The organism is Arthrobacter sp. ISL-95 (assembly GCF_018613695.1).
GTDB lineage: Bacteria > Actinomycetota > Actinomycetes > Actinomycetales > Micrococcaceae > Arthrobacter.
In genome coordinates this window covers 170,923-227,150 of the sequence record NZ_JAGGPR010000005.1, presented here as the reverse complement: position 1 = coordinate 227,150, position 56,228 = coordinate 170,923, and the positions used below count along the sequence as shown (strand labels likewise).

57 protein-coding genes and 3 pseudogenes (1 of these 60 running past the window's edge) are annotated in these 56,228 nt (G+C 59.1%); 37 read left to right on the top strand and 23 right to left on the bottom strand.

Features of this window, described 5'->3' with window-relative positions; all coding sequences use genetic code 11:
* The first annotated feature begins 225 nt into the window (after positions 1-225).
* The 10 genes from J7I86_RS07245 to J7I86_RS07200 all read left to right on the top strand — a co-directional run bounded on the left by J7I86_RS07245 (position 226) and on the right by J7I86_RS07200 (position 12,904).
* Positions 226-1,725, top strand: a complete 1,500-nt coding sequence (locus tag J7I86_RS07245) for a polysaccharide biosynthesis tyrosine autokinase (protein WP_214818335.1) — start codon at positions 226-228, stop codon at positions 1,723-1,725.
* A 143-nt stretch (positions 1,726-1,868) separates the two neighbouring features.
* A complete protein-coding gene (locus J7I86_RS07240; protein WP_214818321.1) occupies positions 1,869-2,984 on the top strand; it encodes a glycosyltransferase in 1,116 nt (371 codons plus the stop codon).
* Between the two features lie 115 nt (positions 2,985-3,099).
* On the top strand, positions 3,100-4,182 hold the full coding sequence (locus J7I86_RS07235) for a lipopolysaccharide biosynthesis protein (protein ID WP_214818303.1): 1,083 nt from the start codon (positions 3,100-3,102) through the stop codon (positions 4,180-4,182).
* A 227-nt stretch (positions 4,183-4,409) separates the two neighbouring features.
* On the top strand, positions 4,410-5,333 hold the full coding sequence (locus J7I86_RS07230; protein ID WP_214818300.1) for a glycosyltransferase: 924 nt from the start codon (positions 4,410-4,412) through the stop codon (positions 5,331-5,333).
* Between the two features lie 52 nt (positions 5,334-5,385).
* On the top strand, positions 5,386-6,534 hold the full coding sequence (locus J7I86_RS07225) for a glycosyltransferase (protein WP_214818288.1): 1,149 nt from the start codon (positions 5,386-5,388) through the stop codon (positions 6,532-6,534).
* A 184-nt stretch (positions 6,535-6,718) separates the two neighbouring features.
* Positions 6,719-8,155 (top strand): sugar transferase, encoded by a 1,437-nt coding sequence (locus J7I86_RS07220; RefSeq protein ID WP_214818274.1) that lies wholly within the window; start codon positions 6,719-6,721, stop codon positions 8,153-8,155.
* Between the two features lie 44 nt (positions 8,156-8,199).
* Positions 8,200-9,513: a UDP-glucose/GDP-mannose dehydrogenase family protein gene (locus J7I86_RS07215; RefSeq protein ID WP_214818261.1), complete on the top strand. Its 1,314-nt coding sequence runs from the start codon at positions 8,200-8,202 to the stop codon at positions 9,511-9,513.
* Positions 9,514-9,516: 3 nt separating this feature from the next.
* Complete coding sequence (locus J7I86_RS07210) at positions 9,517-11,391, top strand: DUF4012 domain-containing protein (RefSeq protein ID WP_214818258.1); 1,875 nt, start codon at positions 9,517-9,519, stop codon at positions 11,389-11,391.
* 172 nt (positions 11,392-11,563) lie between these two features.
* Positions 11,564-12,190 carry an LPXTG cell wall anchor domain-containing protein gene (locus J7I86_RS07205; RefSeq protein ID WP_214818245.1) on the top strand — a complete coding sequence of 209 codons (627 nt, stop codon included), beginning with the start codon at positions 11,564-11,566 and terminating at the stop codon, positions 12,188-12,190.
* Positions 12,191-12,643: 453 nt separating this feature from the next.
* Positions 12,644-12,904 (top strand): VanZ family protein, encoded by a 261-nt coding sequence (locus J7I86_RS07200; protein WP_309476685.1) that lies wholly within the window; start codon positions 12,644-12,646, stop codon positions 12,902-12,904.
* Positions 12,905-12,922: 18 nt separating this feature from the next.
* On the opposite strand, the pseudogene J7I86_RS22695 reads toward J7I86_RS07200, so the two are convergent.
* Together J7I86_RS22695 and J7I86_RS07195 are read right to left on the bottom strand one after the other, a co-directional pair.
* Positions 12,923-13,328 (bottom strand): annotated as a pseudogene (locus tag J7I86_RS22695) (UTP--glucose-1-phosphate uridylyltransferase); the annotation flags it as partial.
* Positions 13,329-13,413: 85 nt separating this feature from the next.
* Complete coding sequence (locus tag J7I86_RS07195) at positions 13,414-14,160, bottom strand: alpha/beta fold hydrolase (protein WP_286179549.1); 747 nt, start codon at positions 14,158-14,160, stop codon at positions 13,414-13,416.
* Between the two features lie 637 nt (positions 14,161-14,797).
* Between J7I86_RS07195 and J7I86_RS07190 the strand changes: the two genes are divergently transcribed.
* Positions 14,798-16,210 carry an O-antigen ligase gene (locus tag J7I86_RS07190; RefSeq protein ID WP_214818230.1) on the top strand — a complete coding sequence of 471 codons (1,413 nt, stop codon included), beginning with the start codon at positions 14,798-14,800 and terminating at the stop codon, positions 16,208-16,210.
* 596 nt (positions 16,211-16,806) lie between these two features.
* Here J7I86_RS07190 and J7I86_RS07185 read toward each other — a convergent pair.
* Positions 16,807-17,178 (bottom strand): hypothetical protein, encoded by a 372-nt coding sequence (locus tag J7I86_RS07185; protein ID WP_214818227.1) that lies wholly within the window; start codon positions 17,176-17,178, stop codon positions 16,807-16,809.
* 513 nt (positions 17,179-17,691) lie between these two features.
* Between J7I86_RS07185 and J7I86_RS07180 the strand changes: the two genes are divergently transcribed.
* Positions 17,692-18,396: an SGNH/GDSL hydrolase family protein gene (locus J7I86_RS07180; RefSeq protein WP_214818224.1), complete on the top strand. Its 705-nt coding sequence runs from the start codon at positions 17,692-17,694 to the stop codon at positions 18,394-18,396.
* Here the strand turns inward: J7I86_RS07180 and J7I86_RS07175 are convergent.
* From J7I86_RS07175 to J7I86_RS07140, 8 genes are all read right to left on the bottom strand, one after another.
* Entirely contained in the window at positions 18,371-19,534 is a 1,164-nt protein-coding gene (locus J7I86_RS07175; protein WP_214818221.1) for an acyltransferase, read from the bottom strand. The genes J7I86_RS07180 and J7I86_RS07175 overlap by 26 nt on opposite strands.
* 104 nt (positions 19,535-19,638) lie before the next feature.
* Positions 19,639-20,034: a hypothetical protein gene (locus tag J7I86_RS07170; protein ID WP_214818218.1), complete on the bottom strand. Its 396-nt coding sequence runs from the start codon at positions 20,032-20,034 to the stop codon at positions 19,639-19,641.
* 528 nt (positions 20,035-20,562) lie between these two features.
* Entirely contained in the window at positions 20,563-21,474 is a 912-nt protein-coding gene (locus J7I86_RS07165; protein WP_309476684.1) for an alpha/beta hydrolase, read from the bottom strand.
* A 224-nt stretch (positions 21,475-21,698) separates the two neighbouring features.
* On the bottom strand, positions 21,699-22,589 hold the full coding sequence (locus tag J7I86_RS07160) for a polysaccharide deacetylase family protein (protein WP_214818214.1): 891 nt from the start codon (positions 22,587-22,589) through the stop codon (positions 21,699-21,701).
* A complete protein-coding gene (locus J7I86_RS07155) occupies positions 22,586-23,284 on the bottom strand; it encodes a fumarylacetoacetate hydrolase family protein (protein WP_214818212.1) in 699 nt (232 codons plus the stop codon). The genes J7I86_RS07160 and J7I86_RS07155 overlap by 4 nt, the downstream gene beginning before the upstream one ends.
* A 5-nt stretch (positions 23,285-23,289) precedes the next feature.
* Positions 23,290-24,495 (bottom strand): MFS transporter, encoded by a 1,206-nt coding sequence (locus J7I86_RS07150; RefSeq protein ID WP_286179460.1) that lies wholly within the window; start codon positions 24,493-24,495, stop codon positions 23,290-23,292.
* A 113-nt stretch (positions 24,496-24,608) separates the two neighbouring features.
* The gene (locus J7I86_RS07145; protein WP_214818195.1) at positions 24,609-25,952 is read right to left on the bottom strand and encodes an amidohydrolase family protein; all 1,344 of its coding nucleotides are present in this window, start codon (positions 25,950-25,952) and stop codon (positions 24,609-24,611) included.
* A complete protein-coding gene (locus J7I86_RS07140; RefSeq protein WP_214818185.1) occupies positions 25,933-26,730 on the bottom strand; it encodes a sulfite exporter TauE/SafE family protein in 798 nt (265 codons plus the stop codon). The genes J7I86_RS07145 and J7I86_RS07140 overlap by 20 nt, the downstream gene beginning before the upstream one ends.
* Before the next feature lie 80 nt (positions 26,731-26,810).
* On the opposite strand from J7I86_RS07140, the gene J7I86_RS07135 reads away from it, so the two are divergent.
* Positions 26,811-27,470: a GntR family transcriptional regulator gene (locus J7I86_RS07135; protein ID WP_214818183.1), complete on the top strand. Its 660-nt coding sequence runs from the start codon at positions 26,811-26,813 to the stop codon at positions 27,468-27,470.
* Positions 27,471-27,532: 62 nt separating this feature from the next.
* Here J7I86_RS07135 and J7I86_RS07130 read toward each other — a convergent pair whose 3' ends face one another.
* Positions 27,533-28,030: a MarR family winged helix-turn-helix transcriptional regulator gene (locus J7I86_RS07130; protein ID WP_214818180.1), complete on the bottom strand. Its 498-nt coding sequence runs from the start codon at positions 28,028-28,030 to the stop codon at positions 27,533-27,535.
* Positions 28,031-28,193: 163 nt separating this feature from the next.
* Between J7I86_RS07130 and J7I86_RS07125 the strand changes: the two genes are divergently transcribed.
* The 7 genes from J7I86_RS07125 (at position 28,194) to J7I86_RS07095 (ending at position 33,121) form a co-directional block, all read left to right on the top strand.
* The gene (locus J7I86_RS07125) at positions 28,194-29,138 is read left to right on the top strand and encodes an alpha/beta fold hydrolase (protein ID WP_214818166.1); all 945 of its coding nucleotides are present in this window, start codon (positions 28,194-28,196) and stop codon (positions 29,136-29,138) included.
* 363 nt (positions 29,139-29,501) lie between these two features.
* Positions 29,502-29,867 (top strand): cupredoxin domain-containing protein, encoded by a 366-nt coding sequence (locus J7I86_RS07120; protein WP_214818164.1) that lies wholly within the window; start codon positions 29,502-29,504, stop codon positions 29,865-29,867.
* Entirely contained in the window at positions 29,864-30,340 is a 477-nt protein-coding gene (locus tag J7I86_RS07115; RefSeq protein WP_214818162.1) for a hypothetical protein, read from the top strand. The genes J7I86_RS07120 and J7I86_RS07115 overlap by 4 nt, the downstream gene beginning before the upstream one ends.
* A gap of 128 nt (positions 30,341-30,468) precedes the next feature.
* On the top strand, positions 30,469-31,242 hold the full coding sequence (locus J7I86_RS07110) for a hypothetical protein (RefSeq protein WP_214818160.1): 774 nt from the start codon (positions 30,469-30,471) through the stop codon (positions 31,240-31,242).
* 33 nt (positions 31,243-31,275) lie between these two features.
* Positions 31,276-31,959 (top strand): sortase domain-bontaining protein, encoded by a 684-nt coding sequence (locus tag J7I86_RS07105; RefSeq protein ID WP_214818158.1) that lies wholly within the window; start codon positions 31,276-31,278, stop codon positions 31,957-31,959.
* Between the two features lie 43 nt (positions 31,960-32,002).
* Positions 32,003-32,629, top strand: a complete 627-nt coding sequence (locus J7I86_RS07100) for a hypothetical protein (protein ID WP_214818146.1) — start codon at positions 32,003-32,005, stop codon at positions 32,627-32,629.
* 42 nt (positions 32,630-32,671) lie between these two features.
* Entirely contained in the window at positions 32,672-33,121 is a 450-nt protein-coding gene (locus J7I86_RS07095; RefSeq protein ID WP_214818143.1) for a cupredoxin domain-containing protein, read from the top strand.
* A 361-nt stretch (positions 33,122-33,482) separates the two neighbouring features.
* Here J7I86_RS07095 and J7I86_RS07090 read toward each other — a convergent pair whose 3' ends face one another.
* On the bottom strand, positions 33,483-34,862 hold the full coding sequence (locus tag J7I86_RS07090; RefSeq protein WP_286179459.1) for a TrkH family potassium uptake protein: 1,380 nt from the start codon (positions 34,860-34,862) through the stop codon (positions 33,483-33,485).
* A 594-nt stretch (positions 34,863-35,456) separates the two neighbouring features.
* Positions 35,457-35,915, bottom strand: coding sequence for an SRPBCC domain-containing protein (locus tag J7I86_RS07080; protein ID WP_214818138.1), 459 nt, complete (start codon positions 35,913-35,915; stop codon positions 35,457-35,459).
* Positions 35,916-36,188: 273 nt separating this feature from the next.
* Here J7I86_RS07080 and J7I86_RS22690 point away from each other — a divergent pair.
* The 3 genes and pseudogenes from J7I86_RS22690 to J7I86_RS07065 form a co-directional block, all read left to right on the top strand.
* Positions 36,189-36,389, top strand: a pseudogene (locus J7I86_RS22690) (hypothetical protein); the annotation flags it as partial.
* Positions 36,390-36,884: 495 nt separating this feature from the next.
* The gene (locus J7I86_RS07070; protein WP_214819590.1) at positions 36,885-37,211 is read left to right on the top strand and encodes a helix-turn-helix transcriptional regulator; all 327 of its coding nucleotides are present in this window, start codon (positions 36,885-36,887) and stop codon (positions 37,209-37,211) included.
* Complete coding sequence (locus J7I86_RS07065) at positions 37,208-37,972, top strand: cation diffusion facilitator family transporter (RefSeq protein WP_214818136.1); 765 nt, start codon at positions 37,208-37,210, stop codon at positions 37,970-37,972. Before J7I86_RS07070 ends, J7I86_RS07065 begins: the two co-directional genes overlap by 4 nt.
* Positions 37,973-38,030: 58 nt before the next feature.
* Here J7I86_RS07065 and J7I86_RS07060 read toward each other — a convergent pair whose 3' ends face one another.
* From J7I86_RS07060 to J7I86_RS07040, 5 genes are all read right to left on the bottom strand, one after another.
* Positions 38,031-38,648 (bottom strand): hypothetical protein, encoded by a 618-nt coding sequence (locus tag J7I86_RS07060; protein WP_214818127.1) that lies wholly within the window; start codon positions 38,646-38,648, stop codon positions 38,031-38,033.
* Between the two features lie 207 nt (positions 38,649-38,855).
* A complete protein-coding gene (locus tag J7I86_RS07055) occupies positions 38,856-39,287 on the bottom strand; it encodes a hypothetical protein (protein ID WP_214818125.1) in 432 nt (143 codons plus the stop codon).
* Positions 39,288-39,314: 27 nt separating this feature from the next.
* Positions 39,315-39,740, bottom strand: a complete 426-nt coding sequence (locus J7I86_RS07050) for a hypothetical protein (RefSeq protein ID WP_214819588.1) — start codon at positions 39,738-39,740, stop codon at positions 39,315-39,317.
* 36 nt (positions 39,741-39,776) lie between these two features.
* Entirely contained in the window at positions 39,777-40,190 is a 414-nt protein-coding gene (locus tag J7I86_RS07045; protein WP_214818123.1) for a hypothetical protein, read from the bottom strand.
* Between the two features lie 47 nt (positions 40,191-40,237).
* Positions 40,238-40,849: a hypothetical protein gene (locus J7I86_RS07040; RefSeq protein ID WP_214818121.1), complete on the bottom strand. Its 612-nt coding sequence runs from the start codon at positions 40,847-40,849 to the stop codon at positions 40,238-40,240.
* A gap of 588 nt (positions 40,850-41,437) precedes the next feature.
* Between J7I86_RS07040 and J7I86_RS07035 the strand changes: the two genes are divergently transcribed.
* From J7I86_RS07035 to J7I86_RS07000, 8 genes are all read left to right on the top strand, one after another.
* Entirely contained in the window at positions 41,438-42,445 is a 1,008-nt protein-coding gene (locus J7I86_RS07035; protein WP_286179458.1) for a hypothetical protein, read from the top strand.
* 10 nt (positions 42,446-42,455) lie between these two features.
* Positions 42,456-42,632 (top strand): hypothetical protein, encoded by a 177-nt coding sequence (locus J7I86_RS07030; RefSeq protein WP_214818119.1) that lies wholly within the window; start codon positions 42,456-42,458, stop codon positions 42,630-42,632.
* Positions 42,633-42,799: 167 nt separating this feature from the next.
* Entirely contained in the window at positions 42,800-43,165 is a 366-nt protein-coding gene (locus J7I86_RS07025) for a hypothetical protein (RefSeq protein ID WP_214818116.1), read from the top strand.
* A gap of 21 nt (positions 43,166-43,186) precedes the next feature.
* Complete coding sequence (locus tag J7I86_RS07020) at positions 43,187-44,557, top strand: APC family permease (protein ID WP_214818114.1); 1,371 nt, start codon at positions 43,187-43,189, stop codon at positions 44,555-44,557.
* Positions 44,558-44,705: 148 nt separating this feature from the next.
* A complete protein-coding gene (locus tag J7I86_RS07015) occupies positions 44,706-46,058 on the top strand; it encodes an alpha/beta hydrolase (protein ID WP_214818112.1) in 1,353 nt (450 codons plus the stop codon).
* Between the two features lie 43 nt (positions 46,059-46,101).
* Complete coding sequence (locus J7I86_RS07010; protein ID WP_309476683.1) at positions 46,102-46,929, top strand: helix-turn-helix transcriptional regulator; 828 nt, start codon at positions 46,102-46,104, stop codon at positions 46,927-46,929.
* Positions 46,930-47,120: 191 nt separating this feature from the next.
* Entirely contained in the window at positions 47,121-48,047 is a 927-nt protein-coding gene (locus J7I86_RS07005) for an SDR family NAD(P)-dependent oxidoreductase (protein WP_214818106.1), read from the top strand.
* The gene (locus tag J7I86_RS07000; protein ID WP_214818096.1) at positions 48,044-48,889 is read left to right on the top strand and encodes an NAD(P)-dependent oxidoreductase; all 846 of its coding nucleotides are present in this window, start codon (positions 48,044-48,046) and stop codon (positions 48,887-48,889) included. The genes J7I86_RS07005 and J7I86_RS07000 overlap by 4 nt, the downstream gene beginning before the upstream one ends.
* A 62-nt stretch (positions 48,890-48,951) precedes the next feature.
* On the opposite strand, the gene J7I86_RS06995 is transcribed toward J7I86_RS07000, so the two are convergent.
* Both J7I86_RS06995 and J7I86_RS06990 read right to left on the bottom strand, forming a co-directional pair.
* The gene (locus J7I86_RS06995) at positions 48,952-49,179 is read right to left on the bottom strand and encodes a helix-turn-helix transcriptional regulator (RefSeq protein ID WP_214818094.1); all 228 of its coding nucleotides are present in this window, start codon (positions 49,177-49,179) and stop codon (positions 48,952-48,954) included.
* Positions 49,180-49,181: 2 nt separating this feature from the next.
* On the bottom strand, positions 49,182-49,844 hold the full coding sequence (locus J7I86_RS06990) for a hypothetical protein (protein ID WP_214818093.1): 663 nt from the start codon (positions 49,842-49,844) through the stop codon (positions 49,182-49,184).
* Positions 49,845-50,004: 160 nt separating this feature from the next.
* On the opposite strand from J7I86_RS06990, the gene J7I86_RS06985 reads away from it, so the two are divergent.
* The 4 genes and pseudogenes from J7I86_RS06985 (at position 50,005) to J7I86_RS06970 (ending at position 52,176) form a co-directional block, all read left to right on the top strand.
* On the top strand, positions 50,005-50,586 hold the full coding sequence (locus J7I86_RS06985) for a DUF1349 domain-containing protein (protein WP_214818090.1): 582 nt from the start codon (positions 50,005-50,007) through the stop codon (positions 50,584-50,586).
* Positions 50,587-50,711: 125 nt separating this feature from the next.
* Positions 50,712-51,224, top strand: a complete 513-nt coding sequence (locus J7I86_RS06980) for a hypothetical protein (RefSeq protein WP_214818087.1) — start codon at positions 50,712-50,714, stop codon at positions 51,222-51,224.
* A gap of 84 nt (positions 51,225-51,308) precedes the next feature.
* Positions 51,309-51,602 (top strand): annotated as a pseudogene (locus tag J7I86_RS06975) (DUF4193 domain-containing protein); the annotation flags it as partial.
* Between the two features lie 157 nt (positions 51,603-51,759).
* Positions 51,760-52,176, top strand: coding sequence for a MarR family winged helix-turn-helix transcriptional regulator (locus tag J7I86_RS06970; RefSeq protein WP_214818082.1), 417 nt, complete (start codon positions 51,760-51,762; stop codon positions 52,174-52,176).
* A 411-nt stretch (positions 52,177-52,587) separates the two neighbouring features.
* On the opposite strand, the gene J7I86_RS06965 is transcribed toward J7I86_RS06970, so the two are convergent.
* A complete protein-coding gene (locus J7I86_RS06965) occupies positions 52,588-54,048 on the bottom strand; it encodes a YdiU family protein (protein ID WP_214818080.1) in 1,461 nt (486 codons plus the stop codon).
* A gap of 462 nt (positions 54,049-54,510) precedes the next feature.
* Here J7I86_RS06965 and J7I86_RS22685 point away from each other — a divergent pair, with 462 nt between their 5' ends.
* Both J7I86_RS22685 and J7I86_RS06955 read left to right on the top strand, forming a co-directional pair.
* Positions 54,511-55,056: a hypothetical protein gene (locus J7I86_RS22685; protein ID WP_286179457.1), complete on the top strand. Its 546-nt coding sequence runs from the start codon at positions 54,511-54,513 to the stop codon at positions 55,054-55,056.
* Between the two features lie 22 nt (positions 55,057-55,078).
* Positions 55,079-55,582 carry a hypothetical protein gene (locus tag J7I86_RS06955; RefSeq protein WP_214818078.1) on the top strand — a complete coding sequence of 168 codons (504 nt, stop codon included), beginning with the start codon at positions 55,079-55,081 and terminating at the stop codon, positions 55,580-55,582.
* Between the two features lie 271 nt (positions 55,583-55,853).
* Here the strand turns inward: J7I86_RS06955 and J7I86_RS06950 are convergent, their stop codons facing one another.
* Positions 55,854-56,228 carry the final stretch of an alpha/beta hydrolase gene (locus tag J7I86_RS06950; protein ID WP_214818076.1) on the bottom strand. 504 nt of this gene lie beyond the right edge of the window, so only the last 375 of its 879 coding nucleotides appear in the window; its start codon lies beyond the right edge, outside the window — the gene reads right to left on this strand; its stop codon occupies positions 55,854-55,856.

Sequence of the window (56,228 nt, the reverse complement as noted above, 5' to 3'; positions counted from 1 at the left end):
TGAGTCGCTGGAGTCGTAAGGGGAGCCAGGGATTTGGGGACTTTGTCCCCAAATCCCTGGCTTCCTTTAGCTCTTGTACCTCATTCTTGAATAACGAAATGCGTCATCACCTCAAGTGATGACCCAATGCATGTGACGGGTACAATTGCCCTGAGGCGCCGTCCCACTGACTCATGCGGACGTTGCTCGCGCGCCTTCAGCTTAATAACACAGGGGGATTCCGGTTTGGACCTACGCGATTACCTGCGCATTCTGCGCCGTAACTGGATACTGATCACAGCGATCACAGTTGGCGGTGTCCTTGCGGGAGGTCTCACCTCCGTCCTCGTGAAGCAGAGCTACACGGCTGAGACGCAATTGTTTGTAGCTATCCAAAGTTCCGGTTCTGTCCAAGAACTACAGCAAGGCAATACATTCACCCAGGCAAGGGTGCAATCGTATGTGAAGACCGTTGACACGCCTGTAGTGCTCCAGCCTGTAATCGACAGCCTGGGTCTACCAATCGCAGCTGAGGACTTGGCCCCCAAGGTTACGGCAAGCACAGATGCCAACACCGTGCTCATCAACATCGCTGTGACCGATGATTCACCTGCTCAATCTGCAGCCATTGCGCAAGCTGTTGCTGACAGCCTGATCAAGGCGGTCGATTCGCTGGAAAAGCCCAAGACCGGCGGCTCATCTCCCGTGAGCCTCTCGGTCATCAAACCGGCAAAGGCGCCCTCTAGTCCCTCAGCACCGAACACAAAGCTCAATCTGCTGCTGGGCCTGATCGTAGGGCTCGCTGTGGGCGTATCCGCAGCTGTCCTGCGCACCACGCTGGACAGCCGCATTCGCGGCGAAGAAGACCTCCGGCGTGTCACGGACGCCCCCCTGTTGGGTGCCATCACCTTTGACCCTGAGGCGAGCGACAGGCCGCTACTGACCCAGACTCCAGCACAAAGCCCGAGGGCGGAATCGTTCAGGCAGCTTCGTACTAATCTTCAGTTTGCAAATGTCTCGGGCCAAGCCCGGACGGTACTCATGACGTCCTCGCTACCTGGCGAGGGTAAGAGCACAACGGCAACAAACCTGGCATTGGCGTTGGCGCAAGCCGGCCAAACGGTGTGTCTTATCGACGCCGACCTACGACGGCCTATGGTGAACGAGTACCTCGGACTGGATCGAGGAGCGGGGCTCACGACGGCGCTGGTTGGTCTTGCAGATGTTGATGACCTGTTGCAACCCTGGGGCGAGGACAATCTCTACGTCCTGACCTCGGGTCAAATTCCGCCAAATCCCAGTGAGCTATTGGCTTCCAGTGAAATGAAGCACCTTATTACAAGGCTGGAAAAGGTCTTCGACTCAGTAATTATTGATGCCCCTCCTCTGCTGCCGGTGACGGATGCCGCCGTCCTTTCACAGCACGTCGGCGGTGTGGTGGTGGTCGTTGGATCACAGAAACTCCGACACCACGACCTGGAAAAGTCGATGTCTTCACTGAAGTTAGTGGGAGCCTCCGTTCTTGGAATTGTCCTGAATCGGTTGCCATCCAAGGGACCAGACGCCTACGCATACAGTTACTACAGCCACGACGAGAAAGCCCAGCTTATGGACGCTGAAGTGCGATCGCGTGCTGGCTCCCGTGCAAAAATTCGGCCGACTGCTGTTGCTCCTTCTTCGACCGCCAGTGAGCTTCTTGATTCCGACAGCACTCGCCCCGCCAGTGTTTTCCCTTTGAAGCGCTAACCGACGTTACTTAGCATCAACCCGATTCTGCTTCCTGGTCTCATCTCAACTTGATCTGGAACTAGGACCAGGGGTGCCGTACATGCCGATTGCAGAAGTTGTCACGACGAGTGTCGACTCCCATGATCCCTTTGGAGACGCAAATGCTAGCCGACGAAAAGGCACACGATCACGCCTTCGACTTCGTGGTCATTGGCCATGCAATTGACTCGAACGCCCTCGGCAGGGCCATTTCCATGGCGATGGTGGCCGAGGCGATCGGACCCACCCGCCTCTTGGCCTTCGGTGATGGCCCGATTTGGAAGGGCGCTAGCCAATTTCAGATTGATACGGAAGGGCTGACCAAAAAATGGAAAAAAGAACTGGCCGCGCTCCCCAAGCGGTCCAGTAGTCGTACGGTCTTTTGGTTAGCCAAAGGTATCTCGCCTGTTGATCGGTTGGCCACCTACATTAGTCGAGCTGTACCTGATGCGCTCATCATCTTGGATCTCGATGATGATGATGCCGGATTGGCAGAGGCTTTCACGCGACAGAGCCTTATCAACAAACTGAAGTTGAATCCCGTTCGTCGCGGCAGTGCTCGAAGGATACGCCAAGCCCAGGCCCGTATTGCCCGTGTAGCCCACGGTTTTACGTTCTCGAGTAATTCGCTGGCGACTGTCTACCCAAAATCCTTCCAGCCCTCGGCACGGATTCCCCATGTTCGCGAGGATATCGGAGACCATTCCAAGGAACTTGGGTCGACGCCTAGAGTGACGTTCGGTTCATTGGGAACGCTACGTCCCCACAAGGGCAGTGGACTGCTCCTGGAGTTGATGAGGCAAAACAAAGATCTGACTCTCGTGACTTTCGCCAATTGTGGTCTCGGAAAGCCGGAGAGCACAGACGAAAACTGGATCGAACTTCCACCAAATATGCCTTTGCATGAGGCCTATTCGCAGGTCGACGTTTCCTTAATACCGATAACCGACGATGGTCCAGGAGCTCAGTTCCAGCTCCCCGCAAAGCTGGTTGACTCAATGAGGTCGAGCGTTCCGGTGCTGGCGTCACCGACGCCCGCCATCGATGAGATTGCTTCGGAAGCCTACACGCCCCTCCAGACGTCACTCAGCCCTTCAGCTGTAGCTGAACAAATCAGAACCCTGGCGAACGGGCACTCCGGTCGGTTGGCGAGGCAGCGCTTCGAAGCGTTACTTACGCCGGTAGCAGCCGCGGGGCAGCTGTCGTCTCTTCTGTCAGTGATCGATTCGAGACAATGACAACATCATGAAGCGGTTAAAGCGCGCCGTACGGGCTCTCTTCCATCAATCCTTGTTGGCACAAGGATTGACCGCCGTAACCGCCCTTGTGACAGTCTCCCTACTGGCACGAGGCATGCCAACGGCCGATTACGCTCACTACGCCGTTGTCACTGCTCTTTGGGCAATAGGAAACGCTGTTGTCGGAACTGGGACTGGGACACGAATCGCCAAGATGTCCGCCGACGGACATAGGAGAATCCGATTCCAGCAGTCCGAACTGTGGGTGGCCGTTGCTGCTGCTGCCGGAGTAGGGCTCTACGTAGGGGCGGTTCGGGAATATAATTTCGACGCCCTGGTTGCCGGTTTGTGCATGCTTAGTTTCGTGTTCGCTGAATCGAGTACATCCTTTGAACTCGGCGCTGGACGGTTTAATCGCTACCTCATCATCCTTGCCACGAGAGCACTAGCCCCTCTCCTTTTCCTTGGTACGCTTTTTGTTCTTGATGCCGTTACTTTCACAACTGCGATATGTAGTACGTTCGCGGCGAATCTCGTCTCTCTATCACTGTGGCCACGTCGCTGGAGTGCGGCCCTAGAACGGGCCAAAGGCATATCAAGTCACGCTGTGGGAGCCATGAACATGGCTTTGTGGATTATCGCCAGCGCTGACCGCCTGATCTTGGAAGGGATCGTCCAGCCATTGGAGCTTGCTACGTACGCGATGGCTTACGGTCTTGTGGACCGCGTCTTCCGATCTCTATCCAATGCTTACATCGCAAGAAATCTCCGTCGGTCCTTTCAAGGGACCTCATCAAAGTCAGGTGTTCTCTACTTAGGCGGGATGGCACTGATCGCTGTCCTGTTGGTTCCAGGAGTCCACTGGGGAACCAATATCCTTTCGGGTGGCCGATACGTGGCGGACTTTGACGTTGCTCTAGGCGTTGTCGCCGCAGGACTCTTCATGGTCTGGAGTGCACCACGGTATGTGGCACTGATGGCATCAGGATCATATCGTTCAAGCATAGGAATACTGGGACTCCTGGCCGCCTTGAACATCGGCGGCAACTTCATTTTCGCTCCCTCTTTTGGGATAGTCGGCGCCGCATTTGTGTCTGCGGCCACTTACTTGTTTTGGCTCATTTGGCTCGTCGGCCGTTCGATACACCAAAAGAGCACTGTTCTCATGATCGGACGGCATGTTCGAGTCGCAGCGTAAACCCATCACAGCCCAACCAGAGGATGTCATCCTTGCAGAACTCAACCCCTTCAGTCCTGGCCTTTCCTATGCACGGTCAACAGAAACTGTTAAGTGAAGGTTATCGAACACGCGATGGCCACATGATCGAATGGCTTGGAAAGCTCAATTCATCAACTGGCCCTGTTGCCGTACTCTCACGACCGGAACCGCAGCTACTCCGACCCCTCACTCGCAAAATTCTCCAAATGCCAGCCGCGGCCAATACTGTGGCTTTTGATTCGTATTCTTGGGCTATTCCCAAGTTCAAGGACCGACGCGCTTGGTGGTTGCAGTCGAAGAACGACTACACGCTGCCAAACGCTGGTGACAAGACCCCTGCTGTAATTTGGAACCCGCTAGTAGCCCTCTCAAACATATGGAATGACCTGGAAAGCGGGAAGCGAAAGATCTCCGTCGACCTCTTGGATGACTGGTCGATTCACTATGCCTTCGAATCCATTTGGCCAGAGCTCGAAATAGCGTATCGGCGTATTTTTGATCGAGCTGACTCCGTTACGGCGAACGCTGAGGGCACACTCGCACTAGCTCATCGATTCGGTCGACACGATGCGACTCTGCTGACAAACGGTTGCGATCCAGAACGCTTCGATCCGGCGTCCACCGCTTCGGGACCAGTCACCGTCGGCTATGTCGGAAAAATCGGCAAAAGAGTTAACCTCGAACTCGTCAGCGAGGCAGCGGAAAAACTGCCCGCGATAAAGTTCGTGTTTGCTGGGCCAATTCTGGACAGTGAATATAGGCCAGTGATGGAGACCCTTCCGAACCTCGAGCTACTGGGAGACGTACATTACAAGGACGTACCTGCGCTTCTCCAGTCCTTCGATATTGGGTGGGTCCCACACAACGTGGGCGAGTTCGAGGTAGGCGGAGACGTTCTTAAAACTTACGAATACAGGGCCGCCGGCCTACCTGTCCTATCGACTCCCGTGGCGGGCGCCGGACAACGAGACCTGGGGTCCGTTTACGTTCGCCCTGCCGAAGATCACGTTGCCTGGATTGAGACGAAAGTCGGATCCCAAAGGAGGATTCCCCGCGAACCGGGGAACATCCCGGAGGTCCACACCTGGCGGCACAAGACAGAGTTCGTCCTCAGTGAGCTCACCCGTTGACGCATCAGCAAGGTCAGCCGGAACTGAACATCATCCAAGAACGGAATCATCCATGAAACGATCTGTAGCCATCATTGGAACAAGGGGCTATCCCAGCTACTACGGCGGATTTGAGACCGCTGTCCGCCGGCTCGCGCCCTATCTCGCCGAGAGGGGTTGGGACGTAACTGTCTATGGCCGGAAGAATGCGACCAAGGTCAACGACAGCACGATGGATCCTCGCGTCAAGTCAGTCGTTATGCCGGGCGTCGAATCGAAGTCGTTGAGTACTCTCTCGTACGGACTGACATCTTCATTACATGCTCTTGTCAAAAAACCTGATGTGGCATTAGTGATGAATACTGCCAATGGTTACTTCCTACCAATGCTTAAGTTGAGACGCATTCCGACTCTGGTAAATGTTGATGGCATTGAGTGGGAGCGTGCCAAGTGGGGACGACTCGCAAAAAAGGCGTTCCATTTGGGGGCCGTCATGACAGCCAGGTTTGGCACCCGAATGGTCTATGACGCAGAGGCTATCGGTGACTACTGGCGTGCAGAATTCAAGGTTGACGGAGACTTTATCCCCTATGGGGGCGACGTGTCAGAGGAATTGGCAGTAGAAGAACCTTTTACCCACCGAGGATACATTCTAGCCGTTGCCAGATTCGTACCCGAGAACACGATTCCAGAATTCATGGATGCAGCCGAGACACTCGCGGAATCTTGGCCAGTAGTACTCGTTGGCTCCTCAGGTTACGGCGGTGAACTCGATGAGCGGGCCGCCGACCTCAGGGCCAAGTCGGCAAACTTTTACTGGCTGGGCCATGTCAGTGACGATCGGAAACTCCACTCACTATGGCAGCATGCTGGAGCTTACTTCCACGGGCACAGCGTTGGGGGCACTAACCCCGCGCTAGTACAAGCAATGGCATGCGGCTCACCAGTTGTAGCCCGGGACACTGTTTACAACAGGGAAGTTTTGGGCAGCGGGGCAGAATTCGTCGAGGCGACTCCCGCATCAATCGTGGCCGGGCTTTCGGCAGTCATGAACGATTCCGAGAAGCAGCAGGAACTCTCGGAATCAGCCCAGAAGCGAGCTATCTCCGACTACTCGTGGGAGGGGGTTTGTGCGGCCTACGAGGAGGCTCTCACTCGACTTGTGAGGCGCGCCGATAGCCCAGCGAAGTTCAGCGTCCGGCGTTTCCAACGTGCAAAGTGATTTCACAGAGCAACACGGATACGGCGCAGATAGTCACATTGCCAAATCAGTCGAGGCCAGCTTGCCCGCCCCCCGCGAACATTCGCGATCGGGTATCGAAATATTACGGCACCGAGAACAGCGCCTGTATCCTAACAACGGGGGGTTTCCCCGACCAGGATTATCTATGTCATGGGGTTCATAATTGGACACGGATTCTGATTGGCGGCAGCGCACTTCCCGCATCCTTCGTGTTGTTGACGGATTTGTCATTATCTGGGCTGTAGCCGGTGCATATGTCATAAGATTCGGGCTCGAACCAGACTTTGTGGTATCGGGTCAGGAGCTGAACTATGCCTGGCTGTCGGCAGTCTTGGCTGCCGCTTGGTGGTGCATGCTTGGCGCGTGGAGCAGTCGTCAAAGCCGCATCTTGGGTGCAGGCCCTGATGAGTACAAGCGCGTGGCGGCCGCTTCGCTGTGGCTCTTTGGTCTTATAGCTATCTTCTCCTACGTGTTTCGAATTGAGACAGCCAGAGGCTACGTCGGAATCGCGCTGCCTGTCGGTCTTGCAGGACTCCTGCTGGCCCGCTGGCTTCTCCGGCAGCATCTGAGCGTTGCTCGACAAAAGGGACGCAGTATGTCGCGCCTCCTTTTGTTGGGCGGCCCGAGCGCAGTGGCGCATTTGGCTTCATCCCTCCATAGCGCCAAGCACGCTGGGTACCTTCCAATAGCTGCCTATACTCCGGGGGCGCTATACGGAGAGTCGACAGATCAAGGGCCAGCGCTTCCCATATTGGGCAATGGCATCGACACGGCTTCAGTCTTGGCTGCCATCGATGAGTGCCGAGCTGATGCTGTGGCGGTTTCTGCTGGCGTCCAACTTAATCCCCAAACGATCCGCCAACTTGGCTGGGAACTCGCCTCACGTAACGTCGGCTTGATCATGGCACCGGCTCTCACCGACATAGCTGGTCCGAGAATTCATACGCAGCAGGTGGCAGGGCTGCCCCTAATCCACGTGACAACTCCCACGTTGGAAGGCGGGCAGCGAGTTGCGAAGCGCCTATTCGACATCCTCGTCTCAGGCATCTTAATTCTCGTCTTGTCTCCGCTCATGGCGGTGGTTGCTCTTCTGGTACGGATGGACAGCAAAGGCCCGATTTTGTTCAGCCAATCTCGCGTGGGTATAGAGGGACGCCCATTCCAGATGCTCAAGTTCCGGTCCATGGTGGTAGATGCGGAAGCTCGCCTCGCCGAACTGGAACATCGCAACGAGGGCAAAGGTCTTCTCTTTAAGTTGAAGGATGATCCCCGTATCACCAGAGTGGGTGGTTTCCTTCGTAAGTACAGTCTTGACGAGCTTCCACAACTTTTTAACATCTTGGGAGGCTCAATGAGCCTCGTGGGCCCGCGGCCACCACTGCCGCGGGAAGTTGAAGCTTACGAACAGGATGTTCGGCGCCGCTTGCTTGTCAAACCAGGACTAACCGGACTCTGGCAAGTAAGCGGCCGTTCCAACCTTTCCTGGCAGGACTCAGTTCGTCTCGACCTTTACTACGTTGAAAACTGGTCTCTGGCCGGGGACCTTGTCATCATCCTTCGAACAGCTCGCGCCGTGTTCCACAGCACCGGCGCATATTAGGCCCAACCTCCCACGCAGATTGCTGCGAAAGGAATCGACTCACAATGCGTATATCAGTAATTGGCTGCGGCTACCTTGGTGCAGTTCATGCCGCGTGCATGGCAAAATTGGGCCACCACGTCGTTGGCATCGATGTGGATGAGCGCAAGATCGCCGAACTCTCCGCGGCAACTGCCCCTTTCTATGAGCCGGGACTTGAGGACCTTCTTAAGGAGGTCCAAGATACAGGCCGTCTCTCTTTCACATCAGACATGGCATCCGCCGCTGGGAGCGACGTTCATTTCATTTGTGTCGGTACGCCTCAGAAGAAGGGGGAAAACGCCGCGGACATGAGCTATGTGGATGCCGCCCTTCGCGCTCTCCTGCCGCACCTTTCTGCAGGCGAGGTCGTCGTAGGAAAGTCAACAGTCCCAGTTGGCACAGCATCTCGCCTCGCTGAAGTGATCGCTGAAGTTCAACCGGATGTGCACCTCGTATGGAATCCCGAGTTCCTGCGTGAAGGCCACGCGGTATCCGACACTCTCAATCCAGATCGATTTGTTTATGGTGTCGCCGATGGTTCCGAGGATCACCCGGCCGTCGCCATCCTGGATGAGGTCTACGATGCGCCTCTGTCTGCAGGGACTCCCCGACTGGTTTCTGACCTAGCGACTGCAGAGCTCGTAAAAACAGCCGCCAATTCATTCCTTGCAACAAAAATCTCGTTCATCAACGCCATGGCGGAGCTTTGCGAAGCAGCAGGAGCAGATGTCACGCAGTTGGCCGACGCGATCGGAATGGACGATCGCATTGGACGGAAGTTCCTCCACGCCGGAATTGGATTCGGAGGAGGTTGTCTGCCCAAAGATATCCGTGCGTTCATGGCTCGCGCGGGAGAACTCGGCGCTGACCAAGCACTAACGTTCCTCCGCGAGGTTGATGCCATCAACATGCGCCGACGAACCCGGGTCGTCGAGCTGACCCGGGAGTTGTGTGGCGGCAGCCTGCTCGGAAAGAGAATTACCGTTTTGGGCGCCGCGTTCAAACCGGAAAGTGACGATGTCCGTGACTCACCGGCGCTAAGCATCGCAGCTCAGCTTCAGTTGCAAGGGGCAGTGGTGACTGTCAGCGACCCTAAGGCTCTAGCTAACGCGGCCCGTCGATTCCCGGAACTACAGTACGTGGAAGACACAGAGACCGCAGTCATGCATGCCGATGCTCTCCTTCTGCTCACAGAGTGGCAGCAGTATCGCGAAATGGATCCGCATACGGTCAAGCAATATGTGACGGAGCCTCGGATCCTCGACGGGAGAAATGTTCTTGACCCCGCGAAGTGGCGAGCTGCGGGATGGCACTACCGTGGCCTGGGCCGACCATAGACGATGAGTACCAAGAGAAAACAAGAACAGGTTGGTAGGGACGCCGCCCAAACGGACATTCGTCGTCAGGGAAGATTGAAGGCACAGCGTCGACGCCGTGTCCTAATTGCCGGCGTGGTGTCATCAACCGTAGTCGTATTGCTCCTTGGTGCAGCAGCCTGGTTGGGCTCTAAAGCACTATCGGTTAAGAGCGAACTGCAGGCAGCCACCGAAATCGTCCCTAGGCTCAAGGTCGCGCTTGCTTCAAATGACGCAGCAGGAGCCGAGGCGGCGGTTCAGTCAATGGTCAAGCACACTGAATCCGCCAGAACCGCAGCATCAGACCCTGTCTGGAGATTTGCAGCCGTTCTCCCATTCTTGGGACCAAATTTCGAAGCAGTCAGCGAGGTGGCCACGACCGCGGATGACGTGGCCCAGTTGGGCGCGGTTCCACTGGTCACGGCTTTTCAATCCTTGGACTGGAAGGCTTTAACGCCAACTTCCACAGGTATGGATCTGGGACCACTCAAAGCCGCCGCGCCTAAAGTTCAGGCCGCTGCCCACACAATTCGCGAATCTGCAGAGCGACTCAACAATATTGACACCAGCTCCTTACTACCCCAGGTATCCGAACCCCTGGTGGACGCCCGCGACCAGCTAGCGTCGCTTCAAGGCGACCTGAATTCTGCATCGGACGTGGCCGCACTAGCTCCTGACATGCTCGGAGCCGATAGTCCACGCAAATATCTGCTGTTGATGCAAAATAATGCAGAATCCCGTGCAACCGGAGGAATTCCTGGCGCGCTAGCGGTTCTGAAGGTCGACAAGGGCAAGCTGGAACTGGAGTCGCAAACGAGTGCTACGGCTTTGGGCTCGTTTGTCCCGCCTGTAGCCGTCGAGGATGAACAACGGGCAATATACACCGCCAGGCTGGGCAAGTTCATGCAGGACGTTAACCTGACTCCGGATTTCGCAACATCCGCCAGCACTGCTCGTGCGATGTGGGAAAAGAGCACGGGAGAACAGCTCGACGGAGTCTTGTCACTTGACCCTGTTGCGCTCAGCTTTATTCTCGAGGCCACGGGCCCGGTCGAGGTCAAAGATCCGATTGTTCGACAAATTGGCCGCGACTTGCCACAAGAACTGACCGGGAAGAACGTTGTTCAGACATTGTTGTCGGATGCGTACGCCAAGATCGAAGAACCAAAGGATCAGGATGTGTACTTTGCAGGGGCGGCCAATGAAGTCTTCTCGGCCCTCTCCGCTGGAAAAACGGATGCCAAGAAACTCCTTGAGGCCCTTTCGAGGGGTGTCGGGGAACGAAGGATACTTCTGTGGTCCAACTCTGGGGACGAACAGGCCACTATTGGCCGTTACACCCTCAGTGGGTCGATCGCAGGCATCTCGATTTCACCAGCCCAGTTTGGCATCTATTTCAACGACGGCACTGGGGCAAAAATGGACTACTGGATGAAGAGAACCGTGCAAGTGGTGAAGGACTGTACACGCGACGGCTACAGAGAAGTTACGGTGAGGGTTACGAGTACTAATACGGCTCCTGCCGACGCTGCAACTTCCCTGCCGGAATATGTGACGGGTGACGGGGCGTTTGGCGTACCTGCAGGCACAGTTCAAACCAACGTCGTAGCGTACGGGCCGGTGCTTTCGAATATTGACACCGTTGTCAAGGATGGCAAACAAATACCCTTCGCTGCGCAACGTCACAGCCAGCGGGCGGTCGGTACATCTACCGTCAGACTGGCTCCAGGTGAAAGTACCGCACTGGATTTCAATTTCGGCCATATCGTTCAGCACACGGAACCGAATTTGGTTGTCACACCCACAACGCAGCTTTCTACCGATGTGATCCACGCCGCAGACACGGCCCGTTGTGAATAGGGAAAGACGCGCACGTTAATCCTTTGTAACGGGTATCAATTTTCTTTGCCGCCAGCAAGCATAGAATGGTAAGTTCTACGTGGGCAGCACAATGAGATTTCACTTACGCTCGTAGGGTCTCGGAAATCTCCAACACCACGTCGCACCACCAAAGGTCTCAGGGGGGACACATATGAGGAAATCTCTTGCAGCGCTTACGCTCGCAGGCTCCATCGCACTTCTCGGCGCAGTTCCGGCCGTAGCAAACAACGCCAACTACCCGGCGCCGAACACCAGCGTGGCCGTTTCCGATGCTTCCGTAGCACCGGGAGAAGCATTTGTCTTCAGCGGCACAGGATTCACCCCGGGTGAGGGCATCACCATCACCGTAACGCCGATTGGTACGCCTGCGGCCAGTGGCAGCAGCGTTTCCGCTGGAAGTCTGTCCGTCTCTGCCAGGATCCCTCTGGCACCGTCCACCCTGTCGGCTACTGCCGATGGAAACGGCGCATTCTCGGCTCCCATCGCCATCAACGAACCCGGCGCATACGCAGTCACCGCTACCGGTAACTCGTCCGGTGTCACCGTCGGCCCCGTAACGGTAGTCGTCGGCGGCGCAGCACTCTCCAACACTGGCGGCAACGCCGGCACTGGCGCGGGAACTGGCCTGGCGAACACCGGCGGAGTCCCGCTGGCCAACACCGGCGCAGATTCAAGCCTCATCCTGTGGTCCCTCGTGGGCGCAGGCGCCTTGGCAGCTGGAACGGCATCCGTCGTGGTAGCTCGCCGCCGCGCAAAGGGCACTGAGGTTTCTGCCTAGTTCGGGAACAACCACTAGAGGGTGGGTTTGTTGGCCAAGCTTTTGGCCAGCAAACCCACCCTCTAGTGGTTTTGTGCTCTTCCCGATCCAAACTCACTGTGGTAATCGTATGAACCATGGGGCGACAATGGAAAAGACGCAGATGGGATAGATTCCTGCATCTCCGCACGTTCCGTCTACCGAGAGTGCGGCAAGGATTTCCACAGTACGTGTCGATGGGAGTGCTAGTCGTAGCCGCCGCGGGCGTTACTGCCTGGGCCCTAATCCGAACTTCTTAAGGTAACGCTTGAAAACCCACTCCTTTGGAGAATTGCCTTGGCAGGATACTTGGGTTGTCTGGCGGCGATGGGATTCTGGCCAGCACCGGTAGACAAGCCAATACAAGGCACGCTTGCAGAAGTGTTGAGTTATTTGCACAGCCATGGGGCGCCAGCGTAGTTAGGGTACAACTTTGTGGAAGCCTGCGCCAACCTGCTCATGTTCATTCCGCTAGGCTTATTTGTTGCTATCGCTTTGCCCCAAAAGACCTGGTGGCAGTTGGCTGCCGTCGGTGCACTGACCTCAGTCGCCATGGAGCTTGGTCAGCTACTCTTCATTCCAGCGCGTTTTTCCAGCTTGTCGGATGTAGTCACAAATACCGTGGGTGCTGTCATTGGGATCGCATCGGCATCCCTATTAACTCGGAGCATAGCGGCTGCACCTGCGAATGCTTAGGTCTCATAACAGACGAAACCAGGTCCCTGAATCTACGCCTTCAGCAGCAGCAAGCGTCCGCAACGCCTCAGTCAGCCGGATTTCCCCTCCACGTCCTAGCCCAGTGTTTTCAAGTACCTCGAAGACCGCCGGGGGAAGGACGTAACAACCAGACCGCTAAATTTGACGGGGCATCCTCGACGCTAAGTTTTTCAACCAGACTGCCGACGCCCTTAAAGTCATGGCCAGAGATTGCCTAAATGTCCCCGCACCCATGGGCGCTCATCTGGGAGGGTTCCACCTCAATGAGATCAACCACCAGCGAACTGCCGGTTTCAGTCTGAACCACCATCATCGTGGTTAGGAGCTCCTCACGACCGTCGATAAGGTCATCCCCCAAGAGAACCGCGAAGGCCTCATTCCCGACATGCTGGCAACCGCAAAGCGGCAGACAGGAAGCGTGTTCTCAATCCCGCAGCTGGAATGACAGCTTCTCGCACGATGCTCCCCGGCAGGGAAAAGATCTGACGCTAGTCAGGTTTGGGGAGCCTGGCAAGAAACGATTCAACGTCCTCGGCCACACGCTCCGGCCATTCCCACAGCACCAGATGACCGGTATCCTCGTAGACCTTGAACCGTGAGCCTGAGATGCGCTCAGCGAGAGTCTCTTGATGCAGCCGGGGTACCAAATGGTCATGGGCACCCCAAAGGATAAGCGTGGGAACCGAAATGCTGCCTGATTCCGTGGGCGGAACGGCCTCGTAGAAGCCTCTCAGGGCAGCTTTCCAGATGGCCGCCGGCATAGCGAGGCCGTCCTGCACACGGTCTTCGATGTAGGAGGCTGGGACAGAGTGCAGCAACCTGTACCAAGATAAGGACTCGCGGACCCAATCCTCTGAAACGGGGTCCCTAAGCAAATCCACCTCTTCCGCGAACGGTGGTTTTCCATTCAGACTCAGCGGTGCGCCCACGAGGATCAGCGATACCACTTGTTGCGGGTAGTCGACCGCCAGTTGCTGCGCCACATATCCCCCACTAGACGACCCAAGGACATGCGCACTTTCAACACCAAGCGCATCCAACAAGGCGGCCACATCCTTAGCCATATCTTTAAGTGAGTAGCCAGATGCCGGCTTGTCTGCCAGACCATGGCCACGAAAGTCGGGGGCGAGGATATTGAATGTTGGCAGTGACGGGATCAAGCGCTCGAAACTCCGCCAAGACTCGCCCCATGCATGCAACAGGAGCAAAGGGATCGATCCACCAGTGCCTTGCATGAAACAGGTCAACCTGATTCCAGTGCGCAAAGGGACAGTCCAGACATCGGACTTCATTCCTCTAGCGTACGCTTCTAGGCTCTTGGCTTGAGGTTGAAGGCCTTTCCGCTGGAAATGAAACAGGGCATGACAATTCACAATGAAACATTCAGGAATGTTGGAAAGTAGCCTTATGATGATGCGGGTGGCACGCCCCACGCCACTGTTGCCCAAAACAGGGGCGTGCCACTACCCCGGCCACGGTGCACGGATCGATCACTTTTACGTCCCCAGAACGTGCCGTTCACTGAAAGGACCGCGCTTGCCTTACGTCGACATCAACCCCCACAAGACGAAGTTAAAGTGGCTGGCCTACACCGGGCTGGCAGTGTTGCTTATCGTTACAATCGCGACCGTCGCTCTTGTTCTGACCAATCACTAGCTTCCAGAAGTCACTGAGCCACCTGCTGTAGCCATCCGCCCCGCAAGGGCTGGCACTCGTGCTGGACGGCTACCCGAGGGCCGGTTCGCTCGGGTAGCCGTCCAGCACCGAAACCTCGCAGGAGTTTCTATACGTCGCCAAAAACTAAGGGTCGTTTATGAAGGTACTCATAACCGGTCCTATGTTGCTCTTCTTGGGGCACCGTACAATTGCGGCATGGGGACAACTCTCAAAAAAATAGACGGTAACAGCGCTGCCTGGGTTCTCGGTGGGCTTGCCGCAACAGGATTGGTGACCGTTGCTGCCGTTGTCCTCAACAATGAGTCTCTGGTGGCGGGCGTGGGTGTTGTCGCTTTCGCTGGTGTCTGCACTTGGTTGCTGCTACCACAGAGGAAGAATCAAACGCCGAAGCTTTTGATGCTCCTGATCGTGGCATTCATGTTCTCAAGCCTCCTGCCATCTACAGTGAGTCTTGCTGTGCAGGGCGTTGCTGTGGCGGCATCCATAATTGCGTGGCTCAAGGTGCCAGCTGCCGAGAGGCGAGGAAAGTTCGTTGTTGGCGCGGCGTTCGCCATCTTGGTCCTATGGGCCGCACTGATGTTCCATCCGAATGTCCCAGACGTGGCGACAGGGCTCCTTGGCTTCCGGAAGACTGCGTTCTGCGTTGCTGGTGTCATCGCCGGTTGCGCCATCCCGAAGAACCTCATCGGTTCTTTCGAACTCGTGGTAGTCCGTGTGCTGATCTTGGCGCTCGGGGTGTCCATTATCGCGTTCCTATTTATCCCAGCCCTTGAGGCCTTGGTGAACCGCAGCGCAGATGAGTACACATCCCTCATCGGTGGAAAGAAGCGCCTTCAAGGCGTGTTCGCTGGACCGTTCCACGTTGCTCTAGCCGGGATGCTGCTCATGGGGTGGGGGCTCGTCAAGATAAAAGTGCACCGATTCACAGCGCTTATCGCCTTGGTCGTGGGTACCCTCGCCCTGTACTTGACGCTGGTCCGCTCTGCCTACATCGGTGTCGCTCTCATGCTGGTAGCGCTCGTGCTTGTTTCGCCCAGTATCGGCAAGTTCTTAGGCCGACTTATCGCAGGGGCAGTTCTGGCTATAGCTGTCGGCTTCGTTGTCTTCACGCAAGCGCCCACCCTTGCCGACACGGCGCTGTCCATCTTTGACTTCGATTCAGACAACCGATTCCTCAACAGGCTTCCTCAGTACGCAAAGGGGATAGCCATGTTCCAAGAGTTTCCACTGATCGGCATGGGCGCCGGGTCCGCTGGTGATACTCTCGGCCCGGCGTTCGCGATGGGCTTCCACGTAACCCCGCACAACATGTTCCTCAAAATCCTTGTGGAAGGGGGCCTGATCGGGGCAGCAACGTGGCTAGCTCTCGGTGTTGGGCTCATCCGCACCACCAACTGGCACTCCGCTGGCGGTCGCCTCACCCTCGTGTCCTTCGCAGCACTGATTGGGCTTGGCCTCACCGGATCTGCAATTGACACCTTGCCCGTATCTTTCCTGGTCTTCTTCTTCGCCGGGCTGGCTGTCAATCAAACGCCAAAGGTCGAACAACCGCCCGCCACTCCCGTGTTGAGCGACGCCTACCGACACATGGTAAAAGAGACGGTCTAAACGGGGAACTATAAGAGCTGCGCAACTGAGGTTGCGCCTGTTCTACCTCTCCTACCCTCGCCGAATCCGGCGTTGTTTGTCGAAGAGTATTTATTGCCATGTAGCAGCGGCACTTCTGACTTCCTCCGGCGGCATCGGGGTAGCTTCGGTGTTTGTAGCGACGGTGCGCCTCCGAGTTGTTGAACTCCGAGGCGCACCCTCACCTACGCCGTAACGAGGTGGCTCCATGCGTATTTTCCAACGACCTGTTTTGCAGCAGATTGTTCCGGCGTCAGGTTCTTTGTCGGATCCGGAAGAAGTACTGTCACGCTCATCGCCGACGTTACCTCAAGGAACGCTTTGACGCCCATTCAGTCCTATCAGCGGGCCTTAGACCCGCACACCAGCTTCACGCGAAGGCCTAGAAGGACAGTCCAGAAAGCGTCCAACACCAGATCAAATACGGGCAGGAAGGGCTAGCTGCCATATACTCCCTGCCTGAAGCTCAGCGGTAACGACAAAAGCCTCCGGTCTCCAGTGTGGGGGGGCGGCTGCGGCGGCGATAGCCTGATGGGGCGACGCGAGTATTACGTAACCGGCATATTCTGCCCGATGAGCTAGGACGAGGTGCGCGCTTCCAGCTGGGAGGCCATTACCCCTAGAACCTCGCTGACTTTTCGCATTCCTAAAGGATTTGTTGGGTGTTCGATGTGAAACCGATCGCCGTTCTCGATGGGCTCGGCACCATGCGCCACAAGGCGGTCATAACTGACCAGGGCTCGGACCGCGAAGAGCTGGCTCCACGAAGCTTTCATTTTGCTACTGTGGTGATCCCGGTTTTCAGTCTCCGCTACCCACATCTCGTGCCTCACTGCTTCATCCCGCACATCAGGACGACGAAATACCGATGGTTCCGAAAATTCCCAGCTCTTCATCCACGATGCTATATCAGCGCTCAACGCCTTGGCTTCGTCTATGACTGCCGCCAAGGTCGACTTCCTTCCGGGGAACCACCAGCCGGTGAAAAGACCAATCAGCGCATATAGCCCTATTAGGGTCGCTGCGCCGATGAGGAGACCTGGGACCAGGTTCCATCCGGCGAAGGCGGTTGGAATTCCGGAGGCGAGCGTCCCGCCGCACCAGCCAGACACTGCACCGCCTATGCCGGCGTAGAGATTACCCGCTTTGTCTCTCGTGGTTCCCCATCTGTTCGGTCTTGGCCGTCCAGAAGACTGTAGCCCGTACACTGGGCTCATGACTTCTGGGGGATTAGCAAGCAACGTGTTCTTACGTGGGATGCTATCGGCTTTTCTTTTTTGGCTATTCTTTGCGCCATCGAATCCAGGAACACACCACGGAACCAGTGCTGATGATGGTTCTGGCCGCGCTCGGTTTGGTCATGGCTGTTATTAGTGTTGCTGGGGTCTGGGCGGCCGGCCTCCGAAAGTCCGAAGACCCCAGCAATTACTAAAGCGTCAGTAAGGACGCGTTGGATTGATGTCATGATGAAGAGCGCCAGGGGCAGACTGATCGCTGGCGTCGCCGTCCTTGCCCTTGTCGTTGGCGCCATCGGTATCCGACAGTGGCAGGTCGCCTCCTCCAACGAGCGTAACTGCGCTGCCGTGTCTGGATGGCTGGAGACCAGAGGGGATTTCGCGGTGGCAGGCGTCGGCGGTAAGCGTGTCGCCGTTTTGGGGGACTCTTACACTGCGGGCGAAAAGCTTCAAGACCGATCAGCCGGGTGGGTCTTCGATCTTGCTCACGACCAAGGCTGGACTCTCTACGCCGATGGAATAGGTAATACCGGCTTCACCGGTGAGGGGTTCTGCGGCGGCCAAGCTTTTTCCTCGCGCACTGGGCCGATCCTTGATCTCGCACCGGAGCTGGCCATCGTGCAAGGCGGATTGAACGACACTGCTGCCAACTCGGCAGACGTTGAGGCCGCGGCTAGTGCATTGCTGGAGGACCTGAAGTCAGTGCATGACGTCGTGTTGGTAGGGCCCGTTAGGGCACCGGCGCGGCAAGGCATTGAAACGGTCGATTCGGCACTGGCGACCGCCGCAGGGCACCACGGACGCCGCTACGTTTCGGCTCTCGACTGGGACCTTCCGTTCCTTCCGGACAACCTTCACCTGACCGAGGATGGCCACGCCCGGTACGCTAAGCTGCTTGCTGCCCGACTTACCTCCGAGCAAGTGTCGCAGTGAGCTCCGGCTCTGCTTTCTTTGAGAATGCCTTACCAACACGTTGCGCGAGACGATGACTTGGACGTTCCACGGCGAGAAAGAACAACCAGCCGACTGCTAGCGATGTGGGTATAGCCGTTAAGGCCACAAGCCAGGACCCGCCCGGCCCGAAGAAGAACGCAAGCGCAATGACGATAGGTTCGTGGGTAAGGTACAGGCTGAATGATACGAGCCCTAGCCACTGTGCCAAGCGGGTGTTCAGAATGTTCTTCGCTGCTGGGCAGTAGGCTGCCGTTACGACGATGCCGACACACCCGACCAGGGCGGGAACGGTGGCTAGGCTGGAGGCCCTCTCGTCGGCTGTGATGGCCGGCAGCGTCCACCGCGTTGAAGCAAGAATGGTGGAGGTGGCAAACAGTGCACCCCATTCAATCCCGCCTAGCTGTCGCGCCCAGTTTCCCAGGGAGCTCATGTGCTCGGCCATGAGTGAACCTATCGCGAACATCGGCATATAGATAAGGGCTTGTTGGCCCGTGATACATCCAGCTGCTACCACCAATAAGATGACGGTCAGCTTGATTGGAAGCATCCGTCGCTGGCGGACAGCGAACAGAATGTAAGCAGGCAGCAAGAGGGAGAAGAGGATTTCCCACTGAAGCGACCAGAGTGGGCTGATGAGTCGTGATGGTCCGGCTACAAGTGTCATGTCCTTGAGCGTTCCCCATAGCGTTGGATCTACGGGTCGGTCTCGCAGCCAAGGCCCGAGCCCTGCGGAGTCGTCCCGGGGCGCTAGGAATACGAAACCAATACCGAGGACCACGGCGCCTATCACAGGTGCGTAGAGCCGGACGAGACGCTTGGGGTAATACTGCCGCCACGAGTAAGATTCCCTGGCTATGACCGGCAACGTCAGGACAAAGCCACTGAGGACGAAGAAGACGTAGACGGCTTCATGTCCGGCCCAAACCATGTGCAACGGGGTATATGTGATCCACCAGTCCCACGTTCCCGGCGTGAGCGTGGTGCCGGTCTCATAGACGGCAATGGCGAAAGCCGGGAACGTGAGCATGATGTGACTAATCAGAACAACAAACGCTGCGACGCCTCGAAGGCCGTCAAGCGATGGTATCCGCGCTGATGCGGTGCGAGTTTTCCCCATGAGGGCTGAGTCTAGTGGATCAGACTTGCCTATCGGCTACCGGTCCCCTACAAGTCTTAGTAACTACGAAAGCGTCAGCAGGGACGTGTTAACGGCAGTTTCCATCAGGTCTGCGCTGGGTTGAACGGGTGCACGCCGTCATTGGTCATCAGGTCGAACACTGTTCCGCTTACGCCGCTGACAGTGGTGCCGAGCGCTGGGCTCAGAGTTACAGATGTTCCTGACGTGTAGGCCGCGATTTGCCCCAGGTACAGAACGCTCGCAGCGGCGGCGCCCGGGATGATGATTCGCTTGTAGCGGTCGCACATGTCAACGGCCGGTGCCGAGGCAAGGTTGCCAACCACCAGCGACCTGTCAGTGATAGCACCCGACAGCCCAATCTCCGCGCCGTCGCCCATTGTTCCCACGAAGGAACCCTTGTGGCCACGAGGGAACTTCCCTGACATCGTGACGTAGGTGCGGGACCGGATGGCCGTCCCATTGGGCAGGTCCAGCGTCACCGGTCAGACACGGCGAAGGCTCCAGACTCGATCACGACGGCGCGGACACCACGGAACATCACCGGCAGGAACGTGCCGTCAGCAAGCTCAATCGAGGACGTGACCGTGATCTGGTTACCTGGCCCGCTTCCGCTCCTGCCGGGGTGTTGGCGTTTACGTAGACCACGTGCACTTCGGTTGTGTCGCTGGTGAGTATGTGGCGGCAGTGAGCGTTCATCGCCTCGTCCGTGCCGTTGGAAAGAGTGTGCGGCCATATGCCCCGGGTTGGCTACGGGGAAGTGCTCAGCAGAGCGCCAAGACGGCGGGTGACATTGGCCTGCTTCGCCTGAGTGGCGTAAGTCGAGGGGTAGCATCGACTACATCCTTAGGGGCGTAAGTGGCATTACGTGCCGTGGCGTGAAGCTAGACAAATTGTCAGCTCCGGACAATTAGGCACCTTTCTTCGTCAACCCGAACGGCCCGCCCACCGCATAAGCCAGCGGTAGCACCGCCGTCGTCCGTCTTGCCCCCTCCGCGACCGCTTCCGGCCTACCCTCGCCCTGCCTCCCACTCCCTAACCCCATCAGCGATCTCCCCCGAGTGGGTGTGGTGGAGGTAATGCTCTCCGGGGAGGGGAACCACGGTGCCGTTGTTGACGCTCGCGGCCTGGCTGTGGTGCAGCTCGAGCCACTCCGGGGTCTTCTTGTTCTCCGCGACCACGAACAGCAGCAGCGGCAACTCCTTCGGGAAGCCCGTGCCAAGCGCACGCTCGAAGTTGGTCTTGATGTGGCCCATCTCGTTGAGGTACGTGGGTGAGAGGGCGTTCCGGTTGGTGAGCATCTGCATCTGCTCACGGGCGTGGTCGGTGTAGTTCTCGGAGGTGTCGTTGGCGTAGGCCACAGCGGTCATAATGCGCAGCAGGCCAAGGTTCTTCGCAGCGGACATCAGGCCCGTGGGGAACTGGGTGTCCATGCCCGGCTGTCCGGGGACGGACGTATCGATGCCCACGAACGCCGTCACTTCGTCCGGGTAGCGGGTGGCGTATTCGATCCCGTAGATACCGGCGATGGAGTGACCCATCAGCGTGTAGCGGTCAAGGTCCAGCGCCTCAAGTGCACCGTGAACTTCTTGCACGATGTTCTCGGTGGTCCGTTCCCTATCCGTGCCATCGCTGAGGCCGTAGCCGAAGGGCTCCACCACAATCACTCGATGGTCGGTGGCGAGGTCCTTGACCAGCGGCCCGAAATCCAGGACGGGCGACGACGTTCCAAACCCCGGCAGAAGCACCACATTCTCCGGCCCTGCCCCAGTGATCAGGACGTTCATCTCCCGACCGTCCACCGCAACCCTCTGACCGTAAGACTCGATCCGGTGGCTCTCCCCCTCGCTCGCCACCACATTCACCACAGTGGTGGTGGCCAAGCCGACCGCCAGCACGGCACCTACCGCGGTGACGGCCACGAGCAACTTCCTAACAGACCTCTTCAATCGTGCCTCTCCCAGGGCACACCGTGTGCCCCTAGGATCCAGCCTCGCTTGCCGCGGCGCCTTGCGCGTCACCCCCAGGTGTTCACTTAAGTACTACTTTCGCGGTACACGCCAATCATCCGCCGGGGCGACGGCAGCGATACTGTCCTTCCGCCGTCGCCCCTAATCTTTCCTTTGGTAACCTCCAAAAGTTCCGTTTACAGGGTTGCCATAGTCTCGTGCGTTGAGGTCTGGCGGTGCCAGTCCAGTATTTGCCCGCCTGTCATGAAGACTGATCGTTCATCGGCGCGGATGTGTGTGAGAGCCTGGTCCAAGTACTTCAGCCGATGAGGTGCCGCCATGATGTACGGGTGCACCACCAGGGCCATAACCCTCGCGGAGTCTTCGGCGTCCTCGGCCAGTTGGTCGAATTGATCCTTTGCTCGTTGGAGGTACTCTCGGGCGGGATGGTGTTGGATGAGCATCATTGCCACGTCGTTGCATTCCTGCGTGTAGGGGATGCTCGTGATGGGCGTGGTTCTTGTCCGGAGTTCCACCGGCTGATCGTCAAGGACCCAATCGCAGACGTACTCGTACCCTTCTTCGACGAGGATGTCAGGGGTCTCCCAGGTCTCAGTCAGTCCGGGACCGAGCCAGCCACGCGGTGCATGGCCTGTTGCTTTGCGTATGGCTTCAGTGGTGAGACGAATGTCCTCCCGCTCATCGGGCACTTTCTGCATGTTCTTTTGCCCAAAACCGTGTCCAATGAACTCCCAGTTCCGCTCGATGGCGGCGTCCGAGATAGCGGAGTAGGTCGCTACCGCTTTGCCATTGATGGCAAGCGCTACAGGGATGCCGTGTTTGTCCAGTGTTTTCAGGAGACGCCAGAATCCGGTCCTGTTTCCGTATTCGTGCCAGCACCAGTTGGGGACGTCGGGCGTGGGGATCCCGCCCGCAGGGGGTGTGAGCACCGTGCGGGGCATGGCTTCGTCGTCATTCCACTCTTCGATGTTGACGATGACCCAAACAGCTACTTTCTTTCCGTCCGGGAGTAGGCGTCGTGGGCGGTCAACGATAGCGCTGTAGTCAATGCGTTCACTCGGTTTCATGATTCCTCCTGGTCGGTGATGGTGATGCTGAGGGTCGGAAGTCCCGTGACTTCCACGCTGATGCGATCGCCGGGGCCCACGGCCGAGACACCTGCGGGTGTGCCCGTGAAGATCAGGTCTCCAGGTTCGAGCGTGTAGAGCTCGCTGAGTCGGGCAAGTATTTCGGGAACCGACCAGATCATCAGTTGGAGACTTGTACGTTGCCGCTCTTCGCCGTTGACGTGAAGTACCAGGGTTCCGTCTTCGAGATTCTGGATGGAGTCCTTGGGAAGAATAGGGCCGCACGGCGCGGATCTGTCGAATGATTTACCGGGTTCCCAAGGGCGGGACTGAGAAACGGAGGCTTTCTGCAGATCACGGCGGGTCAGGTCAATTCCTGCAGCATAGCCATAGATGGCTTCCATCGACCCCGCAGCATCGCCGTTCCGCATCCGCTTCCCGACAGCAATGACGAGTTCACCTTCAAACTGGAAATCTTCTGTTGCCCGTGGATAGGGAATCGTTGATCCGTCCACCTCGATCGCGTCCGTTGGCTTCTGAAAGAAGAAGGGGTCGTCGCGTTCGTCGCCTTCTCGCATTTCGCGGATGTGATCGACGTAGTTCCTTCCGACGCAGTAGATCCGGCGCACAGGGAAGCCGGAGTCCGTGCCTACGACCTGGACCAATACCGGGGCTTCTGTCCAAAGTGCCTGCATGTCTCTTACTCCTGAATGTTGGGTTGTGGGGTGCTTATTCGATCGACGGGGGCAAGTTTGCTGAACTCCTGGTTGCGCAAGGCAAGAGCAAGAACCGCAGAGGCGATGGATAGGCCGCTAATTTGGATCAAACCGGCTGTGCTCCATCCGAATTCCCCTACGAAGAGGCTGAACACGAGGCCGGCGAAGCCAGCCGCAGTGTAAATGCAGGTTGTAAAGAGGCCGGATGCCCGTGAAGAGTGCGTCTCGTTCATGCTCTTGACGAGGGAAGCGACCAGGCCGACGTACAGTCCTGAACTGGCAACCAGACCGAAAAGGAAAGACCATGTGGCCTGCCACGCGAGCGTTGCAGGACCCGCGAACAAGGCAATGCCGCACACAGCTTGGGCAATGCTCAGTGCCGTTATGGCAATCTTCGGGGTCAGCCGGTCGACCAACCAACCGCCCAGAGGCGAGGCAAATGCAGCGAGCCCTGACAGGCCCATCGCGAAACCGGCGTCGGCTTGGCTGAGTCCGAGGTGTTCGATCATGAAGCTGGCGTACATACCTATGTAGCCGAAGTCGATGAGCCCAAACATCACCGTGATGACTGCGAGGATGAGCGGGTTTCGACTCAGGAAGCTTGTTGCACCGCCAACGTAGTGGACAACCTCGTGAGCTGTTTTTTGCTCTGTAAAGGAAGAACGCACGAACACGATGACGAGGACTGCCGCTACAACACCAATGACTCCGAATGCGATCATCGGGGCGCGCCAGGAATCATAGGCTTGGTGGAGCGCTACTCCGAGATTGGGCCCAATCAGGGCGCCGGTGGCGAAAGCGACATTGACTGAACCGATGGCAATGCCTCGGTGGCGTGGAAAAGCATGAGTGGCCACTGTAAGGATCGCGACGAGTTGCAGGGCTTCTCCAACCCCGCTGAGGACTCGCCATGCCAGCATGTCCCAGAAACCGAAACTTACGACGGTGAGAATGGTCGCCACCGAAAAGAGAACAGTCCCTGCCACGAGGACGTATTTGCGGTTCACCCTTCTAAGAGCGATACCGGCCGGGATGCCCGTGAGTCCCATGCCCAGGGCGAAGAGGGTTGATTGCAGTCCCGCTTCCGGGAGCCCGAAATTGTACTCGGATCTGACTTCGCTCAAGAGGACAGGAAAGACCATTCGGTCCATTGCATTGACCGAATACGCGAGCAAAATGAGGACGAACATGAGCAGAGCAGCTTTGGAGCTCGGGGCTCCCTTGGCTGGCTGACCTGTGTCGGGTGGCCGTTGTGTAGGTAGTGGTTGCGAGTGATTCTGGCTGATCATCGTTGATTGCCTTCCTATGTGAGTGCGGTTTCGTCTTCCCAAGTTCCTGCGTCGCGAGCCCGCCGGACTAGATCGTCGCGTCGCTGGCCTGCGCTCTGAATTGCCTGCCGGGCAGATGGTTGCACGAGCTTGCCATCACTGAGCAGGATTCGACCATCGCCAATGACCATCTGGATCGCATTGGACGTGCCGTGGTAAATCAGGCTTTCCACCGGGTCACCGCTCGGGAGCATTGACGTATGGGACATTTCCATGAGGACAAGGTCGGCTCGCTTCCCGGGGCGTAGGGATCCGGTGACGTTCTCGATTCCGAGGTCGCGCGCTGCACGTACGGTGGCCATCTCGAGGGCGATCCGTGGAGTCAAGGTTGCACGTCCGGTGCGAGCGTGTTCCACGGACACCAGGGCGCGAAGGGTTGCAAGGATGTCCGCGTTTGCCGGCATCGCCAGCGTGTCGATCGAAAGAGACGTCAGCGCGCCGGACTCCAGGAACTCGGTTACCAGCGGGAAACCCATGGTCCGCATTTCAGACAAAGGACTGACCGAAATGCTTGTACCTGTTCGTGCAACGGCCGCGATATCGTCCGATGAAGCGTGAATAGCATGCACGATCTGCACATCCGGCCCGAGCAAGCCCTCGCGGTCAAGCCTGGTCAGACCGCACGACTTACACCCGGGTTCCCGCATGCACCGGTCGCAGTGCATGGTGATGGGCACGTCGCGTTCCCGAGCCGAGCGCCATTCAAAGTGGGACAGTTCAGTAGAGGTACGGTACGGGCCGCGCAACGCGACGCCGAAGTGGATTCGATCATCCAGCCGCTCCGCCGTCCACCGGGCCCTCGCCGCGTCCAACCCGGCGAAATCCATGGGCTCGTCAGCGGCGGAAGAATCCCGGGGTCCGTAGGAAAACCGTCCACGTACTCCCGAGTCGAGTTGGGCCTGGATGTTGGCGTCCACGTCCTCGGCACCGCGGACGTTGTGGTCCCAGTTGTGCACGGTGGTAATGCCGTTCTGGACAGCCTCGGCGAGGGCAAACCGTGCCGACCAGTAGAAATCGTCCGTACGTAGGTGCGGGGCCAGTCCCCGTTTGACCGAGAAGTAATCACGGCCCGGAGAGTCGCCAACAGTGCCACGCAGCAAGGAATTCCACAGGTGCCAATGCGTATCAACGAACCCGGGCAACGCGAGGTTACCGGACGCATCAATGACCTTCACAAAGTCCGGGAGCGGCAGGTGCGGTCCTATCGCTTCGATGGAACCATCGCGAATCAGGACGTCCGCCACACCCTCAGGGACATATGGATCGAGGGACAGAACGTAAGCATTCTGCAGGAGCAAATTAGAGCGTTGAGGAAGCATGATCCACCCAAAGGACGACGAATATGACAAGGCCAAAAATGACAACACACCGGCGCAGGAGTTCTGACGGAAGCCGGCGACCAAGCACGGCACCTACCCATCCACCGAACAAACCCGCTACGGCAAGCACGAGCGCCGCAGGCCAAGCGACGGTCGCGAAGATAGTGAAAAACACCAGCGATACTCCGCTTGCAACAGCCGACAGCACGCTCTTGAGCGCATTGAGCCTTGCGAGCCGATCATCAAGTGCTACTCCGAGAACTCCGAGCATCATGATTCCGAGACCCGCGTTGAAATAGCCCCCATAGGCCGCTACTCCCAACTGACCAAGTCCCGGCCAACGAAGGCGTTCCTGATGTGGAACATCTGGCGCCCCACCAGGCGACCTTCCATTGCCGGCAGAGGAAATCTTGGCTATCCACGGTTGGGCAGCCAATAACAGCGTGGATCCGAGCACCAGCCAAGGAACCACGGCCACGAAGGTGGATTCCGGACCGAGCAGTAGAAGCGCAGATCCCAGAATCGCTCCAGCGACAGTAACCGCCCCCAACACCAGGACACGGCGTAACTGTCCGGATAGCTCCCGGCGGTATCCCCACGCACCGCCCACATAACCGGGAAGTGCCGCGACCGTGTTGATGACGTTTGCCGAGACCGGCGGATAGCCGAGTGCAAGCAGGGCCGGGAAAGTGACCAGGGAGCCACCGCCGGCAACTGCATTGATCGCTCCGGCGGTGGCTCCAGCCAGCGCCAAAAGTAATACCGATGTAGCTTCCATTCCTTTCACCTCCACATTCAATGTACGCAGTGTATGCAATGAATGCAATAGTGAACTTGCATGCGCAGTATGCTGATCTCATGACCGGAGATAACGGAACTACAGGATCAACCCGTTCGGCCTACGACGTCATCTGGTCCCGATTTCTTGATGGCACTTACACCGCGGGAAACCGGCTGCCGGAAGCTGCGCTGGCGGAGGAACTGGGAATCAGCCGGACTCCCGTTCGCGAAGCACTCAGCCGCATGCTGGCCGAAGGCCTGGTCACACCGGCAGCCCGCGGCGTCGTGGTTTCAGGACTGGATCACGAGGCCATGCGTCGGTTGTTTGACTTGCGGCGGAACCTCGAAGGATTCGCCGCCGAACTTACTGCCGCACGAGCTAGAGACGGCCTGATCGCCCCCGTCTGGTTCACCAGCCTCAAGGACGCGGCCCGTGAGTTTGCGGAGGCGGTGGAGAGCGGAGACGCCCGCGCCTCCAGCAGGCTCAACATGCGGTTCCACGATCTGATTGTGGATGCCAGTGGCAATGAATTTCTGGCTGAGGCGCACCGAAGGGCCATAGCACGGCTTGCGGTATCAACAGCCATGAATCTGGAGCACGTTGAGTGGGCCAAGGAAGCCGCCAGGCAGCATGAGGACATTGCGAGCGCGATCGCAGCCGGAGACGTCACGGCTGCACGGAGCCTCTCCGAGGCCCACATACGGGACGCGCAACGCGTCTTCGATGAACCTGGATAATCCCGCGACCTAATGGCTAGAGGGTAACGACTAGGGGTGCCGGCAAGTAGCACAGCGGATTTTCAGGCGGCGTCAGACTCGGGCTCTTGGTCGAGTTTGGCCAACAGCGCTGCCAGCACCTGACGCTCGGTGACATCCAAGTTCTGTAGCAGAGCATGCTCCGTCTGAAGGTGGGTGGACAGGGCGTCGTCGATGATTTCCTTACCCCGATCGGTGAGCTGTACGTGTTTCATCCGGCCGTCAACCACACTCGGCGCCCGGCTCACCAGGCCCTCACTTTCGAGCTTGTTGAGTCGCTGCGCTGTGGCGCTCGTGGTCACCATCGAGCCTCCTGATAAGTCCTTGGGACTCAGAACAAACGGAGCACCCGATCGGCGCAACGCAGCTAGGACGTCGAAGCTGGCCGAATCCAAACCGTGCTCTCCAAAAGAGCGTGACAGCCGCTCATCGAACCGCTTAACAACGCGCGCAAGCCTGCCGATCACGGCCATCGGGGACGCATCGAGGTCCGGACGCTCCCGGCCCCACTGCTTGAGGATGACTTCCACTGGATCGTTCATAAAGCCAGACTAGCCATTAGCTAAGTACTTAGCTATGTTTGCTAAGTCCTTAGCTATGTTTGCTAAGTACTTAGCAAATTACTACTAGTACCGCTCGCGATGGCTAAGCCCTCGTAGTTTCCACCACAGCGGAACCAGCGCTCCGTCAATCTGAAATGAGCCCATGCGAAAGTTACGACGAGTCATGCTCATCACGCTTGCCATTATTGTGGCGATTCCCCTGCTCTTCTTGGCGACAACAGCCACCGTCAACGCTGTTGCAACGAACGCGGAAGCGGCGGAGATCACCTCCTATGGGCAATTGGTTCCAGTCGATGGCAAGCACATGAACGTAGTGGTCAGCGGCCAAGGCAGCGAAACGATTGTCCTGATGCCCGGCCTCGGCACCGCCGCACCGGGACTGGATTTTCAGCCGCTAATCCAAGAGCTTGCAGCCCAATATCGTGTCATTGCTGTGGAACCCTTTGGCACGGGTCTAAGTGACCAGACCGGGACCGCGCGCACTGGCTCGAACATTGCCCGCGAGGTTCACGAGGCACTCCAGTACCTGGAGATTGATCGCTATGTACTCATGGGTCATTCAATGGCCGGTATCTATGCCCTCACCTACAGCGCCACCTACCCCGATGAGGTAAGGGCCTTCGTCGGCATCGACACCAGCGTTCCCAAGCAGCCAGGCTGGAACGAACGGGTCCCCACCGATGCCATAGCGGTTCTGAAGGACCTCGGGATCACCCGCGTGCTCACGTCGATCACCGGAGACCCGTACGCGGGAGGTCCCTATGACGAGAAAACCAGAAGGCAGCTGAATCTGCTGACCACCAAGAATGCAGCCGCGCCGACGCTGCTCAACGAGGTAGACAACGCGCCCACTAACTTCGAAGCAGTCAGCGGGATGACCTTCCCGAAAGATCTCCCCGTGCTGCTCTTTGTCCGGACCAAGAACATCGATGTGGAGGGTTGGGTTGATCTACACCAGCGGCAGGCCGCAAGCGTGGACAAGAGCCGCATGATCACAATCGACGGCGAACATTACCTCCACCGCACACATTCGCCACTGATTACCCAAGCTACGTCGTCGTTCCTCAACACCTTGTCATCACGCTGATCCGGACCACCGCGCATGCGCTCCACAGGTGTGAGCGAGTGTGCACGTGAACCGGATCATGACCAAAGTGGACGTCCGCGACCGAGCGCATTTGGTGATTCTGGCGTACGACTCGGGGCTGGTTTCCGCGGAGTGGCCAAAACGACGTACGGTAGGTTCACAGCCGGACGGCCCCACATGTGACGCCCAGTGGGATACTCGATCCGCATAAGATCGGGAACACGTCCCGCTCATTGATCTCTACCGTTGCTCGTGGTGGGCAGTCCTTCTGGCTCTTGGCTACGAAGAGTGGGTGCAGGGTAGTTCCTGATGACGTGCGCCGTCCGGCGACGTAAAGGACATCCCTGGATGAAGGGGTATGTCATGAGAAGCACCCATCGGATCCTAATCTTTGCCACGGCTGCCGGAATGGCCATGATGACCGGTTGCACTCCACCCAACGGGCCGTCGTCTGCTGCATCCCCCTCCGCTTCGGCGGCGTGGGAGGCAAGCATTGCCATCAAGAACTTCGGGTTTGAGGTTCCAGCTTCGGTGCGGCCGGGGGCGATGATCGCCGTGACCAACACCGACAGCGCCCCGCACACTGTCACCGCGAAAGGCAAAGGCGGTTTCGACGTTGACGTGCCCGCCGGTGCCACAGTGATCTTCAAGGCCCCGGACGAACCCGGCGAGTACGCGATCACCTGCACGTTCCATCCGCAAATGGCCGGAACGCTGGCAGTGAAATGAGAAAGCGGCGGTCACTCACCCTTGATTCCGGGCGGTTTCTTGCATTGCGGATTGTCATCGCCGCTGCCCTGGGCGTCAGCGCTGTCATCCACATTCAGCTTGCGCCCACCTATCAGCAGGCCGCACCGGGCGGCATCGGCCAAGGGACCCTGTTCCTGGTCCAGGCCGGAGCGGCGATCCTGACGGCGGTAGTTGTGCTGCTGAGAGGATCACGGGCGTCCTTTGCGGCCGCGGCGATTGTGGGTCTGTCCTCTCTGGCCGCAGTGATCGTGTACCGGTACATCCAAGTCCCTGCGATCGGTCCGCTGCCGTCAATGTATGAACCGGTCTGGTACACGGCCAAGGTCATTACCGCGGTGGCCGAAGCTGCGGCGGGTGGATTAGCGATCCTCGAATACGCCTTGGTTCGCAAGACTCGCCAGAAGCCACGACGTCGCCGCATGCCAGCGTCCACTCCGACGCCCGCTGAGTGAGCCCCCGAGAAAACTGTGCTCAGCGTCACTTTAGGACCCATCCGTTACGTGATCGGTGCCGAATACCCGGTGACCCCTATCCTTGGGGCGCCAACATCACACCGCGCGTGTATGAGGAGATTTTTCCAATGAACAAGACACTCCGCTATATGGCAGTACCAACCCTTGCAGTGGGCGCACTGGCCCTTTTCGGTTCCCCGGCGATGGCCGCGGACAACTCCTACCAGGCAACACTTGGCCAGCTCAACGGCAGCGCCGGTTCCGGAAGCATCTCCGTTGATGTCACCGGCAACCAGGCCCATGTTGTCCTGAACGTTTCAGGCATGCCGGCGACCTTCATGGACGCCCCGTACCCGCACGTTCAGCACATCCACGGCGGAGCTCAAGGCACTTGCCCGGACCCGTCAGCTGATAAAGACGGCGATCAGGTCATCTCCACCACCGAGGGCGCACCGTTCTACGGTGGCATTGTCACCACGCTTTCCACCAGTGGTGACACCAGCCCGGCAGCAGGTTTGGATTTGAAGGTGGGCGGGCAGGGAGCTGCCTACACGGTTGACCGCACGTTCGAGTTGAACGCTGAAACGAAGGCAGCGTTGGAAGCCGGTACTGCTGTTGTGGTGGTGCATGGTCTTGACCCCGCGACTCTCAGCGCAGCTGGCCAGGCTGCAAAGTCCGATCTTGCTCCCACCCTTCCGCTGGCAGCAACATCACCGGCCCTGTGTGGAACGTTGAAGGCAGGCCAGATGAAAATGCCCGCAGGTGGCGCTGCCACCGGCATTACCCAGGAAACAGGCAACGACGCAGGAGCCATCGCACTGGGCGGCGGCCTGGCATTGGTAGCACTTGCCGGCGGCGCCTATGTGGTCCGGCGGCAGCGCAACGCCAAGTCAGCAGCCTAAGCACAAGCTGACCGGATCATCACTGTGACAACCATGAAATCCACCTACCGCGGACGTCTCCTTGCGTCCGCGGTAGGTGGGCTTCTTCTCCTGACCAGCTGCGCCCCAGCAAACACCGACACGCCGGCCGCTCCCGCAATGAGCGCCCCGCCGACTTCTACTGCAGCACCTAGCCCCTCAACAGCGCCGCCTCCCCCACCGGTGATGCCGGCTGCGCCTTCGCCCGCAGCCACGCCAGCGGAGCAGCTACCAGCCGTGCTTCCCGGTTCGGCACCGGTCACCTTGGCAATCCCCTCGATCAGGGTCACATCGCAGTTGTTGCACCTGGGCTTGGAAGAGAACGGATCCTTGCAGGTTCCACAGGACACCGGAAACGGGGCACCCGCGAGCTGGTACAACGGTTCTCCCACACCAGGAGAACGTGGACCTTCCGTGATGCTCGGCCATGTCAACGCCCTCGGCGGGCACACAGGTGTCTTCGCGGACCTACAGAAACTGCAGAACGGTGATCAGATTAGCGTTACACGCGCCGATGGCGCCACTGCCGTGTTCGCCGTGTACCGCGGAGCCAAGTACAGCAAGAACAGCTTCCCCACCCTCGAGGTCTACGGCAACACCTCCGGCTCCGAACTGCGCCTGATCACCTGCGACGGTTACAACCCCGCCACTGGAGAGTTCGATGACAACTACGTCATCTACGCCAAACTCATCGCCTGACCATACTGCCTCTCCCCCGGGGCGGCTGAAGGACGGACACGACATGAACAACCGACACCATCGGCTGGCAGCGCTGGCCCTGGCATCCCTGCTGCTCCCCGGCTGTGCCGCAAATGCCGCTACCGCGCCCGATACTGGTGCTGAGGCTGGTACATCGCCGTCCTCCACCGGAACAGGGCACGCCAACGGACACCACGGCCAAAGCACGCCACAGCAGGAGACACCGTCAGCCGAGGGTCCAAGCGAGGCATCGTTGATGGTCTGCGGAGACCAGCCAATGGAGCGGCTAACCTCAATCCTGAAACTGGACACCAAACCCCACACCATCAACGACTGGGCCGACAGCACTTTCACCTGCACCTACCACCTGGATCAAGGCGCCCTGAAAATCTCCGTCAAAGAAGCTAAAGACAAGGCAGCCGCGCTGACGCACTTCAACGTCGAAAAGGCCCTGGCCAAAGACGCCAAGCCCATCGAGGGCCTGGCAAATCTCGGCTTCCCCGCCTACGAAACCGCAGCCGGGTCAGCCGTCTTCCAAAAAGACAGTTTCGTCCTGCACGTAGACGCCTCAGGACTGCCCGCCACCGTCGGGCCGGAGAACATCACCCGCAACGCCCTGGCCTACCAACTTTCCACCACCATCCTGGCCTGCTGGATCGAACACCCCTGACCCTGGACGACCTCCCCCGGCAGTTTCATGAAAGGTTCACCCATGAAAAAGACCACCAAAACGGTGAGCACACTCGCACTCACTGCAGCAGCAGCAGTCACGCTGATCCTCTCCGGCTGCGGTAATAACGGCATGTCAGGCTCCGACGCGACAGCGGCTCCCACACTGACTAAAGAATTCCCGTCAGCTCCTGCCGCCACACTCGAAGCAACCCCCTCGCCATCCAGTGAGGACCCCTCGACGGCAGCCGCCGCTGAGATCCTGATCAAAGGCTTCAAGTACCAGGACACCCAACTTATTAATCCCGGAACGACCATCACAGTCACCAACGAAGACATCGAAGCCCACAGCCTCACCGCCGACACTCCCGGCGCGTTTGATCTCACCATCAAGCCCGGCACCGCCACCTTCACCGCCCCCACCACACCCGGGACCTACCCTTACCACTGCATCTTCCACGCCAACATGAAAGGCACGCTCACCGTGAAGTAGCGACAAAGGATATAGGGGTGAAACTGACCCTGACCGTTCTCGTCGTCGACGATCAACCGCTTATCCGTCACCGGGCACATTCGGTGATTCTGGCGTACGAGTCGGGGCTGGTTTCCGCGGGCCGTTAGGGTGCCTCAGCGCGACAATTAGTTACGGCGAGGGGCCGGACAACTGTATTTGGGTACCGTGTCCGGCCCCGGCCCGCGGTTCGTACAACCGCCAACTATTGGGGGTTTATTGGAGGTCGTTCCTGAGCCGCTGAGTTCAGTAAAGCCCCTTGGGTGCATTCCGAGCACGAGTAGTGAGTACTCGTCTTTCGGCCTTATCCGAGCGCCGGCTACTTGCTTCGGGGTGCGACAAGTCAGCCGATGATGGGCCGCTCTTCGGGCAGCTGGAACAGCCTTGGCCGGGATGCCAAGGCGATGGCTGAGGCAACGGTGACGGTCCCAATACGGCCAGCGAACATCAAGGCCATCAGTACCCATTCGGCGGTGGGAGGCAAGTTGTAGGTAATTCCCGTGCTCAGGCCTACGGTTCCGAACGCGGAGATGGTTTCGAAAAGCACTTTTTCCAGGCTGTAGTCGGTGGACATGAGGAGCAACAGCGTCCCAAGGATGACTACTCCTACACCCAGCAGTGCGACGGTGAGAGCTTGGCGTTGGGTGGAGGAACTGATGGAGCGGTGAGCGATGGTGACTTGCTCGCGGCCTCGGATTTCGTTCCAAATCGCAAAACCCAAAACCAGGAAAGTGGTGATTTTGATACCGCCGGCTGTTCCTGCACTGCCTCCGCCAATGAACATCAAAATGTTGGTGATCATCAGGGTTTCGGGTGTGGCTGCCCCGTAGTCAATGCTGTTGAATCCAGCCGTCCTGGGGAACACTCCACCACCCAGTGAGCCCAGGATCTTTCCGCCAGGACTTAGCGGCCCCAGCGTCTCTGGGCGGTTCCACTCAAAGGCAGCGAAAAGGGCAATGCCCACCGCCAGCAACAGCAGGGAACCGAAGATGGTCAAGCGGAGGTGAATGGTCCAGTTCTTGAACCCGAGAGGGTTCCTTATCAGTTGGATAATCACCGGGAAACCGAGTCCTCCGGCAATGATGGCGGCGCAGATGGGCACGATGATCCACGGGTCTTCCGCGAAACCGATGAGGTTATCGCTGTACAGTGCGAACCCTGCATTGTTAAAGGCGGAGACGGCGTGGAACATCCCGTGCCACAGGGCCGTGCCGAGGTTGGGGTCATAGGCGATCCAGAAACGTGCCGTCAGGATGAGCGCTGTGATGGCCTCAAAGACGGCCATGATCTTTACAACCCGGAACAGCACGGACTTAACGTCTCCGAAGTTCAGGGTGTGGGTTTCAGACTGCGCCACAAGCTGGCCGCGCAGGCCGATGGTCTTGCGCACGAACAAGGCGAGCAGGCTTGCCAGGGACATGATCCCGAAACCACCTACCTGGATGAGCGCCAGGATTACCCCGTGCCCGAACGGGGTCCAGAAAGTGGCAGTGTCCACGGTGATCAGGCCAGTGACGCAGACAGACGAGACGGCGGTAAAGAAAGCCGTGGTGACGATGTCATCCGTGTCGCCTGTCCGGGCGATGGGCAGCATCAGTATGCAGGCGCCGAGGATAATGACGGCCAAGAACGCCAGAGGCACCGAACGGACCGGATGCAGCAAGGACACCTTCAGGCGCTCGCCCTCGCGGAATAGAGCCTGCAGCACCGGATTGCGGCTCATTTTGGAGCGTTCAACCGCGGGCAGTCTTTCCGGGGCGCGCGTCATCAGGCACTCCCGCAAGGATGTTTAAACACTGGATCCCTTTCCGGGCAGATCTTCAGCATCACAACCCGTGCCGAAAATAGCACCGATGAGGAACCAACCGGACCGAAAAGCGGATTTCTTGACGAATCCTTAACGCCTACCCGTTAAGAGCGCATCAAGATTTGCGGCGTCCGCATTAAGGAACCGTAAGGAACGCCTTTTCGCCACTTTTGCAGGAGTTGACTGACATCAGCCCCGCGAAAGGGGCTCTGATGAAAGGACGTTCCAGTGGCCGACGGCTCGCTGGCGCGGCAAAGGAAGATCCCGGCCTCATCCGGAACGGTTCCAACCCATGGTGCGGGAGTGGAGCTCCCTACCCCTTCTGGTCTTGTCAGCCAGACATGGATCCAGCGACAAAGTGGAGGCCCTGGCGCTGGAGCTGACGACTACATCACCAAACCCTTGCGCAGCTCAGGCGCAAGCTCGAGACAGAGCCGGGCAACCCCCGGCATCTGATCACCGAGCCGGGCATGGGCTACAGGTTTGTTCCGTAGGAGGCCTTCTTCGGCATTATTCTGCGGCCTTTTCGGCCGCCGTTTTCAGGTCTGCCGCGAATTGGGTGAAGCTGGCGTCGAAGGACGGGATCTTTGAGGCAAAGAGCGGAAAGACCGGGCCGCCGATTTTCTCGTTCATTTCAACCCGGGACCGGCCATCATTGGTATCCGTGATGGTGTAAGTCCTGGTCCCAAGGGCGTCACCCCACGCAAGCTTGGTGGGTGCCTGAAACTCTTTGACCTTAAGTTTGAAAGTACGGCTCGGATCCAGTGTGGAGACCAGCTTGATCTTCGACCCCGGAGCGATCTCACCATCCACCGAAACAACGGTGGAGTTCCATGCGGGATAGCCTTTGGCGTCAGTGAGGAGGCGCCAGATAGTGGACGGGGGCGCGTCGATGGTGGTGGAGACCCGGGTTTCACGGCTGAATGTCTTACTAGTTGTGGTAGCTGTACCTTCAGGTGTTTCAGACATTTCCGTCTCGTAACGCGCGAAATGCGGTGTGCTTTCGATGCTACAGCGGCGCTGTGATCACTACCGGCACGTTGTTGTGTGGCCGGTTGCGCCGGCCCACAGCCGGGCACGTCAACTACTCCGCTCCCGGTGTGTGAGCCCACGCCTCCGTTGGTGCCGAAGGACGGAATCCCTGCCGGCGTGAACCTGGACTGGGAGCACGAAACTCTGGAGCAATATGCGGCCAACCTGGGTCACCGCCCGGCAGTCACGGTCACCTTCACCGACTTTCCCATGTCAGATAACTATAGAGGGAACGTCGACGCCACCTTCGAGCAAATCCGCGGCAATGGCGGAACGATGCTCCTCACCCTGGAGCCCAAACAAGGGCCGGCTTCAGCGACCACGGAGGTAGCTAACGAACTTTCATCCACGCTGGCCCGTTTCAACAGCGCAGGCGTCCCTGTGATCGTGAGGTTCGCCCACGAGATGAACGGCTCTTGGTACGCCTGGGGGCAGCAACCGGCAGCGTACGTGGCTGCTTATCAACGCGTGGCTGATGCGGTCCACTCCAAGGCAGCTGGCAGCGCGATGATGTGGGCACCGAACTACGGGGGTGGGTATCCGTTCAGTGGAGGCCAAAACGAAGCCGCAGCCGGTTCCCCTGATTTCGCGACCCTGGACACCGACAAAGACGGAACAATCACGGGTGCTGATGATCCATACGCGCCCTACTACCCCGGAGATGAATCAGTGGACTGGGTCGGCATGTCCCTTTATCACTGGGGCAACACCTACCCGCCACCGTGGACTGGACAGCGACCAAGGACCCGCAGGTTCGTGAGGCCTACACCGCAGCGCTCCCCGACTGGTTTATGTTCGCCGAGGCACCGGCGGCGTGCTCACCTGCCCCCGAGCCCTCCTAGACCCAGCCAGCCCATACTGAGTACAGCCTGGAATGAATACACGCACGGATGTACTATCGATTCCATGGAAGCCCTTACTCATGCTCCCGTGCTGGCCCGGTTCGGTTACGCGATCTCAGATCCAACGCGCGCTCAGGTTCTGTTGGCGCTCGCGGAGTCGCCGTCATATCCATCCGACCTGGCAGACGCTCTTGGGGTGTCCCGGCAGAGCATGTCCAATCACCTAACCTGTTTGCGCGGGTGCGGCCTGGTAGTTGCTGTCCCTGATGGCCGACGGACGCGCTACGAGCTCGCCGATGCAAGGCTGGGCCACGCGATCAAAGACCTGGTGGGCGTGGTACTCGCCGTCGACCCGGCTTGCTGCGCACCGGACGGGACCTGCCTGACGTGAGCACCGCGTTGAAGATCACTGCCCCGGAGCGTCGGCTGATATTGACGCGTCGTATCCGCCTGTTCGCAGCTGCAACCATCACCTACAACGTCCTTGAGGCTGTTGTCGCTTTATGGGCTGGCGGCGTGGCCGACTCCTCGGCACTCATAGGCTTTGGGCTGGATTCGATTATCGAGGTAACTTCCGCACTGGCGTTGTCCTGGCAGTTCTCCAGCAAGGATCCAGAAGGACGCGAGCACCTCACTCTTCGGATCATTGCCGTTTCCTTCTTCGCTCTAGCAGCCTTCGTAACCTTCGACGCCGTCCGCTCGCTCACAGGAGCCGGGGAAGCACAGCACTCCACCCCCGGCATTATCATTGCCGCCCTGAGCCTAACGATCATGCCTGTTCTCTCATGGGCCCAGCGCCGCGCCGGACGCGAACTTGGCTCCAGGACCGCGGTGGCCGACTCCAAGCAAACACTGCTCTGCACATACCTCTCAGCCGTGCTGCTGATTGGCTTGATTCTGAACAGCACCCTGGGTTGGTGGTGGGCCGACGCCGGAGCGGCGCTGGTTATCGCCGGCATCGCCGTTCGCGAAGGCCTCAACGCTTGGCGCGGCGACACCTGCTGTGCGCCCATCGCAAAGCCGACGCCGTCCCCAGCCATCGCCCTAACTCTGACCGCCAAGGGCGCAGGAACAACGGCACAGGACGCCTGCTGCACAGGCTGCCGGCAAGACCCCTCGAGCGTAGTTCTTGGAAAGCCCGACGGCGGTTGAGGTAGTCGCGTTCGACGGCGGCAGCAGCGCCGTCGTACGCTCTCTTCCAGGGTGTGCGCTAGGGCCAGAAGTTCTGTGCGCCGGCTGCGGCAGTGCTGAAGTTACTACCTTCAATCGCGATGGAGCACTCCTCAATGCCGAGCCCCTTCCACTGCGCCAGCAACCGCAGTTCACCGTCATCCGGCAATGGCCACAGCCATAAGTTGCCTGAGGCCGAGACTTCGTCGTCGTTGCCGCTGCCTCCGCCACCGCGGAACGCCAGTGCCGGCGCTTCGGGCTGATTCTCGTGATTCATGGGTCTACCCCATCCAAAAATGCCTGTCCTTGCACTGGTTCCATTCGGTAGCTGGACGCCGAACAGCAACTGCAAATCTGCGCTGGTGGGCCCCATACCAGGACCGTGCTGGAAAACCGACGCGTGAAGAGTGGTCCACTCCTCGTCGCTCTCCTCACCCCGACGAATGACCCACGCCAATTGGAACGAACAACCCGTGGTGTAAATATCCGCGCTCTTGACCGTCAGAACGCGTGTGGGACTGCGATATAAGAACTGCCCTATGTGCAACACCGCAGGCAGCTCGTCCTGCGGCGGCCCAATCCATGGCGGGGGTACGAATTTCGCATTTTTGGCGCGTTCCACAGGTTCGGGCTTGGGGAAGTCATTGAAGAAGTTCATACAGTGCCCTCAGTTCGCTGGTGCGACCGACCAGCGGAACGGCGACAACAACTCGCACGGGATCCCCCAATCCGTCCTGACCCGCACAGTCTAGCCCCGTCTACTCATGGAGCGTTCCTGAGTGATTCGCACCAACCACCAAGGCCTAAGCAATCAAGCTTCGGTCTGGTTCGGGTGTCTCGTGTGAACCTGCTCTAGAAAGACCGGTTAGGACTTATCGCGGCGAGGGACCGGCTGGGGCGGGACGGCAGGGTCTGATACCGGTAGGCAGAACCTCAATGAATCGCCCCACGTTCCGTTAACGATGCAGTACAAGGCCACCTCTTCGCCGCCAACGTGGAGAACGACGTCGTCGATGCCGTATTTGGAGTCATTGAAAGTCAGCCCCACTGTGCCATCCGGCGAGGTGCAGCTGTAGGCGACATTCCATGGACTCAGGTCTTCGCACCGGTCGAGTTCCCTCGATACGCCTTCCCGGTCCACATACTCCCAGGTTCTGTCCGTCTTCTCGCCAACCTGAATGGCTGAGTTTGGAACGGACCGGGCATAGTCACGGGCAAATGGCCGCTCGTCGCAGCTTGCGGCTGTAAGCGTAAGTAACGCAAGCAGGGCAAGGCCTACTTTTGTTCCACGACGCATTCCGGTGTCCCCCAAAGCAGGCTTGAATTAGAGATCTGCGGGTATGTCTACCCGGCCGGTCGAACTCGGTTTCGGTGAACCCCGCCGCTTGCGGAGCTGCGTCGCCTGATATTCCTGACGGGACAGCGTGATCGCATAGAACGTGAAGCCACCGGCCAGAGCAGTCAGAAACAGCGCACCCCACATAGGACCCTGCCCCTGTCCCAGCGGAGCCAGCAGCAGCACCACCGAAAAGACAGTAAGTATTGCCGCAACAACCGCGAGAATACCCATACCCCACCACGTGCTGACCTGAGCCTGACCGCGGCCGGGTGTAAAGCCGATTTCGTCTGCCGGGTAGCTGTGAAGTTCGCCGTTGCCGGTATTGAGGAGTACGCGCTTTTCCCCGGCAGCCACTGCCGCCTTGTGCTCGGCATACACGGCATCGTTTCGCCGCTCGCGGTCCGAATACATGGTCACCCCGTTTCCTTCCTGGTTCCTATCAGGGTGTCACAACGAGATTGGGTTCGCCGCGATCAGCCCTATCAGGGATAACAGAATTAGCCCAGCAAGAATCGGGCCGACAATCAGGATCCAGCTGGTGCCCGGGTACCTGCGGTAGCCGTTGCCGCGCAGCTTGCTGGCCCACAAAACGGCATAGAGGATGCTGGCAGGCACGTACGGGATTGCTAGCCAGAATAATCCGAAGCCCAACCAGAATATGACCTGCAGGATGCCGAGCCCACCCGCGCTGGATCCGGACGTGGCAGCCCAAAAAAGAAGCATCAAAAGAAGAACCAGAAGACCCGCAAGGATCAGCAGAATTGACCGAAACGTCCTTGCCCATGCAGGCAACAGCGGAACCAGGACCTGTCCGGGTTGAGGCGGAACATAGTTAGCAGGGTACGGGTTCCGAGGTTCCACGGTGCTCTCTTCTTGGCGAGTTTGTTGGGCGACTGGCGGGCGAACGACTAGACGGGATGAACGTGCACAATAATCACTTGCACGTCCTTTGCGCCGTCATACCGGATGTCGTACTGGACCTGGAGGCCCGTTGCGGTACCCGGAGCCAAGGAAAAGTCGCCTTCGTCCTCCGGCCGGCCGGACATGGATTCGATCCAGCCCTCTGCTGACTCGCCGGGAATTCCGTATCGGTCCACGCCATCACGGATCAGGGCCGTGAAGTCCTCGAACGATTCAGCCGTGAGGAAGAACGTGACCTCCCGGAAGTCCGGCCCCTTGTTCATGCCGTTAAGCCGGAGACGGTCTGTCTTGGCGCTGATCAGCCCAGTCGGGGCCTCAATGGTCAGTTCCATCAAGCCCTCTTTTATGAGGACATCCGGGGCTTGGCTGGTTCCATCTCCAAGGCCGACGCTCTCTTTGGTCAGCTTTCCTGACGTCATGTCGAAGCGTGCCATCTTTGACTTCTTGATCTGTTCAATCCCCGCCGGATCCAGACGTGAGTGCTGCTCTGCAGACGACGAGGGCGCTGTTGACTCTGTTGGCGTAGTGGCCGGGGAAGCCGCAGCGCAGCCAGTCACCATCAGCGATACGAGCAAGAAAGTGGCAGCCAAGGCCCTCATTCAGATCCCCCAAGGAGTATGTGCGGTCAGGTGAGTCAATCACTGGAATACGGATGACACGGTGCTGGAGTCAGCCAGAGTTAGTAGCCGCCACCAGTACCGTCGCTAGGGGACGCATTCCGGTACGTCCCGCCCTTCCTATAGACCCTGCCGCGCTGAGACTGGAATGTCCCCCTGTGTGCGGCGCGTCTGGCTTTTGCTGAGGGGCGGAAAATCCGCCAAACGACGAGAATGACAAATGCCAACGGCGCCGCCAAGACGGTAGCCAAGACAATGAGGGTCTCCATCGAAAGTCCGTCCCCTCCTCGCCTGACGCCACAAGACTGCCCGCTAAAGGCGCTTCAATATACCGCGTGTATCGGCGTTCTACGTCCTCGACAACCGGGCACTTCCGCCATTTACCCTGTCGTAAAGATAGTCATCCAGTGACTTCAGGTTGTCTTTCTATCGGAGGCTACCTACCTCTCCCCCTTGGGAGCACTCTTTTTAGAACGATCCTGCCGCGAGTGTAATCAATGGTCCCTTGCCGGAAACAACATGTATGAGCACAAGAATTGCTCGAACACTCCGTGGGGGAAGGAACTCAAAATGAAGTACCGCCGATCCGGACATGCCAAGTACGCCACTATTGCAACGCTGACCCTGGCACTCACTCTCGCCGCCTGCGCACCATCCACCCCGGTCGCCAGGAGCCAATTCACCACTGCAGCAGAAGAAACCAGCAGCTTGGTCGAGCTCCCTGCAGTGCCACTGGAAGAAGCCCTCGCTGCCCCCGCTTCCGAAGGCAGCGCTCCAGTACAAGTCAGCCCGCCGGAGGTCGGTGTTCCAGTACCCGCGGCTCCCGCTGCGGTCATTCCCGTGCGGCAAGTAGATGTTTTGGCTCCGGAAGCACCGACTACTCCCGCCGCGGTGGCGGAACCTGTTGTTCCGGCACCGCCTGTCGTTCCCGCGCCGCCGGTTGCTCCGGCACCGCAGGCAACCATTCCGCCGTCGACCGTTCCGCCCGCAGTACCCGAGAAAACACCGGCGGTACCCCCAACGCCCCACGTCTCGCCCAGCTACCCGCAGACCGGCTTGTTCACGTTCCCTGACGGGCACATCTCCTTCCTGCTGCCGGCGGGCTGGACCGTGCAAACCGAGGAAGTACCGATCTACGGCGAGGACTACTACGCAGATGACGACCACTCAGTCGTAGCCAAGATCTACGACGAAACGGGCAACAACGTGGCGCGGATTGCCAGCGGTGTTTCCGGCGGCGTCGTGGCCGGGCCTGTGAATCGCACCATCCTTGACTCCCAGCAGCTAACCGATTTCGAGAGCCGGGACGGAGCCTCCCACTTCGCGTTCTTCAGGGACGAATACCCCTTCGACATCGCAATCACCCGGTACTTCATGGGTGTGGTGACGAATGACTTCATGACAGAAGGCCCGGACAGCGTTTCGGCCCACAGCTTCATGATCATGGACAACGGTGCGGCCCAAGCGACTGCCAACATCGAGGTGTCGATGTCCCCGGAAAGCGCAGCGGCCTGGATGGAAACCGAGCAGTACAGCAAGCTCAAGGCCCTCCTGACGAGCATCCAGTACGCGGAGTAGTTGATCAGCTATGGAACTTTTCGATGCACATACCCTAGTATTTTCCGCCGTCCTGCTGGTTCACGTCCTGGGTGTGGTGATCCTTGCCGTTTCAGCAGTTGTACTGGTGATGTCATCGTTCGCAGTGGTTCTGGCCGTGCGCGGAATCAGAACCTCTTGGGCACTGGCTCGCAACACGGGTAGCTGAGACGAAGCCAATGCCGGGCGTTTCAGTCCCCGACCAATTGCAGCTGCCCCAGCCGCCAGTCGATGAACGTCAGCAGCCGTTGCCGAACGCCGCCGTCAAAGCCGCCAATGGCAGGGCAAGGCGCTAAAGTAACTTCTGATCCTGCCCTAGCGCCACCGACACCGGCAATGGCGCGTGTCGTTTCCGGAGAGGGAGGCAGCCCGTTCGAGCCGGGCCAGGACCCGCCAAGGGCCAGCGCAGTCTTAGAGAAAGATGCACTTTTGAAAAAGCCGATGTTTGTGGTCCTGGTTGCGATCGCCGCAACTCTCATTGTGGTGCCAGTGGTGTGGATGACGCTCCTCATCATGCAGGGAGAATCGCCGAACCCGCTGGTAGTAGCAGCACTCTCCCTGTTGGGGCCGTTGGGAGGCGTCTTTGCGGGCTCTACTTTTGGGACACTCGGGAGACGCTGCGTCAGCGTATTGCTAAAGAGGACCAACTGCTCGGATAGGCTCGAAGTCGGCCTCCTTGAGTCACTTAGTAAGGCTGCTTAGTTTCCTGTATCATCTGTTCCCATGAACAGCCCGGCAAAGCCCCAGTCGTCAAAACTCAAGCAGTCCATTACCGGCCCTCTTCTTTTCCTCTTTATCCTCGGCGATGTGTTGGGCGCGGGCATCTACGCGTTGGTGGGGAAGGTTGCAGGCGAGGTGGGAGGCGCTGTCTGGATTCCGCTGGCGCTGGCACTGTTCCTGGCCATGCTCACCGCCGCCTCCTACGCAGAGCTGGTGACAAAATACCCGAAGGCCGGCGGAGCTGCCGTCTTTGCTGAACGGGCTTTCAAAGTCCCCTTGGTTTCGTTCCTGGTGGGTTTCTCCATGTTGGCAGCCGGGGTGACCAGCGCTGCTGGTTTGAGCCTCGCCTTCGCCGGGGACTACCTCAAACCTTTCCTGGATGTGCCTGCTACTCCCACCGCTCTTGTCTTCCTTCTGCTGATCGCGCTCCTGAACGCACGCGGCGTCAAGGAATCCGTCAGGGCCAACGTGGTCATGACAGTCGTCGAGGTGTCTGGCCTGGTGCTGGTAATCGTCCTGGTAGGCCTGATGTTCGGCCGGGGAGACGGCGATGCTTCCCGCGTTCTTGAATTCAACCCTGCGGTCTCCCCTGGAGCAGGGATCCTGGCGGCTTCCTTGCTGGCGTACTACTCGTTCGTGGGCTTTGAGACCTCCGCCAACGTTGCCGAAGAGGTCCGGGACGTCCACCGCGTCTACCCCAAGGCACTGTTCGGGGCGTTGTTGACCGCCGGAGCCATCTACATTCTCATCGGTTTGGCTTCATCCATAGCCCTGTCGCCAAATGACTTGAGCAGCTCCTCGGGCCCCTTGCTGCAAGTGGTCCAGGCCACTGGTTTTGGAGTTCCGGACTGGCTCTTCGGCCTGGTCGCCCTCATCGCCGTTGCCAACGGCGCCCTGCTGACGATGATCATGGCCAGTCGTCTGGCCTTTGGAATGGCAGAACAATCATTGCTTCCCACCGGGTTGGGGAAGGTCCTCCCCCAACGGCGCACCCCGTGGGTAGCCATTCTGGTGACCACGTTGGCCGCAATGGCACTGACCGCCACCGGCGACCTTGGCTCCCTCGCCGAAACGGTGGTCCTGCTTCTGCTGTTCGTCTTCATCAGCACCAACGTGGCCGTTCTGGTGCTGCGTAAAGACAAGGTGGAACACAAGCACTTCCGCGTACCGGCGGTCATTCCCTGCCTGGCACTGGCTTCCTGTGTCCTCCTGCTGTTCCAGCAAGGCCCGGAAATCTGGCTGCGTGCAGGCATCCTCTTGGGAATCGGGCTCGTCCTCTTTTTCGTTACACGCTGGTTTCAGGGGCGTAAGCGGACCGGCCTGCCCGCGGCCAAACAACGTCCCGAGGCGCAGAAGGAACCACTGGATTCTTAGAGCTGACCGTCACGGAGAGGCCGACGCCTGGCATCCAGCGGAAGTTCCTACCCTGGGATGAGCATGCCCGGTCCCAAGGGTTGATGTGGTCCTGTTCGGGCCGACCATAGGCTGAAGGCATCAACGGCTCAGTTTAGGGAGTCCACCGGTGCCGTGGCTTGATATCGCCGCAGCAGCCTTGTTGCTGCTCACCCTCCTCATGGGAGTCGTGACTCGCCGAGGTAAAGCCTTGATGGTCATTGTCCCCGGCATTGCAGCTGGCGCGGCTCTTGTTGCCGCTCTCACCTTCGAAGGTGCACGCCCACAAGTGGTCGGACTGGTTGTACTCGCTGCACCGACCGCCGCCGTCGTCATTTGGCTCCGGTCAGCCCGCGGTCCCCGACTCTCAATGGCGGCCAGTGTCCTCCTTACACTGAGCCTCGTTGGGATGGCCGGGGCCTCCTGGATATTGCCGCCCATCTCCGTTCCAGCGGGAGGTGGTCCGTACACCGTAGGAATAGACACGAAGGTATGGACCGACGACAAGCGTGACGAGGGAGGCGATGATGTGCCGGGCAAGCGACGCTCATTGCCAGCAACTATCTGGTACCCCGCCGAGGGAAGCGGCGAACGTGCAGCATACCTGCCTGGCCATGAGCGAGCCGCAAAACTGTCCAACGCCCTAGCCAGCCTTTATGGCGTTCCAACTTTGACCCTGGACGGGCTTTCCCGTGCCCAAAGCAACGCCATATGGCAAGGTAAATCTGCTAACGGTTCTTTTCCGGTGGTGATAGCTTCACCAGGACTCAACAGCTCTCGATGGTTCTTCACTGCGTGGGCCGAGGAACTGGCCAGCAACGGCGTTATAGTCATCGCCCTTGATCATCCCTACGACTCACCTGTCACCGAGCTTGCCGATGGCACGTGGGCCTCCAGCAGACTGGAAACCACAGGAGATGATTCGCGTGACCAAGATCTGGCAGACCACTGGGCGGGCATTCGCGCCGCCGACATGAGCGCAGTGATTGATCGACTTTATTCAGACGCATGGGCAGTGCCCGCTTTGCGATCTGCAGACCTAGGCCACATCATCACGGCAGGCCACTCCCTAGGAGGTGCGGCTGCGCTGGAAGCTGCACGCCTTGATGACCGCATCGAGGGAGCCGTCAATATGGACGGGATGCCCAGAACCCCGACGGCCACGGCCCCGCTTACCAAACCAGTCCTCGCCATTGTGGCCGGCGACGCCGACCAACTCCCCCAATACGACGCCGCACTGGACGAGCTGCTTGCCAACGGCAACGGCACCCGCGTCACACTGGAAGGCGTGACACATTTTGGCATGATCGACCTAGGTCTCATGATCGGTCCCGTTCCCGGGATCACCGGCGCCCGAGGCTCCGCCGGACCAACCTCAGCAGCAAAAGCGACCCTAGGACTTATCGAGGCAGCGACCACCGGCAAAGCCCTTAATACCAGTGAGTTCGAGCAGCTCGGCAAAGTCTCCCCGCCCGCCAGCTAAATACAGAACGTGATGTCTGTCTACCTTGGCGTAGGTTATGTCTGTGACCACGAACCCGGCTTTCGGCCAGTACCTTCAAGCGCGTCGTGGACTTGTTCGGCCTGAAGATGCCGGCCTGGCCGACTTTGGACGTCGCCGTGTTCCCGGTCTCCGGCGAGAAGAAGTCGCAGGTTTGGCCGGCATCAGCGTCGACTACTACGTTCGTCTGGAACAAGGCAAGGACCACCACCCGTCGCCGCAGATACTTGATTCATTAGCGCGCGCCCTGCGTCTGGATCCTCCCTCCACTCTCCATCTACATAGGCTCGCGCAGGGTTCATCGCAGCCTCTTTCAAATGGTGCCGATATGGCTGGTGTCGGGGTCGGTATGTCATATCTCCTGGAAACCTTGACCCAAGTACCAGCATTCGTCCAGGACCGGTACATGAACGTCCTCGCTGCAACCCCACTGGCAATCGCACTTTCGCCGCGGAACAAACCCGGGACAAATGTCCTCCGGGAAGCATTTCTGGACCCGGCTGAACAGCAGCTATACGAGGACTGGGAACAGGTCATGGAGGAGGCCACGGCTGGTTTGCGGGCAGCCGTGGGAGAACGAGTCAACGACCCGCAGTTGGAAAAACTGGTGGAGGAACTATCGCACCGTAGCGCCTACTTCCTCCAACTCTGGGGCAGGCACGATGTCCGTCCCAAGGTGGCGGGGAAGCGCATACTTCACCACCCAGTCGTGGGGGACTTGGAACTCTTTCATGAGAAGTTGTCCGTTGCGGGAACCGATGGCCATCTTCTGGTGATTCATCATGCAGAACCTGGAAGCTCGTCCGAGGCCTCGCTTCAGAAACTGTCGGAGACTCTCGCCGATCCGAAGTGAATCTCCGATACTCCCCCGAATGCTTGAGGGTAGCCCTGGCATTCATATGAAACCCAGAGTTCTGGCTACCTCTTCTCCACAAAAGCACACTGGTTTATGGGCCGCCGCTGAGACGGCCTATCACCGTGGCCCCCGGTTCGTCCCGCAGGCACAGACCACAAACCAACCAGTGCGAAAGAAGCCGCTTAATCATGACAAGCATCGCCACCAGTTTCGGGTTCAGTTCCACCACCTCAGATGTCACGGAGGGCATCGATTTCACCGGGAAGCGCGTCGTCATTACTGGAGGAGCGTCCGGTATCGGCATAGAAACAGCGAGGGCCTTTGCCGACATCGGAGCCCACGTAACACTCGCCGTACGCAACCTCGCGACAGCAGAACCGGTTGCAGTTGAGCTCCGGGAATCGACGGGCAATGAGAACATCTCCCTGGGAAGGGTTGACTTGGCCGATCTGGCGTCGATCGCTGAGTTTGCCGAACAGTGGCGGGGTCCGCTGCACGTCCTGGTCAACAATGCCGGAATCATGGCACTTCCGGAATTGCAACGCACCCCGGAGGGCTGGGAGATGCAGTTCGCTACCAACTACCTTGGACATTTCGCCCTCGCAACGGCACTGCATGGCGCCCTGGCCGAAGCCGGCAACGCCCGCATCGTGTCCGTCAGCTCAAGCGGCCACCTGTTTTCCCCAGTCCTTTTCGATGACCCTCACTTCAATTTCATCCCCTATGACGCCCTCATTGCGTATGGCCAGTCCAAAACGGCGTCCGTGCTCTTTGCTGTCGCTGCCACCGAGCGTTGGGCCAAAGACGGCATTACCTCCAATGCCGTCATGCCCGGAGCCATCGCCACCAACCTCCAACGGCATACAGGCGGCCTAAGAACTCCCATCGAGCGCCAGAAGACACCCCAGCAGGGGGCTGCCACAACCCTGTATGTTGCTACCGCCCCGGGGCTCGAAGGAATCGGCGGACGCTACTTCGAGGACGTCAATGAGGCCCGCATTGTGGGTAGCCGCGGACCGGACTACACCGGAGTCGCCTCCTATGCGCTGGATTCCACCAACGCAGCTCGCCTCTGGGAGCTCTCAGCGGCACTCTTGGAAAAGCGGGCAGCATGAACATCAGGGTTGGCTGGGTAGGCCTTGGAGATCAAGGCGCCCCGATGGCCAGGGCCATAGCTGAGGCCGGCTTCGAATTGAACGTCTGGGTTCGTCGAGAGTCATCTCTGACCGCCCTTGACGGACTCCCTTATGTCCGTCACAAGACACTTGCTGCGCTTGGCGCTGCCAGCAACATTGTTGGCCTCTGTCTGCGGGAAGACTCCGATATTGAAGAAATCCTCACCTCAGGGGGTCTGCTCAAAAGTCTTGCCCGGGGCACGGTTCTCATCAACCATGGGACCGGGCTGCCGGACTACGCCCAGAGCATAACACTTCGCGCCGCCTCCGCTGGCGTACTTGTGTTGGACGCCCCGGTCAGCGGCGGCCGACCAGGTGCAGAAGCACGTCGGCTGACTACTATCGTCGGCGGACCAAGGGAAGCATTGGAAACGGCACGTCCTGTTCTGGAGACGTTCTCACAAAAGATCGCGTACATGGGCCCGGCGGGATGCGGACAGAACGGAAAGCTCATTAATAATGCCCTGTTGATGATGAACCAGAAAAATGTTCAGGACATTCTCGCGCTGGGAAGGAACTTGAGCCTTGACTTGGGCGCACTCAGTGAGCTGCTCCTCTCAGGAACCGGCCGAAGCTTCGCACTCGAAGCACTGTCCGGCGCTGTCACTGTGAACAACGCTGAACACCTCAAAGTCCTGCAAATCATTGATATGGAAATCTTCGCCGATGCCATGAAGGGCCTTGGCCAGGACGTCACTACTATCGACGACTACGCACGGGCAGGGGCCGACGGCCTGCCTTATGCCGCCCAGTTGATGGCAGTGTCAACGAAGCAGTCATAAGCACCGCGAGGATGGTGGCACGCAACGGTTCCACCATCCTTGTAGGCACCTTCAAGCAGGCCCTAGTCGATGACCAGCAGGTCACCAACCTCGCATTCAAGTACCCGGCAGATGGCTGCCAGGGTGGAGAACCGTATAGCCCTTGCCCTGTCATTCTTCAGGACGGAGAGGTTCGCGAGAGTAACCCCTACCTCCCGGCTCAATTCTGTCAACGTCATACCCCGCTGCTCCAGAAGCTCATCGAGCCGGCAGTGAATCATGTCCTCCTCGGATTGTTTGGCCGGAGCCATCCCTACACCAGCCCCTCGGTGTCGCGCTGCAGTTGAGCACCCTTCGCGAATACAGCGGCCAGAAGCAGAAGGGCGACGCCCAATACCACTGGCAGGAGGTCGACGCTGAAGACAATGTAGTATTCAAGATTGCCCTTGCCAATGGGACTCTCGACGGTGAGCACGTTGTCCAAGCTATTTACGATCACGAGTTTGCTGAAACCCTGAAGAATCGGGACAACCACCCCGATGAGGACAAGCACGCCACCCATGATGGAGATAAAACGGGTTAGTGTCGATGCGAACGGCACCCCCCGCAGCAAACGCCAGCACAGCATGATCACGGCCGCACACACCAGCAGAGTGGTCAGCTGCCCGAGTACCGAGGCTGCCGTGTTCAGGACGAGCGCTTCTCCAGGAATGCCCTGGAGAACGAGGTCGATATTGCCGCCATGAAGAACCTGTTGAACCTTGGGGCCTAGGACGCTGGGGCCGGACGGATATGTCCTGCTGTAGCCCAAGCCGGGCAACGCCACAGTCGTCACCCCGGTAAACGCATAACCAAGGGTGGAGACGAGCCTGAGGATCGCCGCCACAGCCACTCCGCAGGCGGTCACCAGTAGTAGCCACAGCCCCACCTTTGCCGCGACTTTAGCCGATGGTTTGGTCGAGAATGCAGTTTTCACGCGCCCACTCCTTATCGTTTATCAACATATTGATAAACGATAACACAATCAGCTTGCCGCATGTCCTTGGAATCGAAAAGCCCGCATCGAATACGCTATTCCAGAGGCTGGAAGCCCTGAAGCAGTGGGACTGCAATAGCCAACGACATCGAGGAGCGCCGTGCCGACTCACATCCCTTGGAACCGCGGCGAGTGGACCAACCAGCCAGCCGCCGTCGTCGAGCAGGAAGGTGACCTCCTGGTCACCGCGGCCGAAAGCAGCGACGCTTGGCGCGTCACGTCCTACGGTTTCATCCACGACTCCGAGCACGCGCTGCTTGCCCCCTTCCCGCAGGACAGCGCCATGGAGGTTGAGTTCACGGCCGCGTGCTCCCAACAGTTCGACCAGGCGGGCATCTTCGTCCGCATCAGCGCCGAGCATTGGATCAAGGCGGGCGTGGAATTCGCCGACGGCGCCGCTCAGCTGGGCGCGGTGGTTACGGACCGCTTCTCCGACTGGTCCTTGGCGCCTGTTCCGGAATGGAACGGCGGCCGGGTCCGCATACGGGTCAGCCGCTCCGGCGACGCCCTCACTATCCGGGCTGCGTCGGGCGGCAACGAACTCCAACTCGTGCGGGTGGTGCCGCTAGCCCCTGATGCTGTGGCCACAGCCGGGCCTTTCACCTGCGCACCAACACGCTCCGGGCTGACGGTCCCCTTTCACTCCTGGCGCGCTACGCTCCCGGACAGCCAACTTCACTGAGGCCGCCTGGCCCGGTGAGCTTGCGGGCCTCACCGTTCATGAGATTATGGAGATTCCGGCAGCCTGACATTGACAGTGCTGCGACTCAGTTGGCTCCGTAACAAGCCTATGGGGGGCACATCACGGTGGAAGATACTGCAAGTCTTTGGCGCACTGACCCTACGACGTTCCGCGACGTGGTGATCAACCGCCAAGCCTTGGAAGCTGCATTGGACGGCGATTGTCCACCCGTGGAACGGGTCAGGTACTTGGCATTACTCGGCCGGGACGCTGAAGCTCTGGACGAAGGCTTCAAGCTGCTGCCGGACTCGCCTGACCGCCGTGAGCTGTTGTTGGTCCTTGCCCAGATCCATCAACGTCAGTACCGCTGGCACGAAGCTGCCGTGCTCCACGAAAAAGCCTTGCGAACAGTCCGATCACCTGAAGAGGAAGCCTACGTTCGTCACCACATTGGCCGTCGCCTGTTCGATGAGGCCCGTTTCCGCGCTGCCGCCGATGAGTTCCAATGGGCAGCGGACCTCTACCGCGTGGCCGACCAGCCGGAACTTGCCGAAGAAAACCGCCAGGCCATGCGCCACGCCCTGCACGTTCACAGTGCCGATCAAGGTGCTGGACGTCCCGCATACGAGCTCTCTTAGACGGCGGGAATACGCAGCAAAGGTCCGGGGTTGCAGAGTGCGCAAATAGCAACACACCGCACTTTCACAAGGGGTTTCACCACCATGGCCACCGACTACGACACACCCCGGACCCTGCCTGAGGAAGAACAGGCCCTGCCTCTAGCGGAGCTGGCACCGGCCAAAAGCGCTGCACGTACGGACACGATCGACCTGGACGAAGGGGACCTCGCGGATGCCTTCGAACTTCCCGGTGCTGATCTGTCCGGGGAAGAACTCCAAGTTGAGGTCGTGCCCATTCAGAACGACGAGTTCACCTGTATGTCCTGCTTCCTGGTCCACCACCGCAGCCAACTCGCACGCGAAACCAACGCGCAGAAGTACTGCACCGAATGCGAAGGCTCGGAAGCACAACACGCCGGAGCACTCAAGGCGAGTTCCGCCGTCGTGCCCTTACCGTGAGCCCGGTCCGCCGGCCCATAGTCCCGTTGGCCCCCCAGGCCTGATGTAACCTAGTAAGCAAGCTGACTACTTGTGAAAGCCTGGGGGTGCCTGAATGCCTGATATGGACCGATGGCCAACAAGCCGGCTGCTGTCCACGGCGGCGCGGCTTGTGGAACTGGCATGGAATGACAGATTGCGCCCTCTGGGGTTGACGTATCCAGCGGTGCTCACCCTTGACGCCGTTGCAACGGCAGGGCCTATCACGCCCGGGGACCTTGCCCGGAGCGTCCGCGTGCAAGCCCAGACCATGGGCCCGCTCCTGACCAGACTGGAATCGCGTGGATACATCCTCCGTCAACCCAATCGGTTCGACCGCCGCAGCCAACTGATTTCCATCACCGAGTTGGGCCAGACACTGCTGGAACAATCGCACCGCCAAGAGACCAACGTGCTCTCGGTGATCAACCTTGACTCCGAGGGACTCCGCGAAGAACTGCTGGCAATCGTGCGCCACGCGAACTTTAACTGAGCGTTAGGTTACCCCGCGTAGACGAAAGCTCGTCCATCTAGCAGTATGGAGTTATCCGCTGATGAAGTCCGGCGTTCTAAGGGGGAGACTCCCTCCCCCACCAACACCTGGGCTGCAGAGATTCATGGCGAAGCCCGGACAAGCAAAAGGGCATCATGAGTGATCTTCAAATAGGCGACAGCCTGCCAGTGGACCTTCTAAGTTTCAGGGCAGCAGAATGCCTCGTTTCAACTAGTGCGTCCGGCACAGAAGACGTGTGCGTTCTGGATGCAGGACACACAGGTAATCACTTGGCTGCAGGTGCAGACATGGTGGTTCGGGCGGTGTGGAGCTAGACCAGTCAGCTGGAGGCTAGCGACCCGGCCTGGCTGGGTCGCTAGCCTGTCAGCACCTTGCCGTGCAACAGTAGCTTTAGGTGCCGCAGAAAGTCCGGTACGGGCCGAAGCTCTCCGGCGCGGGTTCAGCGTACTTTTCCACACCGGGTCGTTCGCTGAAGGGGTCGGAGATGGCCACCAGCAGCTGTTCCGTTGGGCCTGTGTCCCCCTCAGTTGCAGCAGCAAGGGCTTCCTCCACCAAGTGGTTACGCGGAATGTACATCGGGTTGACGCGGTCCATGGCGTCCGCGTCCGGACCGACTTCCCGCCACCGTTCCAACCATGAATCGAAAGCGGCCAAATCCAGTATCTGGCGCCGTGCCGGTTCAACCTCCCCGCGGGCCGCTTTGCTGAGGCTGCGGAAGAACGAAGTGTAGTCCGCGCGCGTCTCCTGCACCAGCTGAAGGAGCTCATCCACCAAAGGTGAGGCAACGGCGTCAATTTCCTCAAGCAACCCAAGCTTGGCCTTCATGCCGTTGAACCAGGTGGCGCTATATTCCTTGCGGAATCCATTGAGCGCCGCAACAGCAAGGGCTACCGCCTGCTCCTCATCCTCATGGATCAAAACCGCGATTGATTCAGCGAAACGGGCCAGATTCCACTCCGCGATCACCGGCTGGTTACGGTAGGCGTAGCGTCCCATTTCATCAATGGAGCTGTACACCGCGACGGGATCAAAGCCCTCCATGAAGGCGCACGGACCATAGTCGATGGTTTCGCCGGACACTGTCATGTTGTCCGTGTTCATCACACCATGAACGAATCCAACCAGCATCCACTGCGCCAGAAGTTTCGCCTGGACTGAGATGACCCCCTTCAGCAGCGCCAGGTAAGGGTTGCTTTCACCGGCCGACGACGGGTGGTGGCGTTCGATCGCATGATCAGCCAGGCGCCGCAGCAGGTCCATGTCATTGCTGGCCCTGGCATATTGGAAACTACCCACCCGCAGGTGACTGCTGGCCACCCGGGTCAGGACGGCGCCCGGCAGAAGAGTCTCCCGCTGAACCTGGCGCCCCGTTGCCACGACCGCAAGGGACCTGGTGGTGGGAATGTTCAGGGCATGCATCGACTCGCTCACGATGTACTCCCGCAGCATCGGACCTACCGCGGCCAAGCCATCCCCGTTCCGGGCAAAAGGCGTCCGCCCCGAACCCTTGAGGTGGACATCGCGGAGCGTTCCGTCAGCACCGACAACCTCACCCAGCAGGAGGGCACGCCCGTCCCCCAAACGCGGAGAATAGAAACCGAACTGATGACCCGAATACCCCTGGGCCACAGGAGTCGCTTCCTCCGGCACGGCATTACCGATCAGCAGCCGTACGCCCTCCGGGCTGCGGAGAAAGTCAGGATCAAAACCAAGCTCGACGGCGAGTGGCTGGTTGAGCACCAGCAGCTGCGGATCCGGAGCTTCCTCCGCGCGCCAAGGAATGGCCAACTCCGGGAGCTCCCGGGCGAAACGGCCCTCAAATGCGACAGTGGAATGCGCGACTTCACTCATCTCTCAAGGATATAGATGGTATTCCCGGCGAGAAAAGAGGTACCGGCCCCCGCTAGCATATGAACCACTGCCGTTTGGCGGCAGTAGCTGCGGTGCCGGCCTGGGCGCTGACTGTGACCGCCGCAGCGAGTTGGTCTGTCCGCTTTGACGAATCGGATATGAATCAGGGCTTCAGCTGGTTCGGGTCCTCCACGCTGCTGTTCACGATTCCGGGCTGGATCGCCGGGACTGCCTGTCTGGCTGTTCCCCTCTACTCCTTGCGGGAAAGCCGGCGTTCGCTTCCCATCCGGGTCCTACAAGCCGTTCTCCTGGCCCGCACCGATGGCCCTCATTTTGGGGGCACTCGCGGTGATGCCGCCAATGGTGGGAACGCTGGGTGCTGCGGTGCTGCTCATCGCGGCCTTACGCCAGGGACGGCCGGTTGCCTCGCCGGCCAAGCCCCCACAACCGATTCCCCGTCGAATGATTGCACCGAACCGCCGGGCAGTGGGCGGAGCGGCGCTGGCGCTGCTCATAGTCGGGTTGGCGGGTGCCGTCTTTGCCGTCACGGGAAGTGCTTGGGCACCCATTGCCGCCAATTCCACCCACGCTATGAACCTCGGCTTGGCCTACGGGGCGTTCGCCAGCATTCCGTTGCTGGTTCTTGCCGGGCGGGTGCTTGCCCCTCACCTCGGACCCACCACACCGCGGGCTGTCCTTCTTGGATGTGCAGCCATGGCTGCTCAAGGGTCCGCGCAACTCCTTGGGGCTGGGCACGCCTTGCAATGGAATGGCCTCCTGATTGCAGCAACCCTCATGGGTTTCGCCACTGCACTGCCGTTGGGCCGGTGGGTAACTGGCGGCCGTTTCACGTGCATCGCTGTGGTGGCGTTGATGGGGCTTGCGGCTTCCGTGGTGGGGCTCCCCTTGGTAATGATGTCCGCTTTCCTTGCCCCGGTTGGGTCTGCCGTCCTGCTCGTGTTGTCTTGGAGGTCAAGCAATTCGCGGCAGCCGCGGCTCAGCTCCTGAGCGAATGTGGAACTATCAATCCATGCCCGAAACATTGGATCTGCCCGTCGCCGTTCGTGCGACCGCCTACACAGGGTCTTCCAAATGGCTTCGCCGACCCTCGCGGTTTGTTCGCTACGACGCCTGCTGGGCAGACGGTCGCGTGGAGTTCGGTGTCAGCCTCACTCAAGCCATGTATCGGGGCCATCCGGCCGACTTTGCCGCTATCGACGAGAGCGTGCACTCGCATTGTCCCGAAGTAGGAACCGGCCTATGGGTGGACGACTCCGGTCAAGTCGCTGAGGGTCCTGACCAGCCAGGTCCATCAGGATCCGGCGGGCGGCCACGAAAGTATGGATTCTCCAGATCCGAATCCTCTGCCAAGTGGAGTTACGGATTCCAACTCGGTGGCGGGGTGCTCGGCGTGGGCCTTGGCGCCCTTCTCATCATGGGTCCCCTGAACGTGTGGTGGGCCGGCCCGCTTGGGGTGGTGTGCTTCTTGAGCGGTCTGGCAGCCCTCACCGGCCTGGTCATGCGCAAGAACTGACGGTGGCGAGTCGCGCCTACTCCGCGGCAAAGTCTGGATGTGGCCGATCCTGAAAGTAGTAGGGGGCGGCCTTGCCGTCGCGTTCCAGGTCGTAGTGCCTAACTGCAAGCTTCGCTTGATACACCGAGATCGCCCGCGGGAATCCAGTTCCGTGGTCTGTTCACGAAGCCGCTCCAAAGCCCCGACGCGTTCTCCTGTCTTCTTGTCCGTTCGCACGCCAATATCGGCGGTAAGAATACGGACACCTTCAGGGTCGCGGGCGATGAAACACTCAAAGCCGCTGACGGTTCTCCAGGTATGGCGAAGTCAAAGACCACTCGGCCATGAGGTCGATGGCGATGGTAAAGGCATCCAAGTGTGGTCGGTTCAGGAACGCATGTCGGCTCCCGGGCAGAGTGTGCTTCTCGACGTCGACTCCCGCGCTCACGAGTTCGGTCGCGAATTGGTCACCAGATGCCCGCATAGCGTCGTGGTCTGCATTAATCATCAGGGTTGGAGGGAACCCGTCGAGCTCGTGGCCTCCCGGGAAAGCGAAGCGATGGCTGAGCGCAGCCCTCGAGCCCGCATAATTGCGGTTCATGGCGTCTAGGAGCCACTTCGAGTGTGTCAGCCGACGGTGACCGCGCACCCCTAGTTGGATCTCGCG

What these genes read in the sequence shown, in the direction of transcription:
- J7I86_RS07240 (WP_214818321.1), top strand. Translation starts at nt 1,869, where the DNA reads ATGCTAGCCGACGAAAAGGCACACGATCACGCCTTCGACTTCGTGGTC.
- J7I86_RS07235 (WP_214818303.1), top strand. Translation starts at nt 3,100, where the DNA reads ATGCCAACGGCCGATTACGCTCACTACGCCGTTGTCACTGCTCTTTGG.
- J7I86_RS07230 (WP_214818300.1), top strand. Translation starts at nt 4,410, where the DNA reads ATGCCAGCCGCGGCCAATACTGTGGCTTTTGATTCGTATTCTTGGGCT.
- J7I86_RS07225 (WP_214818288.1), top strand. Translation starts at nt 5,386, where the DNA reads ATGAAACGATCTGTAGCCATCATTGGAACAAGGGGCTATCCCAGCTAC.
- J7I86_RS07215 (WP_214818261.1), top strand. Translation starts at nt 8,200, where the DNA reads ATGCGTATATCAGTAATTGGCTGCGGCTACCTTGGTGCAGTTCATGCC.
- J7I86_RS07210 (WP_214818258.1), top strand. Translation starts at nt 9,517, where the DNA reads ATGAGTACCAAGAGAAAACAAGAACAGGTTGGTAGGGACGCCGCCCAA.
- J7I86_RS07205 (WP_214818245.1), top strand. Translation starts at nt 11,564, where the DNA reads ATGAGGAAATCTCTTGCAGCGCTTACGCTCGCAGGCTCCATCGCACTT.
- J7I86_RS07195 (WP_286179549.1), bottom strand. Translation starts at nt 14,160, where the DNA reads ATGCAAGGCACTGGTGGATCGATCCCTTTGCTCCTGTTGCATGCATGG.
- J7I86_RS07190 (WP_214818230.1), top strand. Translation starts at nt 14,798, where the DNA reads ATGGGGACAACTCTCAAAAAAATAGACGGTAACAGCGCTGCCTGGGTT.
- J7I86_RS07180 (WP_214818224.1), top strand. Translation starts at nt 17,692, where the DNA reads ATGATGAAGAGCGCCAGGGGCAGACTGATCGCTGGCGTCGCCGTCCTT.
- J7I86_RS07175 (WP_214818221.1), bottom strand. Translation starts at nt 19,534, where the DNA reads ATGGGGAAAACTCGCACCGCATCAGCGCGGATACCATCGCTTGACGGC.
- J7I86_RS07160 (WP_214818214.1), bottom strand. Translation starts at nt 22,589, where the DNA reads ATGAAACCGAGTGAACGCATTGACTACAGCGCTATCGTTGACCGCCCA.
- J7I86_RS07155 (WP_214818212.1), bottom strand. Translation starts at nt 23,284, where the DNA reads ATGCAGGCACTTTGGACAGAAGCCCCGGTATTGGTCCAGGTCGTAGGC.
- J7I86_RS07150 (WP_286179460.1), bottom strand. Translation starts at nt 24,495, where the DNA reads ATGTTCGTCCTCATTTTGCTCGCGTATTCGGTCAATGCAATGGACCGA.
- J7I86_RS07145 (WP_214818195.1), bottom strand. Translation starts at nt 25,952, where the DNA reads ATGCTTCCTCAACGCTCTAATTTGCTCCTGCAGAATGCTTACGTTCTG.
- J7I86_RS07140 (WP_214818185.1), bottom strand. Translation starts at nt 26,730, where the DNA reads ATGGAAGCTACATCGGTATTACTTTTGGCGCTGGCTGGAGCCACCGCC.
- J7I86_RS07135 (WP_214818183.1), top strand. Translation starts at nt 26,811, where the DNA reads ATGACCGGAGATAACGGAACTACAGGATCAACCCGTTCGGCCTACGAC.
- J7I86_RS07130 (WP_214818180.1), bottom strand. Translation starts at nt 28,030, where the DNA reads ATGAACGATCCAGTGGAAGTCATCCTCAAGCAGTGGGGCCGGGAGCGT.
- J7I86_RS07125 (WP_214818166.1), top strand. Translation starts at nt 28,194, where the DNA reads ATGCGAAAGTTACGACGAGTCATGCTCATCACGCTTGCCATTATTGTG.
- J7I86_RS07120 (WP_214818164.1), top strand. Translation starts at nt 29,502, where the DNA reads ATGAGAAGCACCCATCGGATCCTAATCTTTGCCACGGCTGCCGGAATG.
- J7I86_RS07115 (WP_214818162.1), top strand. Translation starts at nt 29,864, where the DNA reads ATGAGAAAGCGGCGGTCACTCACCCTTGATTCCGGGCGGTTTCTTGCA.
- J7I86_RS07110 (WP_214818160.1), top strand. Translation starts at nt 30,469, where the DNA reads ATGAACAAGACACTCCGCTATATGGCAGTACCAACCCTTGCAGTGGGC.
- J7I86_RS07105 (WP_214818158.1), top strand. Translation starts at nt 31,276, where the DNA reads ATGAAATCCACCTACCGCGGACGTCTCCTTGCGTCCGCGGTAGGTGGG.
- J7I86_RS07100 (WP_214818146.1), top strand. Translation starts at nt 32,003, where the DNA reads ATGAACAACCGACACCATCGGCTGGCAGCGCTGGCCCTGGCATCCCTG.
- J7I86_RS07095 (WP_214818143.1), top strand. Translation starts at nt 32,672, where the DNA reads ATGAAAAAGACCACCAAAACGGTGAGCACACTCGCACTCACTGCAGCA.
- J7I86_RS07090 (WP_286179459.1), bottom strand. Translation starts at nt 34,862, where the DNA reads ATGAGCCGCAATCCGGTGCTGCAGGCTCTATTCCGCGAGGGCGAGCGC.
- J7I86_RS07080 (WP_214818138.1), bottom strand. Translation starts at nt 35,915, where the DNA reads ATGTCTGAAACACCTGAAGGTACAGCTACCACAACTAGTAAGACATTC.
- J7I86_RS07070 (WP_214819590.1), top strand. Translation starts at nt 36,885, where the DNA reads ATGGAAGCCCTTACTCATGCTCCCGTGCTGGCCCGGTTCGGTTACGCG.
- J7I86_RS07060 (WP_214818127.1), bottom strand. Translation starts at nt 38,648, where the DNA reads ATGAACTTCTTCAATGACTTCCCCAAGCCCGAACCTGTGGAACGCGCC.
- J7I86_RS07055 (WP_214818125.1), bottom strand. Translation starts at nt 39,287, where the DNA reads ATGCGTCGTGGAACAAAAGTAGGCCTTGCCCTGCTTGCGTTACTTACG.
- J7I86_RS07050 (WP_214819588.1), bottom strand. Translation starts at nt 39,740, where the DNA reads ATGTATTCGGACCGCGAGCGGCGAAACGATGCCGTGTATGCCGAGCAC.
- J7I86_RS07040 (WP_214818121.1), bottom strand. Translation starts at nt 40,849, where the DNA reads ATGAGGGCCTTGGCTGCCACTTTCTTGCTCGTATCGCTGATGGTGACT.
- J7I86_RS07035 (WP_286179458.1), top strand. Translation starts at nt 41,438, where the DNA reads ATGAAGTACCGCCGATCCGGACATGCCAAGTACGCCACTATTGCAACG.
- J7I86_RS07030 (WP_214818119.1), top strand. Translation starts at nt 42,456, where the DNA reads ATGGAACTTTTCGATGCACATACCCTAGTATTTTCCGCCGTCCTGCTG.
- J7I86_RS07025 (WP_214818116.1), top strand. Translation starts at nt 42,800, where the DNA reads ATGGCGCGTGTCGTTTCCGGAGAGGGAGGCAGCCCGTTCGAGCCGGGC.
- J7I86_RS07020 (WP_214818114.1), top strand. Translation starts at nt 43,187, where the DNA reads ATGAACAGCCCGGCAAAGCCCCAGTCGTCAAAACTCAAGCAGTCCATT.
- J7I86_RS07005 (WP_214818106.1), top strand. Translation starts at nt 47,121, where the DNA reads ATGACAAGCATCGCCACCAGTTTCGGGTTCAGTTCCACCACCTCAGAT.
- J7I86_RS07000 (WP_214818096.1), top strand. Translation starts at nt 48,044, where the DNA reads ATGAACATCAGGGTTGGCTGGGTAGGCCTTGGAGATCAAGGCGCCCCG.
- J7I86_RS06995 (WP_214818094.1), bottom strand. Translation starts at nt 49,179, where the DNA reads ATGGCTCCGGCCAAACAATCCGAGGAGGACATGATTCACTGCCGGCTC.
- J7I86_RS06970 (WP_214818082.1), top strand. Translation starts at nt 51,760, where the DNA reads ATGCCTGATATGGACCGATGGCCAACAAGCCGGCTGCTGTCCACGGCG.
- J7I86_RS06965 (WP_214818080.1), bottom strand. Translation starts at nt 54,048, where the DNA reads ATGAGTGAAGTCGCGCATTCCACTGTCGCATTTGAGGGCCGTTTCGCC.
- J7I86_RS22685 (WP_286179457.1), top strand. Translation starts at nt 54,511, where the DNA reads ATGATTGCACCGAACCGCCGGGCAGTGGGCGGAGCGGCGCTGGCGCTG.
- J7I86_RS06955 (WP_214818078.1), top strand. Translation starts at nt 55,079, where the DNA reads ATGCCCGAAACATTGGATCTGCCCGTCGCCGTTCGTGCGACCGCCTAC.